The following is a 57,671-nucleotide window of genomic DNA, read 5'->3' as shown; positions in this document are numbered from 1 at the left end:
ATTCTCTCTTTGGTATTATAAGAGAATTATTTACAGTCCCAAAAGCATAGTTTATTAAAGTGTTGACTAAATAGCTTTACATAGATATAAAGCTATTTTAATCAATTTTGTGCAATGATTCCATCTCTTTTGATAGAATTTTTAATTTTCCCACTTAAAAAAGGGTTGCTGTGCTTTTTAATTCTTATGAATTTTTATTAATATTTTTACCATTAACTTTAATAATATATTTTTATCTAAATTCATTAAAACTTATACATCTTGGTAAAATATTTTTAGTAGTTTCTAGTTTATTTTTTTACTCTTGGTGGAATCCTATTTACCTTCCCCTAATTTTAGGAAGTATGATTTTTAACTTCTATGTTGGAAAATCTTTGGGCAAAAAATCATCTAAGAATATACTCTTACTTGGAATTATTGGAAATGTTCTACTTTTAGGGTATTTTAAATATACAGATTTTTTTATTGAAAATTTTAATTGGGCTTTAGACAAAGATATTACTTTACTTCATTTAGCTTTACCATTAGCAATTAGTTATTTTACATTTCAACAAATTGCTTTTTTGGTCGATAATTATAGAGGTGAAGTAAAAGAGTTTAGCTTTTTAAACTATTCACTTTTTATAACTTTTTTTCCACAACTTTTAATGGGTCCAATAGTTCATCATAAAGAGATGATGCCACAATTTGCTCTTAAATGGAGAAGTTATATACGCTTAGAAAACATCTCTTTGGGACTATTTATTTTTGCAATAGGATTAGCCAAAAAAACTCTAATAGGAGACCCACTTACAGATTATGCTCAATATGCTTTTGATAATGCACAAAAACTAACTATGATTGAAGCTTGGTATGCTTCAACTTCTTATGTTTTATCATACTATTTTGATTTATCTGGATATGCTGATATGGCAATAGGTATTGCAAAAATGTTTAATATAGATATTCCAAAAAACTTTAATTCTCCATACAAAGCTAGAAATTTTGCTGATTATTGGAGAAGATGGCACATCACTTTGAGTAGATTTTTAGGAGATTATATTTATAAAAGTTTAGGCGGAAACAAAAATATAGTTTGGATTATTTATTTAAATATTATGATCACATTTTTTGTATCTGGATTTTGGCATGGAGCTGGATGGACATTTGTTGTTTGGGGATTATTAAATGGATTATTTGTAATTTTTGCACATATGATGAAAAAAGCAAATCTTGAAATGAACTTTTATATAGCTTGGTTTTTAATGTTTATTGGACTTATAATCACAAGAACACTATTCGTATCAAAAGATTTTAGTGATGCTTGGTATGTTACAAAAACTCTATTTGATTTTACAAATTTAAAATTTAGTGAGCTATATCATATAGACCCTATTTTCCAAAGCTTTTATATTGTTCTTGGATTGGTTTTAGCTTTAGGCTTTAAAAATAGTGGTGAAATTGCTCTAAATTTCAAACCAAATATTAAATATGCTCTTTATACAGCAATTTTAATATCTGCTTCTTTGTTTACTTTTTCAAGTGCAAAAGAGTTTTTATATTTTCAATTTTAGGAAGAATAGATGAAGAAACATCAAAAATTTATATTTTTAACAATTTTATTTACTTTTATCATCTTTTCTATAGGAATTTTTATAAGATATATTATAGATCCTGTTGGAATAAATAATCGCTTTGATATAGGACTAAAAAAAGATGTAGCTTTAGCATATAGAACTCAAAAATATGTAGAATTAAACAAAATCCAACCAAATACTATAATTCTTGGAGGAAGTAGAGTTCACTATTTAAATACAAAAGATATTGAAAAATACACTCAAGATAAAGTATATAATTTAGGTCTTCAATTTGGAACATTAGAAGAACAATACTATTTTTTAAAACACTCTTTAGAAAATTTTCCTGTAAATAATGTTCTTATAGGACTAAATTTTTATACTTTTGATGAAAATTTAAAAGAAAATAATAGTGATTTTAACAAAGCTATTTTTAAAAAAGGGTTTAATACTTTTTATCAAATAAAACATTATTTAGAAATACCTCTATTTAAATATTTAAAATATGTAATACCAAATAATGATAGAAATTTATTTTATGAAAATGGAGCAATAACATTTTATCATCAAGAGCAAGTTATAAAAAACAATGATAAATCGTCTATGTGGGAATCAACTCTAAATCATTATAAAAAAACTTATGAAAACTATAATATTTTAGGAAATTCAAACCTTGAGTACTATAAAAAGATGGTTGAATTATGTAAAGAGTACAATATTAATCTAAAAGTATTTACAACAGCCGTTCACTCTTCTCAATTAAAGCTTATTGAAGAGACAAATACTCTCGATTTATTCGATACTTGGAAAAATGAAATAGTAAATATATTTCCCTTTTGGGATTTTATGTATGAAAATAGTGTAACTTCAAATGAAGATAATTATATTGACTCTTCACATATAAAGCAAGAGCTTGGATATCTTTATTTTGCAAAGATTTTTGAAGATTTTGATATCGAAATCCCAGAAGATTTTGGAATTTTTATAGAATAAAGGAATAAGTATAACACTATCAAATGGTGTATCTAGTCAAAAAATATCTCAAATATTTACAAAAGAGGAGCTTCTAAAAAGAGTAATAGAAGCTAGAGATTAAATCTCAATATCCTTTACCATAGCTATTTCATTGCAAATTGGGAAAAGTTTACATTTAATACAATCAGCCCAGATTTTTTGTTCAGGAATATCTTCTTTTGGAATCTCTCTAAATCCACATGAAACAAAAAAATCTTTCTCATAAGTAAGAGATAAAACCTGTTTTATTCCATAAAATTTTGCTTCTTTAACACACTCATCTACAAGTTTTTTTCCTAAGCCTAAACCTCTAAACTCTTCATTTACTATCAAACTTCGCACTTCTGCCATTCTAGCAGAATGAATATGAGTAGCTGTAAAACCAGCCATTTTACCATCTACTTCAACAATAATATATGATCTAATAGTTGTAGCCATTTCATCTTCTGTTCTTAAAAGAATTATTCCTTTTTCAACTTCTGGACGTACTAGCTCTTGCATTTTTGGAATATCAAGAACTGTTGGCTTATAAAATCTAATTTCCAAATAGATGCTCCGTAATTTTATTTTGAAGTTCAATTATACCTTTTTTCTTTAAGTTTGAAACAAAAATTCCATCTGGAAAATCTCTTTTTAACTTATTAAGCTCTGCACTATTTAGTTTATCTATTTTTGTAAAAGCATTTATAATTATTTGATCGCCTCTTTTTATGTGTTTTACAAACTTATCAACATTTTTATCAATCTCTAAATCAGTATGCCTAGAATCTATTAAATGAACAAATATTTGAAGATTTGGTCTTTGTTCTAAATATTCTGTAAGATTTCTATTCCAAGCTGCTTTTAATGTTTTAGCAACTTTAGCATATCCAAAACCTGGTAAATCGACAAATCTTGCATAAACATAAGGAGTTTCAATATCTTGAGTTTTAAACTTAATCTCAAAATAGTTTATAAGTTGAGTTTTCCCTGGAGTTGAAGATGATTTGGCTAAACCTTTATGTTTTGTTAAAGAGTTTAAAACTGAAGATTTTCCAACATTTGATCTACCTAAAAAAGCAACTTCTGCTAATGATGGTGGTGGAGAATCTTCAATACTTTGAGCGGATTGTAAAAATTTTGCATCTATTAAATTCATACTATTTTTTTTCACCTCGTTCTATATTTATAATAAACTTTACAGGTTTATTTTCACTTCCTTTAACCTTTGCTTCACCTGTTAACTGATTGATATAAATATTATCTCCATAAATTTTTCTATCATCATTTTTCTCATGAACATATCCATTTCCAATAATTAAATACTCCTCTTTTAAAGGCACATAAATAATTTTATCACCTTTTCCAACATAGTGTTTGTCTTTTGAAATTACTTCAAAATCAGCATCTCCAGTAGCTTCATATTTAGTTGCTACTTTATTATTTGTATTTTTATCTGTTTCAAAAAATACATCAACTTTTTGTGCATTTAACTTATCTTCAGCCATTCTTATTTTTACATTTCCTGTAAAAGTAGAAATTCCTTTGTTATCATCTGCTTTGAAATCTAAAGCATCTATTACTAATGTTTCAGTTTGTGCAAACAAAAGTGAAGAACAAAAAATCAAACCAACTAAAACTTTTATACTATTTTTTATCATCTTTTCCCTTTCTCTTTTCAATATCTATCTCAAAATGTGTATTTTTAGAATTTATAATATTTTTCTCACTTTCTAAATACAAATTTTCTCCATTGTATTTATGTGCATAATACTCTGCTTTAAAAGGAGAACTATTTTTTGCAATTTTATTTAAATCATCATAAACCATCTCTTTTGCATCTATTTTAATAAAATCATCTCTTTTATACTTAACATTATCTTTTAAATTATAAATAGCACCCTTTTTTACTATAAAATCTGCTTTAATATTTTCGCTTTTGAAATTCTTCGCAATATTATTGTTATTTAAAGTAATATCACCATAATACATCTCATCTCTAGTTTCATATCTTACAGCTTGTGTAGCAACAATTTTTTTAGTAACCATATTTTCATCTAAACTATACATTACTGGATTTTCAAATATAAAAAGAGCTATATCCTCTTTTTTAAAATCCTTTTTTGGTTTATCAACTGGCAAGAAATAAAATATTATTGCTAAAACAAGAGATACAAAAACAAATATTTTTAAAGCCATAAGTTTAAAAACTCCTCTTCGAGGTTTTCTTCTTTTAAGATATACTCTATCATCTCTCTTGCAGCTCCACTTCCGCCACTTTTTTTACAAACTACATTTACACTATTTTTTACAATTTCATGTGCATTTTGTGGAGCAAAAGATAATCCTGCTTTTTTAAGCATTTTTAAATCATTTAAATCATCACCAATTGCAGCAACTTGATTGTAATTTAAACCCTCTTTTTTTAATATCTCATCTAAAACTTGTAATTTATCTTTTACATTTTGGTATAGATACTCTATTTTTAACTCATTTGCTCTATATTCAACAATTTTTGATTCACGCCCTGTGATAATTGCTGCTTTTTTTCCTAAATGTTTTGTCCAAAAAACTATTGCAAAACCATCGCTTACATTAAAAGTTTTAAACTCTTCAAGGCTACTTGAATATGTAATATCACCATTTGTTAAAGTTCCATCAACATCAAAAACTAAAAGTTCAATCATAAAACACCTTTTGTGCTAGGAATTCCAAGTTTTTCATTTTTTACTAAAGCACGTCTTAATGCAACTGCAAAAGCTTTAAATGTTGCTTCTATAATATGATGTTTATTTCTTCCTCTTTCAGATATTAAATGTAGAGTAATTCCAGCATTTCCACTTAGAGCATGGAAAAACTCTTCTACTAATTCAACATCAAACTCTCCAACTTTACCACTAACATTTACTTCATAAACCAAAAATGGTCGATTTGATAAATCCAAAGCACATGTTGTTGCTGCTTCATCCATAACAACAGTCGCATTTCCATATCTCTCAATTGCAGCAATTGGAAAAATAGCTTTTTTCAAAGCTTGTCCTAAAACTATTCCACAATCTTCAACTGTATGATGTGAATCAATATGTAAATCACCTTTACACTCCAAATTTATATCAATTCCACTATGTTTACTCAAAGCTTCAAGCATATGGTCAAAAAATCCAACTCCTGTATTTATAGAAAATTTTCCACAACCATCTAAAGTCAAACTACACTTTATTTGAGTCTCTTTCGTATCTCTTTTTATCTCTACCATCTTTTAAATCCTTATTGAACTACAATTGCATTTGTTAAATTGTTTTTTGCCTTAAAGTTTTGTCCATCATCATAAGATGAAAAACCTCTTATATAAACTCTATAAATTCCACCATTCTCAACATATTCTATCTTTTTTGATGGGAATTTTACTTTATACTCATCTACTGTTTTTGAAGCTCCTGCTTGTAAACTAAATGCTCCTACTTGAACACTAAACTTTCCAGAAGAAGATTTTGAGCTCTGATTTGAACTACTTTTTGAAGTTGCAATAGGTGTTGCCATTCCAATATTAGTATTAATATTTGTAGCTACTATATCATCTTCAACTACTTCTATTTTTTCAACTTCTGGTTTTTGCTCAATTGAGTTTACATTTGGAGCATTTTTATCATCAATTAATCCATTATAACCCAAAACAGTAACCTTAACCCTTGCTGTACCTTTTCTAACCATATCTATCTCATGAGCTGCTTTATTTGATAGGTCAATAATTCTTCCAGTAACAAAAGGTCCTCTATCGTTTATTCTAACTATTGTACTTCTTCCATTGTCTAAATTATCAACTTTTACAACTGTATTCATAGGCAAAGTTTTATGAGCAGCTGTCATAGCATACATATTATAAATTTCACCATTTGAAGTCTTTTTTGCATGAAAATCTGGTCCATACCAAGAAGCAATTCCATCAAATTTATCCCCAACATTTGCAACAAAAGGATAATATCTAATACCAAAAACATTGTAAGGTCTCATCGTAGCTCTATGCATGGCTTCACTATTATTTATACTTTTATCACCTGTATCCTTACGATATGAATTATAATCATAAGTTTGCTTAGTAGAACAGCCTGTAAATAAAAAAGACGAACAAAAAATTAAAAAAGCAATACTATAAATTCTATTTGATAATCTCAAGATTCTCTCCTATTTTCAACTTATTACTACTTTTTTTATTATCAATTTTAAGTTTTTTTACACTAACTTTATATTTTTTTGCAATAGCTTCTAGTGTATCACCTTGTTTTACTTTGTAAATAATTTTATTTGAATCTTTTTTTATTTTTTCTAAATTTACTTTATTTTCGATATGAGGCAAATTTTTCATATTTACAACTTTGTTGTTAAATAACTCAACTTTTGTATGAGGGATATAGAAGTTATAACTATTTTTATCTGTTGGTATCATATCTTTTAAAAGATGTTTATTTATAGTTTTTAACTCTTCATAGCTCATAGAGAGTTCATCTGCAATAGTTTTTAATTTCAATCCTCTATTTGCATTAACTTTTTCTAAATCATACTTTGTTTTTTTATCTAAGTTTTTAAATCTATCATTATTTTCAAGAATTGAAAAAGAGACTAACATATTTATATAATTTACACTAGTTTTTGGCAAATAATCTCTTTTTGAATTATGCTTTAAAAGATAAAGATAGTCAAAATGCCCAGATTTTAAACCCAAATCTTTATAAATAGTATATAAATTGTCTATTCCTTTTTTATTTTTTGTATAATCAGAAATATACAAATTATAAATTTTTATAACCTTATCATGATACATAGTTGGATGTTCATCTAAATATTTATCCAAAGTAGCTCTTGCAACTCCATGAATAATTCTTCCTTCTCCTGCATTATAAGCCAAAACAGACAAATACCATTTTCCGAATTTTTTATAATATTTTCTTAAATAATTTGTAGCAGCATCTGTTGATTTTATTAAATCCAGTCTCTCATCAACAAACTCATTTCTTTTTAACTTAAGATTGCTAGCAGTTAAAGGCATAATTTGCCAAAGTCCAGAAGGACCACTTTTATTTACTAAATTCTTAAAACTTGACTCTATTAAAGGTACGAAAAAAAGTACCTTAGGAAGATTTTTTAGCTCTAACTCTTCTTTTACTATTTTTGCATTTAGTGATGATTTTTTTAATAAATTATCATAATATTGAATTTTTTTTGTAGTTGATAACTCTTTGTATTTTGATTTAAAGGATTGTTCATTAAAAAAATCTTTTGGAAGGTTTAACTCTTCCAATATAACGATATTTTGCTCAAGATTATTTGCAAAAATAGAAGAAATTAAAATGCTTATTGCTACTAAAATTTTTTTCAAGGTTTCCTCTTTATTTTAGAATTCTTTGATTATATCTAAGAAATATTAGAAAATTCTTTAAAAAGATTTTTGGCATTATTTGTAGTAATACTTTGAATCTCCTCATCGCTTATATTTAAAATCTCTGCCATTTTTTGAGCTACATATTTTGTATAATATGGCTCATTTCTAACTCCTCTAAAAGGATGTGGTGTTAAATATGGAGCATCTGTTTCTATTAAGAGTTTTTCTTTAGGAATTTGTGGCAAAATCTCTACTAACTTTTTTGCATTTTTAAAAGTAACAACCCCACCTATTCCAAAATAAAAATTCATATTTGCCAAAGGAAGAAGATGAGCACTTGCATTAAAACAGTGCAAAACTCCACCTAACTCTTTTGAGGCATATTTTTCCAAAATCTCTCTTGAATCATTTGAAGCTTCTCTAATATGAATAATTAGTGGTTTTTTGTACTTTTTTGCTAAATTTATTTGAGAAATAAAAACTTCTTTTTGTTTTTTTATATTCTCTTGTTTTTCAATTTCATCATCTGGAAGTCTATAATAATCTAATCCACACTCACCTATAGCTATGCACTTTGGATGATTTACATATTTTTCAATAACTGCTTCATCGTACTCATCTATATCATAAGGATGAATTCCAACAGCAAAAAAAACTTCATCATATTTTTGGCTTAGCTCAATAGCTTTTTTAAGAGTTTTAAAACTTGCACCTGGAATTAAAAAAGCATTAACTCCAGATTCTTTTGCATTTGTTATAACACCATCTATATCACTTAAATAAGCTTCATTATCAAGATGGCAATGAGTATCTATAATAATCTTTAAACCTTTAAGACAAAAATCTTTTGTTTAAAAGATTTATTAAATTGTTTATTCTAGAAATATCTGAATATTTTATCCAAGCATCTATTCCAAAGTTTTTGAAAGCATCATAATCGCTTTCATCTTCTATTATTGCGATAGATACATATTTTTCTTTGCAAACACTATGCTTATTTTCCTCATATTCAAAAATAGATTCTATATCTATTATGACTATATCAGCTTTACCTTCGCCTTTTGAGTGAAAAGACTCAACATCGAATTCTGGATTAAAAAGCGACTCATCAATTTGACAAAAAGTTATGATTTTCATATATCCCCCGTGTTTTTAAATAATTTTGTATTCTATGCTAAATAGTATTAAATTACAATATATATCTTGTAACATCTACATTATCTACAATCTTCTCAAGTTTTTCTGATACTAATTTACTAGTTACAACTACTTTTGAACCTTTTTTCTCATCTGCATCAAAAGATATATCTTCGATAACTTTTTCAATAACAGTATGAAGTCTTCTTGCTCCTATATCTTCTGTTTTTTCATTAGCCATTACACTATATTTTGCAAAAGCTCTAATTGCTTCATCATCAAATTCAAGTTCAACTTCTTCAACTGCTAACAATGCTTTATACTGTTTTAGAAGTGAATTTTTTGTATTTGTTAAAATTTTATAAAGAGCATCTTCATCAAGACTTTCTAACTCAACTCTAAGAGGAAATCTTCCTTGAAGTTCTGGTATTAAATCACTTGGTTTTGATACATGAAATGCACCAGCTGCAATAAACAAAATATGATCAGTTTTTATTTGTCCAAATTTAGTTTGAACTGAACTTCCTTCAACTATTGGAAGCAAATCTCTTTGAACTCCCTCTTTTGATGGATCTTGACCTTGATTTTTCTTCCCACTTGCAATTTTATCTATCTCATCTATAAAAATAATTCCACCGTTTTCAGCTCTTTTTAAAGCCTCTATTTTAATGGCTTCAGTATCTAGTAAACTTTCACTAGCAACACCTCTTAAAAGAATTTTTGCATCTTTTATGCTTACTTCTTTTTTTATTTTTTCTTTATTTAAGCTTCCTAACATTTTATTAAGACTCTCTTGCATAGAACTCATATCAAATGGTAAGCTAGAATCAATTATCTCAACATGGGCTTTTTTAGGTAATTCTATCTCTATTTTTTTATCATCTAAATCACCATTTAATAACTTCTTTTCCATTAGATTATAAGTTTTTATAAATGACTCTTTTGCATTTTCGCTTGCACTTTCAGGAAGAGGAGGTACTAATTTCTCAATTATTTTTTTATTTACCTCATCATCGATTTTATCTTTAATTTTCTCTTCAAACTCTTTTGTAACAAGATTTATACTTTCATAAAGAAGGTCTCTAATCATCGACTCAACGTCTCTTCCTACAAATCCAACTTCTGTATATTTACTTGCTTCTACTTTTACAAAAGGAAGTCCCATCATTTTTGCCATTCTTCTTGCAATTTCAGTTTTACCAACTCCTGTGCTTCCAATCATTAGAATATTTTTTGGCATAATCTCTTCTTGTAAATTTGGCTCAACTCTCATTCTTCTATATCTATTTCTTAAAGCCAATGCTATGGTCTTCTTTGCATCATTTTGACCAATAATATAATCATCTAAATAAGCAACAATCTGCTTGGGTGTCATATCCATATTGTTTTTATTCCTCTATTTTTAATATTTTTATATTTTGATTTGTATAAATACAAAGCTCTCCTGCAATCATCAAAGATTCACGTACTAGTTCTTCTTCATCAAGCTGTGAGTGTTTTGCTAGTGCTCGTGCAGCAGATATTGCAAAATTTCCACCACTTCCAATACTTGCTATTTCTCCATCTTCAGGCTCTACAACATCTCCATTTCCACTTAAAATAAATATTTTTTCTTTGTTTAAAACTATCATCATAGCTTCAAGCCGTCTTAAATACTTATCTTTTCTCCACTCTTTTGAAAAAGCAATAACTGATTTTAGTAAATCACCTTTACAAGTTTCAAGATGAGATTCAAACATATCAAAAAGATTAAAAGCATCAGCAGTGCTTCCTGCAAAACCTGCTAAAATTTGACCTTTATACAAAGTTCTAATCTTTGTGGCATTTCCCTTTAAAACTGTATTTCCAAAAGATACTTGTCCATCTCCACCAATAACAGCTTTATTTTTACCTTTGTAGGCTAAAATCGTAGTTGCATGAAACATAATTAACCAGCGATTATATCGATTTTTAACGTTGCATTTACAGAGTGTCCTAATTTACAAGAAACTTCATAAATACCAATATTTTTTAATTTATTATCAACAACTATACTTTTCTTATCAACCATAATAGAGAATTGCTTTTCAAGCTCTTCACTTATCTCTTTATTTGTAACACTTCCAATAAGTTGATTATTTGCTCCCGCTTTATGTCTAATTGTAAGTTTTGTAGAGTTTATTTTTTCTGCTAATTCTTTTGCAGCTTTTATCTCTTCTTCTTCTTTAAGTGCTAACTTTTTTTGCTCTGCATTATGTTTTGCTATTACTTCATTTGTTGCTTGTAAAGCTAAGCCTTTTCCTATTAAAAAATTTTTACCATATCCATCAGCTACTTCTTTAATTTCACCTGCTTTTCCTAAAGTTTTTACATCTTTTATTAATAATACTTTCATTTACTTTTCCTTTAATTTTTAACTCATCATTCTACTATTAATTTTTTTAAAGCCATATAAAAAGTATTAAAGCTACTTTTTATCAAGTGCAATTGCCCTAATATCTCTCTTTTTTACATAACTATTTAATCCTATATGGTTGTTATATCCTAAAAGTTTTGATATTTTTCGCACACTTAAACCCATAGCTAGTAATTCCTCAATTTTGCCTCTTTGCTCATCAAATTTTGATTTTTGAATAGTTCCTTTTGGTTTTCCAAGAGCAATACCATCCTCTTTTTTTGCATTTAATGCCTCTTTTGTTCTTAAGCTTTGAAGCTCTTTTTCTAAAGATATAGTCATTTTTATAATATTTAAAATCATCAATGAAAGCTTGTCATCGTTACTTAACAAATCTAAATTTTGTTCAACAACAATTATTCTTATCTTATTTGATAATAAAAACTTTACAATTTCTAAAATTCTATCGATAGTTCTTCCAAAAACATTTAAGTTTGCAACAATTATTGTAGAATTTTTTTCACAATTTTCTAAAAGTTGAATAATATTTTTCTCTTGAGAAGATCTGTTTATCTCTATTTCAATATTTTTATAAATAGTTAATGAATTTTTTAAAATATATTTTGCAATAAGATTTTTTTGTTCATCTGTATAATTCATATTATTTCTATTTTTTCTAATATATGTGAAATTTTTTGACATTTTTATACCTCTTTTTTGTAATAGTTTTATATTTAAATTTATACAAAATGTTATCCTTTTAATATTTAATAAAAGCTTATACATATTTTGATATAAAATAAAACTTGAAGCTTTTATTTGCTAATATCAAGCTTTTTATAATTAAATTATTCAAGAGGTAAATATTGAGATTAACAGTTGGAATTTCAGGTGCTAGTGGAGTAAATCTAGCTTTGAAATTTATAAAACAAATACCAAAAGATATTGAAATTTTTGTAGTATTTTCAAAAAGTTCTAAAAAGGCTTTAAAACTTGAAAATGGTATAAAAACTAAAGAGATATTCAAAAATGATGAAAATATAACACTTTTTAATGATAAAAACATAGGAGCTTCTTTAGCATCTGGCTCTTTTAAAGTTGATAAGATGATTATTCTTCCTTGTAGTTCAAATACTTTGGCAAAATGTAGTGTAGGAATTGCTGATAGTTTAATTACTAGAGCTTTTTCTGTAATGCTAAAGGAAAAAAGAGAGATTATAATAGCTCCAAGAGAGTTACCTTTAAATACAATAATGCTAGAAAATATGCTAAAGCTTTCAAATTTAGGAGTTGTAATTGCACCTCCAATTTTGGGATATTATAGCTCTCAGCAAACTTTAGAAGATATGGAAAACTTTATTATTGGAAAATGGATGGATTTATTAAAAATAGATAACAAACTATATAAAAGATGGAAATAGATATGAAAAATAACGATTATAACTATACTGGCTCATATAAAAAAGCTATATATAGTGGGACTTTTGACCCTATTACTATTGGGCACTTAGATATTATTGAAAGAGCCACAAAAATTTTTGATGAAGTAATTATAAGTGTTGCAAAAAGTGAACTAAAAAAACCTATGTTTAGTCATGAAAAAAGAGTAGAGTTTGTAAAAGCTGTTACAAAAAATCTTAAAAATGTAAGAGTTGTTGGTTTTGATACTCTTTTGGTTGATTTAGCAAAAGATTTACAAATCAATACTATTATAAGAGGATTAAGAGCTGTTAGTGATTTTGAATTTGAACTTCAAATGGGATATGCAAACTCTTCAATAAATCATAATCTTGAAACAGTTTACCTAATGCCAACACTAGAACATGCCTTTGTAAGCTCTACTATTGTGCGAGAAATTATAAGATTTAAAGGAAAATTTGAACATCTAGTTCCTAAAGAGGTTTTAGAATGTATGTAGTAATTGAAGGAATAGATACAGCTGGAAAATCAACACAGTTAGAAATCTTAAAAAATAAATTTCCAAATGCAGTTTTTACAAAAGAGCCAGGTGGAACAAAACTTGGAATTAAACTAAGAGAGATGATTTTAAGTGGAGAATCAAATAGTAGTTTAGCCGAAATGTTTATGTTTCTTGCAGATAGAGCTGAACATACGAAAGAGATTATCTTAAAAAATAAAAATAAATTAATTATTAGTGACCGTTCATTTATATCTGGAATTGCTTATGCAAAAGATAGAAAAATAGATGATTTAATAGAATTAAATCGTCTAGCAACTTCAAATAATTTTCCACAAAAAGTAATCTTACTAGAGCTTAAAAAAGATGAATTACAAAAAAGATTGTCTCAAAAACCAAATGATAGTATTGAAAAAAGAGGATTAGATTATCTTTTAGATATTCAAGAAAGACTAAAAGAGACTATTTTAAAACTAGAGATAAAACACACTTTTATAGATGCTAGCTTAAGCATAGATGAGATTGCAAAGAAGATTGAGGATTTTATAAATGAGTAATACAATTCAAAGTTTAAGAGGAATGAAAGATATTGTAGGAAGTGATAGCGAACTTTTTACATATTTTATTGAAAATGCTTCAAAAATTGCACAAAAATACGGTTTTTCTTATATTGAAACTCCACTTTTAGAAGAGACAGCACTTTTTAAAAGAAGTGTTGGAGAAAGTAGTGATATTGTAAATAAAGAGATGTATCAATTTATTGACAAAGGACAAAATGATGTATGCTTGCGACCTGAAGGAACTGCTGGAGTTGTAAGACATTTTGTTGAGAAAAAGCTAGATAAAGCTGGTGGAACTTACAAGTGGTACTACTATGGACCTATGTTTAGATATGAAAGACCACAAAAAGGAAGATTAAGAGAGTTTCACCAATTTGGTTGTGAAGTTTTTGGAATAGCAAATGTTTATGAAGATGCAAATATTATTATGCTTATTCGTGAAATTCTTGAATATTTTGGTATTGGATTTACTTTAAAACTAAACTCTTTGGGTTGTACTGAATGTATGCCTCAATATAAAGATAACTTAATAAATCATCTAAATAGTTTTAAGAATGAGTTGTGTGAAGATTGCAAAAGAAGAGTTGATACAAATCCAATTAGAGTATTAGATTGCAAAAATGAGAAGTGTCAAACTCTTTTAAAAGATGCACCAAAAATAACAAATAGTTTATGTAGCTCTTGCAATAGTGATTTTGAAAAATTAAAAGAGATTTTGGATTTTAATAAAGTAAATTATGAAATTGATTCAAATTTAGTTCGTGGGCTTGATTATTACAACAAAACTGCATTTGAGTTTGTAAGCAATGAAATTGGAGCTCAAAGTGCAATTGCTGGTGGTGGAAGATATGATAGATTGGTTGAGTATCTTGGTGGAAAAAGTACAGCTGGAATTGGATTTGCTATTGGAATTGAAAGACTTCTTGAACTTATAAAAGTAAAAGAGCAAAAAGAGGATTTTTTGTATATTGGAGTTTTAGATGAAAGTAGTCTAAATAAAGCTTTTGAAATAGCTATTAAAAAAAGAAAAACAACAAAAACTTATATTGAATACACTCCAAGAGGATTTGCAAAACATTTTTCAATTGCTGAAAAATTGAATTGTAATATTGTTGCACTTATTGGAGAAAAAGAGCTAGAAAATGGAATGATTTATACAAAAAATTTAAATACAAAAGAAGAAAATAATATAATTTTAGAGGATTTTTAATATGAAAAACAGATATGGAATAGATATTTGGGGTGATGATAACTTTTTTATTGAAGATGGAGTTGTAAAAGTAAACTACAAACCGTATCCATCTTTAATAAAAATTGTAAAAGATGTAAGAAAGCAAGGGTTTAAAGGACCCTTACTTTTAAGATTTCCACATATTACAAAAAAACAAGTTAAAACACTTTTTAACACTTTTAATGCGAGTATTAAAGAGTATGATTATAAAGGAAAATTTAACGCTGTTTTTCCTCTAAAAGTAAATCAGCTACCAAACTTTATTCATCCTTTAGTAAATTCTGGAAAAAAATATAACTATGGTCTTGAAGCTGGAAGTAAAGCTGAACTTGTTATTGCTATGACTTACAACAACATGGGAAGTCCAATAACTGTAAATGGATTTAAAGATAAAGAGATGATTCATCTATGCTTCATTGCAAAATCTATGGGACACGATATTACTGTTATTATAGAGGGTTTAAATGAGCTAGAGATGATTTTGGAAGTTTTAAAAGAGACAAAAATGGAAGCTCCAAATGTAGGTTTAAGAGTAAGACTTCATAGCGGAGGAAGTGGTGTTTGGGCAAAAAGTGGAGGAATTGACTCTAAATTTGGACTTACTTCAACAGAAATTTTAGAAGCTTTTGAGCTTATGCAAGAAAATGAACTTGAGGATTTATTAACAATGATTCATTTTCACATAGGTTCTGCTATGAATACTATTAAACCTTTAAAAAAAGCTCTTAGAGAATCTGGTCATATATATGCTGAACTTAAAAATCTAGGTGCAAAAAAACTTAACTCTATAAATATCGGTGGAGGATTAAGTGTAGAATATAGTGCCTACGAACAATCTAGATTTTACTCACTTGCTGAATTTGCAAGTGATGTTGTATTTACTTTAAAAGATATTGCAAGACAAAAGGGAGTTGAAGAACCAAATATTTTTACTGAATCAGGAAGATTTATAAGTGCTGCTTCAACTGTTTTGATAGCTCCTGTTTTAGAGTTATTTTCAGCTGAATATGAGCTTGATCATCTAAAATTAAAAGAAAAAAATCCTCCTTTAATAGAAGAGTTAAGAGAACTCTTCAAAGATATGACAAAGAAAAAAGCTTATGAGTTTATGCATGATAGTATCGACCATTTAGAATCACTTTTAACTCTTTTTGATTTAGGATATATAGATTTACAAGATAGATCAAATGCTGAAATATTAACTCATCAAATTATCAAAAAAGCTATTTCACTTCTTCAAGTTGATGATTATGAAGAGCTTAAAAGATTTGATAAAAATATTCAAGAAAAATATCTACTTAATTTCTCACTTTTCCAATCTTTACCTGATTATTGGGGAATAGACCAAGAGTTTCCAATTATGCCAATAACTCATTTGGATAAAAAACCAACAAGAAGTGCAAGTCTTTGGGATATAACTTGTGATAGCGATGGAGAAATTCCTTTTGATATGAAAAAACCTCTATATTTGCATGATGTAAACTTAAATAAAGAGGATTATTTCTTAGGATTTTTCAATGTAGGAGCATATCAAGATACCTTAGGAATGAAACACAACCTTTTTTCTCATCCAACTGAGGTTAATGTGGTATTCAAAGATGAAGAAGTAATTTTAGAAAAACTTTTGGAATCTCAAAAAGTTATAGATATTTTAGATGATATTGACTACGATACACAAGAGATAAAAACAATTTTAAGTAGAAATCTTCCAAGTGAAACTTATGAGATATTAAAAAAATATTTAGATGACAATAGTTATTTAAAAACTATCTGGAGTTATTACGATGACGAATGAAATAAAAAATGAAGAAGAAAAAATATCTTTGTGGAATCAAATCAAAGAAGATTTTTCTGTTCCAAAACTAAATGATCCAGCTTTTAATTCAAGCTTTGAAATATTTTTTAATTATCCTGGAGTTTGGGCAATTATAAATCATAGAATTGCTCATATCTTATATAAAAAAGGCTTTGAAAAACTTTCTCGTGCTATTTCTGGGATATCATCTTTTTTTACAAAAACAGATATTCATCCTGCTGCATCAATTGGAAGAAGAGTATTTTTAGACCATGCTATTGGGGTTGTTATTGGTTCAACTTCTATTATAGAAGATGATGTTTTAATCTATCAAGGTGTAACTTTGGGAGGAGTTAGTCTTGATAAAGGTAAACGACACCCTACAATTAAATCAAATGTAGTTATTGGAAGTGGAGCAAAAATTTTAGGAAATATTACAATTGGTACTAACTCAAAAATTGGAGCAAACTCTGTTGTAGTTACTAATGTTCCTGAAAATTCAACTGCTGTTGGAGTACCTGCAAGAATTATCAAAAAAGATAATAAAAGAGATAAAATGGCTCATAATGAGTTACCAGATATAAACAAAGAGATGTTTAAATATCTAATAGAAAGAATAGCAAATCTTGAGTGTTCTATAAAAAAAGAGGAAAACTGTACCCTAGAAGAGAAGAATAAAATTTTAGAAAAAGAGTACGACGACTTTATTGATACTCTAAACTCAAATAAAAAAGAGTAATTTTGGAATTTGAATTATTAGCTTTTGGTCTTATTACAGGTTTTACATCTGGTTTTTTTGGAATTGGTGGTGGAAGTATTTTAATTCCAATGCTTTTGCTTGCTGGATTTGCTATGAAAGAAGCTGTTGCAATCTCTATAATGCAGATGGTTTTTTCATCTATTTATGGCTCTTTTTTAAACTCAAAAAAGATAAAAAGTTTATTCCGTGATGGTATAATTTTAGGAATTGGTGCTAGTATTGGTGGACTTTGTAGTGGTTACTTTTTACCTTCAATTCCAGATATTTATCTTCAATATCTTTTTATTGCTGTACTTATTTATACTATTTATACTATATTTAATGCTCCTGCTTCTCAAGAAGTAATACAAGCGGATAAAAATATATTTTTACTTGCATTTATTGGATTTTGTGTTGGAATTTTTGCAATGAGTATTGGAATTGGTGGTTCTTTAATGCTTCTTCCAATATTGGTTCAGTTTTTAAAATATGATTTAAAAGTAGCTACTTCTTTGGGACTATTTTTTGTTATTTTTTCATCTATTGGTGGATTTATATCAACTTCATTATATGGAAATATGCTTTATTATGAAGGAGCTATTATTGGTATTGGTTCTTTAATTGGAGTATATTTTGGAATAAAAATAAAAGAAAAAACAAAATCAACTTCTTATAAAAAATTTGTACTACTTTTAAATCTTTTTGTCTTAGTAACTATGATTTATAAAACAGTGGAGTTTTAAAAGAGTATTTTAATACCATATTCAGGATCTAAAATAGCAATTTTGTAATAATCTTTTCTATTTTCATTTTTAAACCCAAATCTTTTTTGGGTTTTTAATTTTATCTCTACTTCATTGTTACTTAGAAGTTCTCTTATTTCACTATGTTTTAGCCAATGCCCATATCGACTAAGAGAATTTTGCCAAATTTTAAATCCACATTTTGAAGTAGATGTTAATTCAAAAAACTCTCCATCTTCAGTTGTCCAAGAAGCATTGCTACAAGCATATAATTCAACTTTTTTTCCTCTTACCTCTTTTTTTCTAACTTCAATTTCTCCATCATCACAATATGGACATTTTCCCAATAACATATAACTTACCTTTAATTTTTACAAATTATATTCACTTTTGATATATAAAAACTTAAAAAATTAACGAAAAATTAACTCATTTTTCATATACTTATAAAATTTAAAATAAAGGGAAATTATGAGAAAAAAAATTCTTACTTCAATGTTACTTTTGAGTACAACAATTTTTGCGATGGATCACTCTAACCACAATATGCAACATCACAATACAAATGAAGTTTCTAATCAAAATAGTAGTTTAACTATTCCAAAAGATACAAAATGTCCTGTTTGTGGTATGTTTGTAGCAAAATATGAAAAATGGATAGCTACAATTAAAACAGATAAAGAGAGTTACTATTTTGATGGAGTAAAAGATATGATAAAATTTTATTTTGAACCAACAAAATATATAAAAAATGCTGATTTAAAAAATCCAACTATAAAAGTTACTGATTATTATACTCTTGAGCAAATAGATGCAAAAAATGCTTTTTTTGTAATTGGTTCAAATGTTATGGGACCTATGGGAGATGAATTAATCCCATTTAAAGATGAAAATAGTGCAAATGAGTTTTCAAAAGACCATTTTGGAAAAAAAGTTTTGAAATTTGAAGATATAACTTTAGATACATTACCAAAAAAACATCACTAAACAATGCGAAAATCGCATTGTTTAACAAAAATCAATCTTTAATAAAAGAGCAACAATAATCAACTAAACTATGCACTCTTAATCTAAATTTTGTATTTGCAGGAATAGTAAAAGATGCAGGACCTTCAAACTCTTGCCAATCAGAAGCAGGAACTAATAAATCAATTTTACCTCTTTGAATATCAATAACCTCTTTATTTACAGTATTAAGCTCATACTCACCTTCTAACATAATTCCTAAAGTTTTTTTGCTTCCATCTTCAAATGTAATAGCACGGCTTGTAATATTTCCATCGTATAAAATATTTGCTGCTTTTGCTATAGAAACACCTTTAAAATATGACATTATAGTCTCCTTAAAATTTATCGCAATATTATATCAAATCAATTATACGATATTATTGAAGCAAAAGGCTAGAAATCTTTTGATATAATTCAAAAAATTAAATAAGGTGAGAAAATGAGTATCCAAGAAGAACTTAAAGAGATAATAAATAATGAAGTTTTAGTTGAAATAGAAGATCATATAGATGATATTTTTGAAATAATTGCTGCAAAAAAAGATACTCCTGAGTTAAAAGAAGAGCTTGAAAATATGCAAGAGATGAAAAGAGATTTTGAGGAGCTTTTAAAAGATTTAGAAGCTGGTGAAATAGATGATGAAGAAGCTAAAGAGATTTATGATGAAATAGTTGATATGCTTGAAGATTCAAACGAAGATTAACTATAAGCTTAAGATGTGCAAGGCTATATTATTGATATAAAAGCTGTAAAAGATGATGATTTAATTGTCACTATTATATGCGAAAATGAGTTGATTACGACATATAGATTTTATGGAGCAAGACACTCAAATATCAATATTGGTTACAAAATAGACTTTGAACTTGAAAGTACAAAGTCTTCTATTTCAAGACTTAAAGATGTAATTCAACTAGGTTTCCCTTGGATTTTAAATAACCAAAAAATGTATGCTTGGCAAAGGTATCTTAAACTTTTTTATACTCACTTAAAAGAACTTCATGACTTAGAACCATTCTACTTTTTTCTTTTAGAAAATTTAGTTTCAAAAATAGAGAAACAAAATGTTTATAGAGCTATTATAGAGTCATATCTTTCAATTTTAGAGCATGAAGGAAGACTTCATACTGATTTTGAGTGTCTTATTTGTGAAGTTGAAATAAATAGTGATTTATCAATAGTAAGAGGTTTTTTACCTGTTCATAAAACATGCATAAGAGGAAAAGTTTTTGATTATTTAAAGATAAAAGAGCTTTTTATTACAAAAAAAACCATAAATCTAAATGATGATGAAGTAGAAAACCTTTTTGAAATTCTACTTCTTGGGCTTTGAAATAGTCTTAATATAAATCTATTTTTATTTTAAGATTTTCTATAGTTTGAGCTAATATCTTTGTATCAAATCCATACTCTTTTGCCTTAATAATTCCCTCTTTAATTGATTTTTCGCTTAAAGGTTCTTTTATATTTGCAACAGTTTTGATTACACTTAAAATTTTTGCTTTTCTTTCAAACTCTACTGAAACATTTTTGATATCATCTACAAATTCAATACTATTTATCAAATTTGGACTAAGCTTCCAATGTTTAAAAATTTGTGATGTTACATATGCGCTAGAAAATCCTAAAAACTCTTTTTCTACATCTTCAATAGATAAAATCCCTTCATCTATTTTTGCTTTAAACTCTTTCTCTTTTTGCTCATTTATAATAATATCTGCAATAATATATTTCCCAATATCAAGTAAAAGAGCAGGTAAAATAATCTCATCTCTTATGCTTTCATCTATTTTACCTAACCACAAACTAGCCAAAACAGATGCAATATTTGATGAATTCATAAAATTATCATTTGTAAGTCCATATGGAGCCAAAGTTGTAACTAATAGCTTTTGGCTACTAGCTGAAATAGCAACAGATATTGTAAAGTTTATTCCAAGCAGAGATATTGCTCTAAGAGGAGTTTCAACTTTACTTCTAAAACCAAACATAGCTGAATTTGCTATTTTTAAAAGGTTTGTTACAATCAAAGCATCTTTACTTATAATATCATGAAGTTCGCTTATCTCTTTTTCACTTTTTCTTCTATATTCTTCTATTAAAATAATTGTTCTAGGAAGAGGTGGAAGGGACTCAACTCTTCTTAATAAATCATCAATTTGCAAAATATCCCCTTGAATTTTATCTAAACATTAAATCTAAAATGCATTACATCACCATCTTGAACAACATAATCTTTACCTTCAAGTCTTAATTTTCCAGCATCTTTGCACTTAGATTCTCCACCAAAATTAACAAAATCAAGATAAGATATAACCTCAGCTTTTATAAAACCTTTTTCAAAATCGTTGTGAATAACTGCAGCTGCTTGTGGTGCTTTTGTATTTTTTCTTATAGTCCAAGCACGAACCTCAATTTTTCCAGCTGTAAAATAACTTTGAAGTCCTAATTTATCAAATGCTTTTTGAATAATTTGCTCTAAACCTGATTCAGCAACTCCTAAATCATCCAAAAATGCTCTTGCCTCTTCATCTTCAAGACCTACAAGCTCTTCTTCGATTTTTGCACATAAAACAATAACATCTGCATTTACTGTTTGAGCGTATTCTTTTACAAGTTCTACATATTTATTTGTTCCAGAGCTTAGAGTATCTTCATCTACATTTGCTCCATAAATAACATCTTTATTTGATAAAAATCTAAGCTCTTTATCTAAAGCTATAAATGCTTCATTATCACAATTTTCAAAAGTTTTAACAGGTTGAAGTTCACCAATATGAGCATATAGCTCTTCGGCAATCACAAGTTGAGATGCAGCTTCTTTACTTCCTTTTGACTGTTTTTTAAGTCTTTCTATCTTTTTTTCTAGCTGAGAAATATCAGCATAAATTAACTCTGTTTCAATAATTTCAATATCTCTTAAAGGATTTACATCACCCTCAACATGAACAATATTTCCATCTTCAAAACATCTAACCATGTGTAAAATAACTTCAACTTCTCTAATATTTGATAAAAATTGATTTCCTAAACCCTCACCTTTACTAGCACCTCTTACAAGTCCTGCAATATCAACAAAATCAATAGTTGAGTGTTGAATCTTATCTGGATTAACAATTTTTGCTAACTCATCTAATCTTTTATCAGGAACTGGAACTATTGCTTTATTTGGCTCAATAGTACAAAACGGATAGTTCTCCGCTTGCGCATTTTGTGCTTTTGTTAAAGCATTAAAAGTTGTACTTTTCCCTACATTTGGAAGTCCTACTATTCCTACACCTAGTCCCATAATCATCCTTTTATCTTTATTTATAAATATCATACAATACCCATTAAATCGCTGTTTTAAATGTTTTGTTAGAGCATAATAAATTATCGATATTTAGCAATATTTACAAAATCACACGGACTAAATAAGGACTAAAAATGATAATTTTAAGGACTCTACCAAAAAGAATTCCAACCAACGAAGAAGGTATCTTCTATAAAAGCATTATAAACGAAAACAACAAAGAAATAGATAAAATCTATTTAATTCGATATAGAGAAAATGATAATGATAAACTAAAGACTATTGGTAAATTGATCTGTCAACATAAAATAGGACATAAAAATAAATAAGTTAAGTAACTATTTGCAAAGAAATTTCTATAATTAACTTTATATCCAAATCCTATATATTGAAGTGTTCTTGATTTTTCTTGACTAAAATTTTTACTCATATAAACACGACCGATATCATAAAACAGTGATATTTTATTATCAATTCCTGCGATTATTGGCAATATATATATAAATTCTGTATTATAGATATATCCATTTTCAGCACTCTCTTCACCATCTATTTTTTGGGTAGATATTGCAAAACTTGATTTAAAAAAGGGTGCAAAAGTTAAAAAACTAGATCTTACAGATTATCCTACATACTCTGGAGAAACATCAGAACAATTTAAAGATGCAAATCCTTTTAAATGGTTAAAATAATATTTTATAAAATTTATATACAAGAGGGAAATAAAAAATTCCCTCTTGCTTTAAGTAAACAGTATTAAAAACAACTAAGAAAGTAATCTTGAAACCATCTGTTGATTTATAAAATTTGCTTGAACTTGTCCAAAAGCACCCATTTTTGCCAAAATATTCTCTTTTGAAAAGTTTGAAGATTCTTTTGCGTAATCAGTATCAAACATTGAAGCTGCATTTAAAGTGTTTGTTCTTTGTGTCATTAGATTTCTTCCAGAGCTTTCAAGTTGATTTTGAACAGTACCTATTTCACCTCTAATACTATTTAAACTAGTAATAGAGTTATCAACTGTTTCTAAAAAATCTCTAGCAGTTTGTGCTGTAAATGTTGAGGCATCTTGATTTACTAAACCACTAAGTCCAAATGCAGTTGTATTTGAAGCAATACCAGATGTTTCAATAATATCCTCACCTTTTAAGCCTGATTGATACTGTTGTACATCTGAATTTGATTTATCTGTTGCACTTTTTTGAAGTAGAGTTTGACCATTGTAGTTTGTACTACTTGCAATTTTATCAAACTGTTCTAATTGAGATTTTATATCTTTTAAAATATTATCTCTTCCTTCTTGACTTGTAGTGTCTGTTGAAGCTTGAAGAAGTTTTTCTTTTACATTGTCCAATATTTTTGATTGTTCATTTGTAGAACCAGAAGCTATTTGAGTTGCTGCAATTGCTGAATTTGTATTTTCTAGTGCTTGTGAATACCCGTTTGATTGTGATAATAGACTATTAGCTATTGCTAAATTAGCGGCATTATCACTTGATTTATTCAATTCAAGACCAGTTGCAATCCTATTTAACGATTGACTTGCATTTAAATATGAGCTTTGATTAAAAAGAGGATTAGAATTTATTTGCATTTGAAACTCCTTGCAATAATATCTTCATTGTATTACTTAAAAGTTTAAGATATTATAAAAAATACTTTTTATTTTAATCTAATAATTGTTTGACACAATCCAATATTATCACTTACTTCAACAATCTCAAAACCAACTTTTAGCAATACTTTCTCAAAATCACTATACCTAAACATCTTACTATATCCATTTGCAATAGCTGTAAAATATGGACTTGTATTTATTACACAATATGAAGCTATTTCATTGTTTTGTCTATCCCAAAATGGCTCCATTATACAAACTTGACTATTTTTACCCATAGAGTTTTTTACTTTTAATAAAATCTGTTCTATTTGTTCATCTTCAAAACAATCTAAAAATTGGCTCATCCAAATAATATCTATATCATCTGGTACATTAATATCATTTAGTAATACATTAGATTCAATAAATGAAATATTTGTTAAATTCTTTTCATAAATATTTTTTTTTGCTAATTTTATTTGTTGCGGTAAATCCATTATTGTAATATCAATTTGTGGATATTTACTTGATAACTCCATAGCAAATTTACCAGTATTTCCACCAATATCCAAAATAGATTTTATATTTAAATTATTCAAATACTCTATTGCCTTTGGAAATCCAGAATCAGAGTAAAAATGATCAAATTCAAACCAACTATCTTGAACTTTTTGCGGTAAGCTTGAAAGTGCTGGATATATAGTTTCCCAATCTCCAAAAACTTTTAAACCTTCAGGTTTTTTACTTTTTATTGACTCTTCTAAATTATAAAGTCCAAGATAGTTTACATAGTGGTTATAATTCATATTTACTTTTGTCATCTTATCACTATTTATAAATATACCAATTTTTGAAATAAAAAGTTTATTATCTTTCTCATATAAAATATTTGCACTTATTGCTGTTTCACTTAAAACTTTTATAGCATAAATAGATAAATCAGAAATCTCAGATAACTCTTCAATACTTAAACCATTTTTATTCTTTGATAAAATATTTAAAATATTTGTATCTCTTAAAACTCTAGCAACTTGAAACACTATTGGAGCAAAAGCTATTTTTTGTGCTTCATATAAAGCCTCTAAAGTTGATAAATTTTGCGCATCTTGAAAGAAATTCTTTTCCATATGTTCTCCTAATATTTTTCTTTGTTATTCATTGTTATTTTTTTATGAAATACTTTTTTTGTTACTGGACTTATAATAGTAGTTAAAGAAAAAATTACATCATTTATTCCTTGACTAAAAATAGCTGTGCTATTAGCTTCTATTTTTGAACCTGCAATATCAAGTTTTGAATTAAACAGATTTATTGCAATATCTCCTTTTATAATAGTTGATGTTATATTTATATTAGAGTTTATTGCTTGTATTGAGTTAGAACTTGAACCTATATTTGAATCTATTATATAAACATCAGAATTTTCAATTATAAGTTTTTCTATATTACAGTTGTTTAAATATAAATTATTTGAATTAACAATTTTTAAGTATTTATAACTACAATCTTTCAATTCACCTTTACTATTTTTTAACTCTCTGCTTAAACTACTTTGCTTATATATTTTTTCATCTTTTTTTATATCATTATTCAAAAAATAATCTAAATAATTAAAATAATCTTCTTTTGAATCAAGTATTGGAACATGTCCACTATTTTTTATTATAAATAGCTCTGAATTATCCAATAAAAAATTTAAAACATATCCACTTCGTAAAGGAGTAACTCCATCATTTTCACCCCATAATATCATTGTAGGAGTTTTAATATTATGTAATTCAAACCAATCTTCAGTCATAAGACCTAATGCTGCTATTGAAGTTGGCGAATTTAAAAATTTTGTTCTAATTCTTTCATCTCTTACAACACTACTTAAATCTTTTGGTAAAATACTTGCTAAACTATTTGTTATATTGGTTGCAAATTGTGATATTTGACCATTTAATTCACTTCTACTATTTTCATCAACCATTTTACTAACTTGATTTTTTATCATAAATTCACCATAGGAATCTTTATGTAAAATTCCAGCAGAATCAATAACAAAAAGTTTTTTAATTTTATCTTGATGTAAAGTAGCATATTTAAGGCTAATAGCTCCACCCATAGAATGCCCAACTAAATAAAATTGTCTATTATCTAAAAATTTAGAAACTAAAAAATCTAAAACTTGTGCATATTTTTCTGGTGTATATTCAACATTATCTTTTGATGATTTTCCAAATCCTGGTAAATCAAAAGTTATTACATAGTAGTTATCTTTTAATTTATGTATAGTTTCTTGCCAAATAGTTGAAGCTTCATCACCTAAACCATGTACAAAAACTATTGGTTCATTTTCAATATTTCCATCAACATTTATATACACTTGAGAGTTTAAAACTGGTTCTTGTATATAAAATTCATCTGCAAATATCTTAGAAAATAGAAAAAATATTACAAAAATATATTTAATCTTGTAACTTAACAATAAAAGTTCCTTTTGCATAAATATCATTTTGATTTATAAGTTCAAAGCTAAACTCATTTAGTAAATCAAAGCTTGTATCTTTTTTAATTTTTATTTGAAATTCTAAAATATTGCAATCTTTTAGAAGCTCAACATCTTTAAGAGTAATTAAAAATCCAATTTGTGGTTTTTCATTTTGTGAAAAAGCAATACTACTTTGAGCTGCTGCTTCACATATCATTGGAAGTGTTGGAAAATATGGAAAAGAGCAAGATACAAAAATAAAATCTGCATCTTTTTTTACAATTTCTTCTACAAATCTAATTGGTTTTTGGTGAGGTAAATTTTTCATATATCAACTCTTACAATATTTTTTTTAGTTTTATCAAAGTTTTGAGCAAGAAACATAAGATGTTTTATAGAGTTAGGAAAACCTTTTAAAGGTATATTTTCAAGATTTATAGTACTATTTTCTTCGCTTATTTTTACTTTTAAAGCAACAACAGACTCTAAAAAATCAACACAAGAGTTTATCTCTTTTATATTTGGAATATTTATAGTTTCACTACAAATCAAAACTACCTCATCTTTATCCAAAGCTTTAATTGCACCTGCTTTTAAAACTTTTAAAGAAGTTTCATCTCCGCTTGAAATAGTAAGTATCTCATTTTTATTTTCAAATAAAATAGAAGCATATGAAACTGCTGTATTATAAACAGAATTTTGAAAATCTGTTGGTGAAAGCATACTTTCATCTAAGATAGCTTTTAATATATTTGATGAAGATAGCAACTCTCCAAAAGAGCTTCCATATATAATTCTGCTATTTTTTGCATCTATTTTATGTAAAGCTTCAATTACAAGCTTTGAAGCTTTTGTTAATCTTCTTCTAAAAACCATTTGAGGTACTAACTCTTTTGTATTTAGCTCTTCAACACTCTCTTTATCAAAAAGATAAAAAGCATCTAATATTTCTAAATTAATCTTCATTACATATTCCAAAAATCAAAGATGTATTATTCCCACCAAATGCAAAAGAGTTACTAAGAGTATATTTTATATCTTGCTTAGAAGTAATCATTGAATAGTTTATTCCATCTATTTCTATCTCATTTAAACCTTTATTTGGCAAAATAGTTTGATTTTTTAAAACCATACAACATATAATAGCTTCAATAGCTCCAGCAGCACCTAAAGTATGTCCCGTAATTGATTTTGTAGAACTAACTTTTGGTTTTAATTTACTATCTTTAAAAAGCTCTTTAATTGCTGTTAATTCTGAAAAATCATTTGCATAAGTTCCAGTTCCATGAGTATTTATGTACTCTATATCATCTGGTTTTAGTTTAGCATCTTTTAAAGCATTTTTCATAGCTTCAAATGCTCCTAAACCTTGAGGATGTGGTTGTGTCATATGATGTGCATCTGAACTATATCCAACACCTAAAATTTCTATTGAACTATCTTGTTTTTTATCTTGTAAAAATAAAATACCAAAACCTTCAGCTACATTCATACCCTCTCTATTTTTATCAAAAGGTGTACAAGGTTTTGAAGATAAAACACTTAAAGCTGAAAATCCACAAACAGTTGTATATGATAAATCATCAATTCCAACAACTAAAACATTTTTATATATACCTTTTTGTATTACCTCTTTTGCATAACCTAATGCATTTGCACTTGAAGTACAAGCAGTCGAGAAAGATATATCATCATAAAAAGTAAAGTGTTTTTTTAAAAAATATGCTATTGAATCTATTGGATGTTTTTTATAATCTATATTTTTATAGTTTTTATCTTTAAAATATAGATTTTCAGTTTCACTCATTCCACCAACACTAGAACCTACAACCAAAAGAGTATCTTGAAAATCTTTTAAATTTAAATTTTTCAAAAGTTCTTTTAATCTTTCAAGCAAAATATCATTTAAATATTTTTCTTTTTTTATCTTTCCAATTGCTACAACTCTATCTTTTACATAATTTGTATCTAAAGTTATAGTATCTTTTTTTTCACAAATTGAAGAGAAAAGCTCATTCGCATTTTTTCCTGCACAAGAAATAGTGTCAAAATAGTTTATAAAAACTCTATTTTTAAAATTCATTAATTTTTGCTCTCACTCATTTCAACAAGTGCATCAATTCTTTGTTTTGTATTTTTCACAAAATAGTTATTTTCATCCCAAACATATCCTGAAAGTATTGAAGCAATAGATTGTTTTATCTGTTTAGATTTATTTTTAGCATAAAATATTTTTCTTAGTTTTCCACTATACCAAGCATATACGAACTCTCTAAAAACATTTATACCCATCATCATATAATCTTCATAATCTTTTTGCCAATTTACTTCTTTCCCATTTAACTCATCAATAATCAAAGATGCAACTCTTGAAGATGATTCCAATGCCAATGTAACACCTGAAGAGAAAACAGGATCTAAAAATTCTGTAGCATTTCCACTCATGGCAAAACCTTTTCCATACATCTTTTTAATAGATGCTGAGTAACCATTTATGATTCTTACAGGTGCCACTTGTTTTGCATTTTTATATTTTTCTTTTAAATATTTATGGCTATTTATAGCTTTTAACAAAAACTCCTCTTTTGAAAGTCCTGTATCTAAAAAATAGTTCTCTTCACAAACTATACCAATAGAAGTTACTCCATCGCTAAAAGGAATTCCCCAAAACCAAGCTTTATTATCATCGTGTATAACAATATCTATAAAACCTTCATTCTCTTTATCTCTTCTTGTTTCGCCTGTCATTCTTGTTAAAATTGCATTTCTTAGTTTTAAATCAGATGGCTCATCAAGATTTAAAAGTTGTGGTAAAACTCTTCCATATCCAGAAGCATCTAAAACAAATCTTGCTTTAAAACTACTTTTTACTCCATCTTCATTTTGTGCGTATATAATATTTTTTTCATTATCATAATCTATAACTTCAACTTTATGTCTTACATCAGCACCTAATTTAATAGCTGTTTGAAGTAAAACATTATCAAACTCTTCTCTTTTTACTTGAAAACTTGTATTACACTTTTGACCTAAATTCTCTCTAAAATCAATTATCTCTTCAATTTTATCTTCATCAATAAAAATAGCTCCAGGTTTTAACATAAAACCTTGCTCTTTTATTACATCTAAAATTCCTATACTTTCTAAAACTTCATTACATTTTGGAAGAAGTGACTCACCTATTACAAATCTTGGAAACTCTAATTTTTCCAAAATTGTTACGCTAAACCCAGCTTTTAAAAGTTTACAAGCAGCAATAGAACCACTAGGTCCTCCCCCAATTATAAGTACATCACAATTTTCTTCCATGACAACTTCTTATTTTAAATTTTCATTTATATAGTTTAATAAATTTTGAACTGATGAAAAAATAGTTTTATAATCAGCACTATTACTAATTTTTACTCCATACTCTTTTTCAATAATTAAAACTAACTCTATTGAATCAACAGAGTCTAAACCAATCCCCTCTTCTCCGAACAAAGCTGAATTGTTATCTATATCATCAACTGTTATATCTTCTAGCTTTAAACCATCAATTAACACTTGCTTAAAATTATCTATTGAAATTGCCATATTTTCTATTCCCTTATATAAAAATTAAGGGATTATTATATCTATATTACTCTTAAGCTTTAAAAAAATAATATTAAGAGAATTTATTATATAATCAACATCAAAAATTTATCCTAGGTACATTATATTTTGAAAAATCTATTTAAAATTTTAGAGATAACAAAAAAAGAGAATGAAAAAGAGATAACTGTTTTATTAACAAATAAAACTCATCCTTTTTTTAAAGCTCATTTCCCAAACAATGAAATTTTGGCTGGATTTTTACAAATAGATATTGTTGCAGATATTTTGAAACACAATATTAAAAAAATAAATAAGGCAAAATTTTTATCTATAATAAAACCAGATGATATTGTTAAATATTGTATTAGTTCAAAAGATAATGCATCTTATAAAATTATTATTAAAAACAAAGAAAATAAAAAAATTAGCGAGTTTAGTTATGAAATATAAAGATATTATAGTTATTGTCCCTACTTTAAACAATGATTTAACAATTCAAAATGTTGTTGATGATATTTTGTCGTTTGGATATAAAGTTATTGTAATTGATGATGGTTACACAAATCCTGTATCAAATTTTTTGAAACAAAATGATAGTGTAACTATAATTAGACATGAAATAAATCAAGGTAAAGGTGAAGCTATTTTAAGTGGAGCTAAAAAAGCAAAAGAGTTAGGATATGAATATTTTGCTAGTTTAGATGGTGATGGACAACACATGGCAAGTGAAATAAAAAAGCTTCAAAATACAATAACAAAAGATAATCAAATAATTATTGGTGCTAGAAATTTTGACATAGCAAATGTTCCAAATGGCTCAAAATTTGGAAGATGGTTTAGTAATTTCTGGGCTTGTTGGGATACTGGATATAAAATAACCGACTCTTTGTCTGGATTTAGAATTTATCCTGTTTCTATATTGGATCTTCCATACAAAACTTCAAAATTTGATTGGGAAATGGAAGTTTTAGTAAGACATGCTTGGAATGGAAATGAAATAATTGAAACAGTTATAGAGTGCTACTATCCAAAAGCTGAGGAAAGAGTTAGCCATTTTAGAAAATTTGAAGACACTATGGCTATTGTTTGGGTTCATGTACAAATGCTTCCAATAAAATGGACAAATATGTTTTTAAATCTATTTAAAAGAAAAAATAAATAATGGCTACTATTCAAAGAGGAAGTGGATGGAGTATAAAGTTAGTTTTTACTCTTTATAAATTTTTGGGTTACAAATTTACATATTACTTAATGTATCCTGTAACATTTTTCTATTTTATTTTTGCTTCAAATGTAAAAAAATCTTTAAAAATTTATTATGAAAAATTAAATATTCCATTTACAAAAAAAATTTACTACAATCACCTTTTTATGTTTGCTATGTGCATGGTTGATAGATTTATCTCAAAATATGATTGTGCTTCTTATACTTACACTTATGAAAATAAAGATTTTATAAAAGAAAGAGTTGATAATGGCTCTATTTTACTTCTTTCTCACTTTGGAGGATGGTCTTCTTCTACTTGTAATACATTAAGTAATAATATTATTAATGTTGTGATGAAAGAGGTTATTTTAAATAGTATTAAGCAAATTGAAAATTCTATTAATAATCCTTTAAAAAATGTTAGAGTAATTGATCAATCTTTAAATCCAATAGAGGTTTCTATAAAAATAGCAAATGCAATTTCTAATAAAGAGTGTGTAGCATTTATGGCAGATAGAGCAGTAGATCCAAGATTTACGCAAAAAGTAGAGTTTTTAGGAGAGTTAGCATCTTTTAATACAAATCCATTTAAAGTTGCATATAAAACAAAAGCTCCTTTAACTCTATTTTTTATAGTACATAAAGGTTTACAAAACTACTATGTTCATAGTAAAGAGATAAAAATGGATTTTTCATTAGATGAAAATAGTGCTGTTACAAACTCTTTAAAAGAGTATGTAAAGAATTTTGAAGAGATTGTGAAAAAATATCCAAATCAGTGGTTTAATTTATATAATTTTTGGGAAAGGTAATTAAAATTGGTAATAGATGAAAGATATATAACTCTAAGTGAGATTATAAATAGTGATAAAATAGAGATTTCAAATGATAAAAAATTTGTAAAACATATAAATGAAACACATAATTTTTTAATAAATGAGATAAAAGATGGGAAACCAATTTATGGTATTACAACAGGATATGGAGCAAGTGGTAAAAACTATGTAAGTTATGAAGATAGTAAGATTTTACAAACAAATCTTTTTAGATTTCATGGATGTGGTGTAGGTAAAAAACTATCTTATAAAGTTTGTAAATATGCTGTAATTGCTAGAACTATCTCTTTAAGCAAAGCAAAATCTGGAGTCAGTATAGAACTTCTTAAAAGACTTGAAATGCTAATCCAAAAAGACATTATTCCTGTTATTCCATCTCAAGGTTCAGTAGGAGCTAGTGGAGATTTAACGCCACTTTCATATATTGCTAGCGTTGTTGCAGGTGAACGAGAAGTTTATTATAAGGGTGAGATAAAAGATGTAATGGAAGTTTATAAAGAACTTAATATTACACCATATACTTTTAAACCAAAAGAAGCTCTTGCAATCATGAATGGAACAACAATAATGAGTGCAATTGCTCTAGATGCTATTGAAGAGTTTGAAACAATTTTAGACTCTATGGAATCATTTGTTGCAGGAATGTTTGAAGCTCTATTAGGTGATGACACACCAGTTGCTGATTTTGTACATCTTTCAAAACCTTTTAGTGGACAAATACAAAGTGCAAAAAATATAAAAAGAAAAATAGATGGCTCAAAATTAACTCATGGAAGAGATGATAGATATGATAAGTTTTTTGCTGATAATGACTTAAATATTCAAGATAACTACTCAATGAGATGTGCACCTCAAGTTTTAGGAGTAATTAGAGACAATCTTGAAATTTCTAAAAACTGGGTAGAACAAGAGATAAACTCTGTAAATGATAACCCTTTGATTGATGGAGAAAACAAAAAAATATATACTTCTGGAAACTTCTATGGTGGTTATGTAGCTCATGCTATGGATACTTTAAAAATTTGTGCTGGAAATTTAGCTGATTTACTAGACAAAGAGTTTGCACTTTTAGTTGACCACAAATTCAATCGTGGATTAGGTGAAAATCTAAAACTTTCAAAGGAACCTTTTTATCATGGATTTAAAGCAATGCAAATAACTCTTAGTTCACTTAGTGCTGATGTTATGAAAAATACAACTGCTGCTTCAATATTTTCAAGACCAACAGAATCACTAAATCAAGATAAAGTTTCAATGGGAACAACAGCTGCAAATGATTTTTCTAAAATGATTCCTGATTTGTATAATATGCTTTCTATAGCTTTTATAGGTATGGCTCAAGCTGTTGATATTAGAGGAAATGATCAAGTTTCTCCTCATCTTAAAAATATTTATGATGAAATTAGAAAAATTATCAAACCTCTTTATGAAGATAGAAGAATGGATTTTGATATTGAAAAAATTTATACTCTAATTGAAATAAAAAAGTTTATATAAATGAAAAAAGTATTAGTTACAGGGGCTACTGGAAATATTGGCGAAGAGATTGTAAAAGAGTATGCAAAAAATGGTTTTTTTGTATATATTCATTACAATAGTAAGCACCAAAAAGCCCAAAAACTTTTAGAAGAGATAAATAACAACGGTGAACTTATCTCTTTTGATATTAAAGATAAAAACTCAATTAGAAATGCTTTAGAAAATCTTGATGTTGATGTTTTAATAAATAATGCAGGAATAATAAAAGATAATCTTTTTTTCTTCATGAGTGATGATGAGTGGGAAGATGTAATAAATACAAATCTAAATGGAAATTTTTATATTACAAAAATAATATCAAAAAATATGATGATGAATAAAAGAGGAAGTATAGTAAATATTGCATCTATTTCAGGTGTTAGCGGAAATGCAGGTCAAGCAAACTATAGTGCAAGTAAAGGTGCGATTATAACTCTTACAAAAACACTATGCCTTGAGCTTGGTCGTTATAATATTAGAGTAAATGCTCTTGCTCCTGCAATCATAGAATCAGAAATGACAAAAGATATACCAAATCTAAAAGAGATGAAAAAAGCAATTCCTCTAGGAAGATTTGGAAAAGCTAGTGAAGTTGCAAAGTGTGCTTATTTTATGGGAGTTGATGCAAGTTATATTAGTGGTGAGGTTTTAAATATTAGTGGCGGAATGATAAGATAAAAAAGGAAAAACAAGAAATGAAAATATATACTTTAATAAATTCAATATTAATGTTACTAATCTTCAGTGGATGTTCTGTAAAATCAGATATTAAAAAAGTTAGTGAAAGTAAATCTCACTTTGATAATGCTATTTATACTGGGCAAAAAGATTTTTATAAAAATACAGAAAATATAGAAGGAGAACAATATAGAATATTTCATCAAGCTGCAACAGGTTTTACTCCAACAAGTACTGTGAGAAACTCTGCGATGCAAAGGGCTTCAATATTTTGTAAAAATCTTAATTCAAATTATAATGTTATAAAAATTTCTGAGCATACAGGACAACCACCATATATCTTTGGAAATTACCCAAAAATTGAAATTATCTTTGTATGTAAAGAAAAAAAAGAGAATGATTTTCCAATTAATGAAGAAAGTAAATATAATAATTTAGAAAAAATAAAAAAACTATATGATAATGGAGTCCTAACAGAAGAAGAATACTTAATAGAAAAAGACAAGTTGCTTAACAAATAATATGAATTTAATCATATCTTTAATCTATGCTCCAATAGTACTTTTTTCTTTAAAATATTTTGATATAAAAACAGCGTCTATTTATATTTTTATCTTCTCATTTTTTTGGTTTTTATTAAATGTAAAAAAAGGTTTAAAAGAGTATGGATTTTCGCTTCTTTATATGATTTTTGCTCTTGCAGCATACTTTGTAGAAGATAGCCTATTTCTTAAAATCACACCATCTATACTTGCATTTATAGTTACTTCATTTGTTTTATATTCATATATTACAAAAAGTTCTTTTGTGATTTATTATATTGAGAAGTTCAAAAAAAATCTAAGCATTGAAGATAAACTTTATCTTCAAAATTCAACTCTATTTTGGTTTTTTGTAGCTCTTACAAATTTATTATTACACATTTTTATTTTATACTACAATGATATTTTAATTTGGACAATATACTCAAGTTTTGCTTGGTATTTTGTCTTTATTTTTGGTTTAATTATCCAAATAATTCATAAAAAACTATTCTTTAAAAAGGAACACTATGCTTAAGATTTTTATCTTTTTATCTATTTTTATTTTAAATATTTTTGCACAAACTATAAGTTTTAAAGAAGAAAAATTCTTAAATGCTTTGCAAACAAGTGTTTATAAAGATGGGAAAATAGATTTTAAAAAAGATTTTATAGAGGTTTCATATAAAAATCTAAGCACCTCTTATCTTTTTTTTGATGATTATTTTATATCAAAAGATAATCAAACAGAGCAAAGATTAAACTATGAAGATAGAGTTGAATTAAACCTATTTTATAAATTAATAAATTTTATTTATAAAGATAAAAAAGATGGAATTGAAGAGTTTTTTAAACTACAAGAAATTGAAAATAAAATAGTCCTAATACCAAACGAATATCTATCAAACTCTATTTCTAAAATTGAGTTCAAAAAAGTTTCAAATAAATTAGAGTTTTTAAAAATATATTTTAAAAATGAGGATTATATACAAATTGTTCAAAATTAAAAACTACTTCTCTTTAATAATATTTGCTTTTGTATTAGTTTTAGTTTTAGCCTTTAATTCTTTTAAAACTATATCTAAAAATTTGGAAGCAATAGTTTCAAATAGTGAAAAAAAAGAGCTTTTAAAAAAATTTAATGAATTTAAAATTAGCAAAAAACTATTTTTGTATGTAGATAATTTAGATGATATATCTTTAAAAAAAATAAAAGAGATAGAAAATAAACTTCTAAAAATTTCAACTCTAACTTTAGATAAACAAAATGAAAATCAAGCTTTAAATGAGTATAAAAAAGAGTATTTTTTATATCAAAATAGTTTGAATTTGGAAAAATTAAACAACTTAAATATAGAAAAAGAGTTAGAGATTTTAAAATCAAATCTTATAAATTCACAATTTGGATATTTTATAAATAGTAGCGATCCTTTTTCACTTTTTAAAAAAGAGCAAGAAATTAGTAATTTCTTTATAAAAAACAACCATTTAGCTGTTAAGCATAAAGGTTATTTTTCTATTTTTTCAATTTCAAGTAGTGTAAACTCTATTGATGATTATGAAAAACTATACAATGAAATATCAAATATCACAAAAAATGATAATGATATAAAAATATTTTCATCAATCTTCTATTTAGTAGAGAACTCTAAAATAATCAAAGATGATGTAAATAAGATAATCTATCTTGCAACTTTTATTCTTGCTCTTCTTTATTTAATTATTTTAAGAGATTTAAAACTTCTTTTTAATGCTCTTTTAACACTTGGTTCTTCTATTTTGTTTGCACTATTTGTTTGCTCTTTTATCTTTCCTGAAATAAGTATATTTGTAGTTGTTTTTGGAATATCTATATCAACTGTTGCTATTGATTATATGTTTCATCACTATGTTCATAAAGAGTATGAAGGAGAGTTTAAATTTAACAAAGATGTATTTTTAGGAATGTTTACAACTATTACAGCATTTTTTATACTATCATTTATATCTTTTAATTTAATTAAACAACTAAGTATATTTACATTTTTTACTCTTGTTTTTTCATATATTCAATTTGCTTTTATCTATCAAAAAATAGGATTTATATATAAAGATAACAATATTTTCAATATCAAAACTATAAACAATATCTCTCCTAAATACATATTAGTTTTTGCTATTGTTGCCCTACTTTTAGCTATTTATAACTTTAAATTTGACTCAAATTTAAAAAACTTAGATGTTGAAAACAAAAAATTAAACTCTTTACAAGAGTTTTTTAATAAAGATATTGCAAAAAATGACAAAGTTCCTTTTTTAATAAAAGCAAAAACTATTGATGAATTAATACAAAACTCTAAAACTTTAAAAGAGAAATTTCCATCTAGTGTAGCTTCTTTATCAACTCTTGTAAGCAAAGATGAGTTTTTTAAAAAACAAGAGATTTTAAAAAATCAAAACATAGCTAATATAAACTTACAAATAGAAAATAAAGCACAAGAGTTTGGTTTTAAAGATGGATATTTTAAAGACTCTTACAAAATTTCACAAAAAGAGCCAAACTATACTTTAGAATATCTTCAAAAATTAGATTTTGAAATTCTAGAGTTTGAAAACTCATTTATTTCATATATAAATGTATCAAAAGAAGATATATCACTTCTAAATAACTTTGATTTTGTTATAAACTTAAGTCTTAAATCTATGTTTGAAGATGAGCTAGTTGAAATAGAAAAAGAGTTGATATTTTATGGAGCTTTATCAATATTTTTTATAATCTCAATTATTTCAATAAGTTACAGAAAAAATATTCTAATCTATCTATCATTTCTATTTTTCCCATTTGCTATGATTTTATCATTAACGCTATTTATAGAGTTAAACATTTTACATATTTTTATTCTTTTTATTATATTATCCATCTCAATTGATTATGGAATTTATATAAGTTCATACAAAAAAGATAAAAATACAAATAAAGCAGTATTTTACTCAATTCTTACAACATTTGCAGGATTTGGGGTTTTGATTTTTTCTAGTATTAATGCTCTTTTCTCAATAGGAATTTCGGCAACTATTGGAGTTTTATCAATTTTATTTTTATTAATATTTTTAAAAAAGGAAAAAAGTGCATCTAATAATCTATAATGATGATAAAACAATTAGCAAACATAAAATATCAAAAGAGCTATTTTTTGATAAAAACTTGCAAAATTGTGTTTCATATATAGCAAGTTCAAGTAAAGAACAAAATGCACTAAAAATTTTTAAATCATACTTTAGTGATGCAAAATCAATTTTATTTGATGATTCAAATAAAATTTTACAAAATGAGTTAGAAGATTTAAATATTCCAAAATTTTCAGATATTAAAAATAAAACTAAGAATTTAGAAAATATTTTCAAAGAACACAACTTCTCTTTTTTATATTACACTTCAGGAAGCACAGGATTTCCAACAGCTGCTTTAAAAACAAAAGAGAATATTAGTAGTGAAATAGAGGATTTAACAACTCTTTTAAAAAGCTGTACTATCAAAAAAGTTATTGTTACTGTACCATTTATACATATTTATGGTTCACTGTTTGGACTTTTTTATCCACTACATAACAATATTGATATTATTTTAAAAGAGCATTTTTTGCCAAATGATTTATTAGATTTAATCGACGATTACTCCTTAGTAATTACAACTCCACTATATATAAAAGCTTTAAATAAAATAAGCTCAAAAAAAGATTTAAGCAAATCTATTTTTATAAGCTCAACAGCTCCACTATTAAGTGAAGATGCAAAAGAGTTTAAAGATAAATTTCATTCAAATATTATTCAAATATTTGGTTCAACAGAAACTGGTGGAATTGCTTATAAATACAATGATGAAGAGTTATGGACTCCACTAAAAAGTGTAAAAATTTCTACAAATGAAGAAAAAAAATTAAAAGTAAATTCTCCTTATGTATCAAATATAATTTACGAAAAAGAGTTTAAGAAGACAAATTCACAGATACAAACCTTTGATTATATAGAGGTTTATAGTGATAAATTTAAACTTATTGGAAGAAGTTCTCAAATACTAAAAATTGCAGGGAAAAGATACTCTACAGTTCAAATAGAAAATATCTTAGAAAAAGTAGAAAATATATCAAAAGCATTAGTTTTAGTAAATAGTAATAATAACTCATTAAGAGGTGAGATTTTAGATATTACTTTGGAAACAAAAAAAGAGTTTACAACAAAAGATATTCAAAATATTTTGAAAAAAGAGCTTTCAAATCTAAAATTTTCTATAAATTTAAAACTAGTTGATAAGATAAAAACCTCATCAACTGGTAAAAAACTGGCGATTCAATAAAATGTCAATTATTATAAAAAATCTAAACAAATCATATAAAGATACAAAAATCTTAGAAAATCTAAATTTAGAGATAAAAAGTGGCTCTATTTTTGGACTTTTAGGACCAAATGGAGCTGGAAAAACAACTTTAGTATCTATTTTAAATAGTTTAATAAAAAAGGATAGCGGAGAAGTTTTTATATATGATTATAATTTAGACACTGAATTAAATAAAATAAAAGCTATATCATCTTTTGTTCCACAAACCTACGCTTTTTATCCAAATTTAACAGCTTATGAAAACCTAGAGTTTTTTGGTTCTTTATATGGCTTAAAACAAAAGATATTAAAAGATAAAATAGATATTGCTATAAATGCTTGTGCTTTAGAAAAATATGTAGATAAAAAAGCTTTAAATTTTAGTGGTGGTGTAAAAAGAAGACTAAATATTGCTATTGGGCTTTTAAATTCGCCAAAGATTTTATATCTTGATGAACCAACAGTTGGAATTGACCCACACTCAAGAAGATATATTTTGGAGATAATAAAAGATATAAATAAAAATAGTAATACAACAATTTTTTATACATCTCACTATATGGACGAAATTGAATTTTTATGTGAAGAAGTAGCTATTTTGGAAAACAAAAAAATAGTTTTAAAAGATAGTATAAAAAATTTAAAACAAAACAACAATTTAACTCTTGAAGAGTTATTTTTAAATATTACAAAAAAGAGTTTAAGAGATTAATGTTTTACTATATTTTAAAAAAAGAGTTTAAACTTATTTTTAGAGATATTCATGCTTTATTAGTTCTATTTTTAATGCCATCAATATTTATTTTAATTATGTCTTTAGCTCTTAAAAATACATATTCGCAAAATATTGAATCGAAATTAAAAGTTGCAATTATTAGCCAAAACAGTAAAGATATAGATATTTTAATAGAAGAGTTAAATAAAAATCCTTACTTTGAAGCTAAAATAGAAGATAGTATTTCAAATAAAGATTTAATTTATGAATTGAAATATGATTTTACTGTTAAACTTGACTCAGATTTTAAAAATCAAATAAATAAAAATAGCAAAGATTTTTTTATAGAAATATTTAGCAAACCAAATATCAAATATGAGTTTTATATAATTTTGAAAAATGAAATAGTTAAAAATATTTCAAAATCAGTAACAAAAGATTTTTTTATAAATTCAAAAATTGATGCAAAAAATCTTGATAACCTTGATAATTTAATATCAAATAAATATATCTTTAAAAATGAAAAAGATAGCTCAATCATAAATTCAGTACAACAAAGTGTTCCAGCTTGGCTAATTTTTTCTATGTTTTTTATACTTATTCCAATTTCAAATACATTTATAAATGAAAAAAACTTTGGAACAATTCAAAGAATAAAAAGTATAAATATTCCACTTTATACTATTCTTTTAGGGAAAATTTTACCCTATTTTATAATTAATCAAATACAACTAATCTTTATGATTTTAATTGGAATTTATATTGTTCCTTTATTTGGTGGTGACTCTTTAAAAATAGAAGGAAGCTATTTTTTAATTATTTTAATATCTTTTGCCATATCTTTTGCAGCTATTAGTTTTGCACTTTTAATTGCAAATATTAGCAAAACAACTGAAGAAGCTACATCAATTGGTGGAGTTATAAATATTATTTTTGCGGCAATTGCTGGAATAATGGTTCCAAAATTTGTTATGCCACAATTTATGCAAGATTTGAGTCTATTTTCTCCAATGTCTTGGGGACTTGAAAGTTTCATAGAAATTTTAGTTAATAATGGTAACTTTGATGATATAAAATCATATTTGTTATACCTAATAATTTTTGGTACAATATGCCTCATTTTTGCAAATTTTATACTAAATAAAGGAAAAAATTAATGTCAGATTTAAAATATGAACTAAAAAAACTAATCATAGAAGAGTGTGAAAAAGATTGTAAAATAGAAGATTTAAAAGATGATGAGCCACTTTTTGGACCTGATTCTGTTTTAGAATTAGATTCTATGGATGCTTTGCAAATATCTATGGCAATTCATAAAAAATATGGTTTAAAAACAACAGATAGTAAGGAACTACGAAAAATAATGGAATCAATAAACACTATGGAAGAGTATTTAAAAAATAATGCATAAAGTTTTCATTACGGGCTCTTCAATAATTTGTGCTTTAGGAAATAATAAAAAAGAATCTATAAATAAACTTAAAAATATTAATAATAAAAACTATAAAGAATACCTAAAAAACAACTTTGAAGATATAAATTATTATAGAATAAAACAAAATTTTAAAACTCAAAAAGAGAAATTTTTCACTATTTTAGAAAAAACTATTTTAGATGCTATTAATGATGCAAAATTATCACAAGAAGATAGAGAAAAATTAAATATTTATTTAAGTTCAACATCTATGAATATCTCTTTAATTGAAGAGAGCTTTAAACAAAAAAATAGTATTCACGCTATTAATTTTGAAGAGATTTCAAATTTTGTAGAAAATATCATATCTTCAAAATATCCTTGTGTATTTATTCAAACAGCTTGTACTTCTAGTGCAAATGCAATTATAAAAGCTAGCAATGAGATAAAAAATGAAGATATTCAAAAAGCTATGATAATTGGTTTTGAATTTTTTAATCAATCAACTTATAAGGGATTTGAATCTTTAATGCTACTTAGTTCCAGTGGTGAATATAAACCATTTGATAAAAATAGTGATGGTTTGATTCTAGGGGAAGCTTGTAGCTGTGTAATCTTAGAGAATATTAAAAAAGAAGATGATGATTTTGAAATAGTTTCATATTCAACTAGCTTTGACAATTACTCAATAACTAGTTCAAATCCAGATGCAATAGCTACTTTTAATTGTTTAAATCAGGCTTTAAAAAATGCTAATTTAGAAATTAGTGATTTAACTTGCCTAAAAGCTCATGCAACAGGAAGTGAAAATTCAAATCTTTCAGAAGTAAATGCAATAAACAATCTATTTAAACATCATAAAAATAGTTGTGATGTTGTAGTTTTAAAACCATATATTGGTCATACATTGGGTTCTTGTGGTACAAATGAAATAATTCTTTTATGCGAAAGTATAAAAAATGGAACTTTGCCAAAAACAATAAATTTTAAAGATGGATATGAAAATATAGATTTCAAACCTCTTTTAGAAGATAAAATTGTAAATAGTGCAAATATTTTATTTCATTTTGTTGGATTTGGTGGAAGTAATGCTTCACTTATTTTATCAAATAAAAGGTCTTAAATGTACATAAAACATTGTTTTAAACACGAAAGTCCATCAAAAAATGAAAAAGATTACAAGGCACTTTTAAAAGAGATTACAACTCTTGAGGTAAGAAAAATATCAAAACTTAACCTACTTGCAATTTATGGTGCAATTAAAACTTTGAAAGATAAAGAGTATAAAAAAGATTTAAGCCTATATGCTGCATCAAATTTTGCTTGTATTCAAGAAACTTACAAAATATTAAAAGAGTTAAAATCTCAAAATCCAGTTATGCCTTTTGATTTTTTGAATATAAATACAAATAATATGGGTTTTTATATAAGTAAAGCTTTAAATACTATAGGAAATAACTACACTATATCATCAGATTATTTATCTTTTGAAAAAACTCTATATACAATATTTTTAGAGTATAAAAATAAAATTAATAGTAGTTTTTTAGTAGGAGAAGTTGATAGTTCTTTAGAAAATCTTCCATATTTAGGAAATTTATCTGCTTTTGAAAAAAATATTTCAAATGATATTTCATCATGGATATATTTTGATGATATTTCAAATAACTCAATAGCAAAACTAGAGTTTATAAAATATTTTTCTTCAATAGATGATTTAAATAATTTTTTAAAAACTCAAAAATACGATGCAATATCTTTGAATAGTTTTGCAATAAAATTTAAAGATGAGTTAAATATAGACAACTCTTTAATTAAAACTTATCAAAACTTTTTTAGTTCTTCAAATATTATAAATCTTTTAAACGATGAATTTAAAAACTCAATATTTATAAATTTAGATAATAAAAAAAGAGCGTATTTGTTTTATTTTACTAAATAGTTTTTAAAATCCTAAAAGCCTCTTCTTCATATTTAGAGGCTTTTATTAAAATATCTGATATTTCTTTTGGATTAAATCTATCTATCTTTTTTGCACTTTCTACACATTTTAGAGCAAATTCTCTTAGAGTATCCCCTGAAAGTAAAATCAACTCACTAGCTTTTTCAAGTTTATTAATATCAAGATTATAAGTTTTTGCCTCTTTTAAAAATGCTGAATACAAATACCTAAATCCTCCGCCACCTGTTCCTATTTCTTCTTGCATTCTTACAATATGTGTTAAATAGTTTTTTATATATCTCTCATCTTTATTTTTAAGTTTTTCTATAGATTTTGCTAATTTTCTCATACCTTTTACTCCAGCATAAGGAAAAGGTGTAAGCATAGCTTTTGCATTTTTTCTTATAGATTTTTTTAAAATATTCTCAAAATCAATCTGTTTGGGAATATCTAAAATATAATACATAAAACCTTTTGGAGCAAAAACTCCTTTTGCAAATCTAGCTTTTGTCAAATCTTTTTGTGGGCACTCTACAAAATCTTCAAAAACTGGATCTGAAATTTGATAATTTTTACCATTTTTGCCATAAACTAAAAGGTTGTGTGCATTAAAATGAAATCTCATATTTTCTGGCATATATGGAAGATAAAAAACAGAAGTTTGAAGTCCTATTATTTTTCCATCTTCTATTGCAGTATCTAGTTCTATATTAGCTTCAAGCATATTTTGAAATTTTTTTTTAAAAATTTTAATACCTAAAACTTTCTCTATGTTATTTATAATATTTTTTGGAATTGCTCTATATGCAATTAGTGGCATATTATTTATTTTTATTATTGGGAAAAAAGCAAAAGTAAGAGTGCTAGTAAGTCCAAAAACCATTGGTTCACTAAGTTTTAATCCAGAATTTGTAAGCATTGAGGAGATAACTCCACTTTCACAATGTGCAAATTGTGAGTGTTTAAAATCTTTATTCATAGTTAAACTCTTTTAGCTCTTTTAAACTAATATCAAAAAAATCTGAATATTTTTTTAATATTTTATCGTTTAACTTTAAAAAATATTTCAATTTTAGATGTCTTTTTACTCTAAAACTAAACATTCCAACACCACTACAAAGTGTTGGTAAATCCATTCTATTTTTATACATAAAATATTTTATAGGAGAAGATATACCTTTTTTAATCTCTTCTAAGCACTCAAGTTCTAAAACTTTATACTCATTTACAGCTGTTAGTGTTGCAAACTCTTCAGCACTACTACCATAATTTACTCTACTAAAATCTCCGCTACTATTTTTTGCATACATAACTTTTTGCTGTCCATTTAGTGTAGAGTTTTCTTCTTTGGGAATATAATTCTTCACTACACAACTTCAAGTGAAAAAAATGCAGTAGAAAATCTTCCACTTTCAGGAACATAACATAGAATTTTTTCACCTTTTTTTAATTTTCCACTATTAAATAACTCTTCTAAAATTATATAAATAGATGCACTTCCTGTATTTCCATGTGTAGTTAAATTTGTAAACCATTTTTCATAAGGAATCTCAAAATTAACTTTTTTTAATCCTTCATATAATTTATCTCTAAAATATAAAGATGAATAGTGAGGTAAAAAATAGTCATAATCACTAACTTTAATATCTCTTTTTTCTATAATTTGTCTAAGAGGTTTTACAACTGTGTACTCAACAATATTTTCATTTAAAAGTTTTACATCTTGTCTTACACTTAAAAGTGATTTTTCCATAACTTCATTTTGATCAAATGCTCTCCAAGATTTTATTTTACTATCTTCTAAAATCTCTAATCCACTATACATACAAACTGGCATTTCTCCAGCATAAGATAAAATATCTATAAACTCTATTTTTAATGAAATTTTATCTTTGTTTGGTCTATCTTGTAAAAGCATAGCACCAGCACCATCTGATAACATCCATCTTAAAAAATCTTTCTCAAAAGCAATATTTGGATTTATTTCTAACTCCTCAAGGCATTTTGACTCTTCTTCAAAATTTCTTGCACTTAAAATTGGAGATGATGCCTCAGAACCTGTCGTTACTCCACATGAAAACTCTTTTGATTTAATAGCTAAATATATATATTTCAAAGCATTTACACCACTAAGACATATTCCTGAAGCCGAAATTGTCTCTATTGGTTTTAATTTTAACTCACCTTGAACCATCAAGCTATGTCCTGGCATAAGTTGGTCAGGAGAAGTTGTACCACAAGCAAGAACTTCAATATCATCAAGAGAAAAACTACTATTTTGAAGCTTTTTTATAGCATTACTACAAAGTTCTGCATTTGTAAATAACTGTTTTTGTGTGCCTTTTTCTAATACATAAAATCTTCTTTTAATTCCATTACTTCTTAAGACAATATTTTTTACTTTTGATTTCTTACCACCAATGTATCCCAAATAATCCTCAATTTCATCATTAAAAACAGGTTCATTTGGCATAAATTTTTCAATTGCATTTATATAAACATCAACCACTATAAAAACTCCTTCATTTTAAAATCTTTGCTTCCACTTGGTAATTCATAAAACTCTTTTTGTTTTAAAATAGAATTTTTATTTAATTTTCTTAATATAGTTTGAACTATCATATTTATAGGAACTACTATTAAAATCATTAAAATTAAAAAAACTAAATATAGCATTACCACTATTCTTCTTTTTTTATCTCCAAAGTTGCCAATTTTTCGTATTAATTTTCCCCAAATTAGAAAACTCTTATTTCCTATTTTTTCACTTTTGATTAATTTAATATCAACTTCAACAGCTTTTAAACCTTGTAAAAGACTCTTCTTTTCTTTTTCTTTATTTTGTTCTAAAGCTTGAACTAATGCTTTTCCAAATCTTTGCGATTTTATTATTTCATTTTCATCAATTCCTGCACTACTTAAACCAAAACAAGAATCTTTTTTTCCTGTTAGCATCCATCTTGGAGTTGTTATAAATGTCTCTAAAGAGTTTCCTTTATCAACTAAAACAACATTATCTATCAAAGTTGCACTTAAATCATCTAAAAGTTTTTTTATCTTTTCTTGAGCCATTATCCACATGTTTCTGCAAGCAATTAAAGTAACTACTGGTTTATCTTTGAATTTTTTCTTAGCATACGAGCTTTGTAAAAAACTACTTATAGGGATTGATGGCGATAAAAACCAAACTGTATAAGCTAAAATTATTAAATCATAATCATTTTCATCATCTTCTATATTTTCTAATTCACAAGGTACCATATAAACAGACTCTGGAAAAGTATCCATAAAAGTCATAAAATCCCAAGGAAAAGGATAATCCTTTTTAGGTTTTATATTTTTAAATATTAGCTCAAAATTTTCATTTCCTAAAAAGGGTTTTGTAAAATTCTCAACTAAATTATTTAATTGTCCAGTTTGTGAGTACGATAGCACTAAGATTTTTTTTTGATTCAAGTTATTACTTTTTATAAATTATTTAAAAAAAGAGCTAATAGCTCTTTTTTAATTTTTGTTAGTCTTCTAAATTATTTAGTTGAACTCTAATAGCATTATTTAAATTTTGAACCCAACCATTATAATTAGGATGGATAGTCTGTTTAGCTGAATCATATTTTAAACCACTACTACTATTTTTGTAATTAATAGCATAAGAAGTTCTGTTATATGGAATTTCAACAGTAGCTGAATGCCCTCTTAAATTCAACTGTCCCTCAGCAAGACCTGGTTTAACTTTTGTAATTATCCAACCTAATTGAGTACCAGCTGTTCGAATAGCTTTAAAAACCTGATCGTCAGTTGTACCTTTTTTAGCACTTATGTCACTTGTAGGAACATTATATACAGTTGCTCCTGTTCTACAACCTGTAAGAATAAAAACTCCAACAAGACCAATTAACAATATTTTAAAAATATTACTCATTTTTTCCCCTTTTTTATAAAATTAGATTTTAATAATATCAAATTTTCTTTAAATCTATTATTATTTTTGTGTAAATAATATATAGATTATTATTCTTGATAAAAATAGTTGTTTAAATAATTATTTTATCAATAAATTAAGACTGATTTTTAAAAAATATCAAGCTATAACTTTTATTTAGTTTTAACCTTGCATTCCAAAAGTAGAGTTTTGTTTTGTTTTACAAAAACTTTTTTTAGCAACTACTATCTCTTTTTGTCTCTCTTTTTTTAATGTATCTTTTTCAACAAATATTTTTTTCTTTGTAAAAGGGTCAAGCTCTGTATAGTACATAACAGCCGAATAAGTTCCTGGAGTTGGAGTAAAAACTTGTGCTTGTTCAGGATTTATTTTAAGCTCATGAGTAGTAAATTGTTTAAGTTCGTGCATATGGCTCTCTTTACAACCTGGATGTGCGGCTATTAAATAGTAAGTTAAAAACTGTTTTTTTCCAGTTTCTCTATTTAGCTCATCAAACATTCTTTTAAAATCAATAAGAGTTTGCTTTCCTGGTTTTCCCATATGGTGTAGCACTTCATCACTTGTATGCTCAGGAGCTATTTTCATTTGACCTGAAATATGATGGTCTATTATCTCTTTTAAATACTCTTTTCCATGATTTTTATCAGCAGCTATAAAGTCATATCTAATTCCTGAAGCTATAAATGCTTTTTTAACTTTTGGAATAGCTCTTATATCTCTTAGAAGTTTTATGTTTCTGCTATGATCTATTTTCATAGTACGACAAAGTCTATGGGCATCTACACATCTTTTATTATCAATACAAGTTCCAAGATTTATCTTCTTTTTACACTCATATCCGTACATATTTGCAGTTGGTCCTCCAACATCGGAGATGATTCCTTTAAAATCTTTCATAGTAGTAAAGTGTTTTGCTTCACTTAAAATATTTTGCTCACTTCGTGTTCTTATAGTTCTTCCTTGATGAGCAGCAATTGCACAAAAATTGCATTCACCCCAACATCCATGATGAGTCATAATAGAAAATTTTATAGTTTCAAGACATTTTACTTTTCCATCTTTTGAGTGGTATGGATGAACATCTCTTTGATATGGAAAGGATGCGATTTTATCCATCTCATTCTCTTCTAAATTACGGCTTGGTGGATTTTGAATTAGAAATCTGCCATCTACTTCTTGGCAAAGACCTTTTGAGTACATTGGGTCATTGTTGTCATAAAAAACTCTAAATAGATCAATATATTTCTCTTTATCACTTAAGCACTCTTTGTGCGATGGTATTTGAATATATTCATTTACAGGCTCTTTTGAGATATAACAAAGTCCTGCAATATTTTTTATATCTTTACCATCTTTTAGAAAAAGTCCTAAATCTATGATTGCTTGCTCACCCATTCCATAAATCATATAGTCAGCTTTTGAATCAAATAAAATTGGTTTTCTAAGAGTGTTTGACCAATAATCATAGTGAGTAAGTCGTCGCAGACTTGCTTCTATTCCTCCCAAAACTATAGGAACTGTATTTTTAAAATATCTTCTTATTAAATTTGTATAAACTAAAGTTGCCCTATCGGGTCTTTTATTGTTTTTTCCACCAGGAGTGTAGTCATCATCATTTCTAAATTTTTTTGTTGCAGTATAGTTTGAAACCATTGAATCAATACTTCCACCACTAACTCCCCAAAATAATTTTGGTTCACCAAGTCTTTTAACATCAACATCACTAAAAATATCTGGTTGCCCAATAATTCCAACTCTTAATCCAACACTTTCTAAAATTCTTCCAACAACAGCAATTCCCATAAAAGGAGAGTCTATATATGCATCTCCTGTTATTAAAACAACATCAAGCTCATCCCAACCTCTGGCTTTCATCTCATCTTTTGTTGTTGGTAAAAATTTATTTTGTGAAAAGTTTTCTGAAAAGTTTTTTATATTTTGATTTTGCATAAAGTATCTGTTTTATTTAAAAGGTAAGAGCTATTTCTAGCTCTCAACACTTTTTCGCACTCTTATATGCAACTCTTTTAATTGAGCTTCATCAACGCTTGATGGAGCTTGAGTTAGTAAACATTGAGCTTTTTGAGTTTTAGGAAATGCTATAACATCTCTTATTGAATCTGTTCCAGCAAGTAACATTATCATTCTATCAAGACCTAATGCAAATCCTCCATGAGATGGTGCTCCATATTGTAGTGCATCAAGTAAGAATCCAAACTTCTCTTTTGCTTCTTCTTGACCTATTCCCATAAGTTCAAATACTTTTGATTGAATCTCTTCTTTGTGAATTCTAATACTTCCACCACCCATTTCTGTTCCATTTAAAACAATATCATAAGCAATTGATTCAATCTCTTCTAAATCAGTTTTATTCAAATCTTTTGGCATTGTAAATGGATGATGAAGTGCTTTTGTTCTTCCATCTTCAACTTCAAACATAGGAAAATCTACAACCCATAAAAACTCATAAGCATCTTTTGGAACAATATTCATTTCATTTGCTAAAAATAGTCTAAATCTTCCCATATAATCCCAAACAGTTTTTTTATCACCTGCTCCAAAGAATACTACATCTCCAACTTCAAGATTTGTAACTTTTACAATCTCTTCTAAATCAGCATCTGTAAAGAATTTTGTAAGTGGACCTTTAAGACCATCCTCTTTCATTTGGAAGTATCCAAGACCTTTTGCTCCAAATTTTCTTACATAATCTTCAAAACCTTTCATCTGTCTTTTTGAGAATATATTATCTCCATTTGGACATCTTAAAGCTTTGATTCTATTTGCTTTTTTATCTTTTGCAATATCTGTGAAGATTTCATTTGAAGATTTTTCAAATATATCAATAACATCAATTAAAGGCATATCAAATCTTAAATCTGGTTTATCGCTTCCATAACTCTCCATTGCTTCAGAGTATTTCATTCTTCTAAATGTTGTTGGAATTTTTTTACCACATTTTGTAAATATATCATAGATTAATTTCTCAGCAACACCAATAACATCTTCTTGATTACAAAAACTCATCTCAACATCTATTTGAGTAAATTCAGGTTGTCTATCAGCTCTTAAATCTTCATCTCTAAAACATTTTGCAATTTGAAAATATCTATCAAATCCAGCAACCATTAAAAGTTGTTTGAATAGTTGAGGAGATTGTGGAAGTGCATAAAACTCACCAGCATGAACTCTTGAAGGAACTAGATAATCTCTTGCACCTTCAGGAGTTGATTTTGTAAGAATTGGAGTTTCAACATCTAAAAATCCTAACTCATCAAGTGTATTTCTAGCTTGAATAGTTGCTTTACTTCTTAGTTGAAAAATATCAAAAGATTTTTTACTTCTAAGCTCTAAGAATCTATTTCTTAGTCTTATCTCATCATTTACTTTTTCATCATTTATATCAAAAGGCATAGCTTTACTTTTGTTTTCAATAACAAGATTTTCTAAAATAATCTCAATTTTTCCAGTCTCTAAGTTTGGATTTTCTAATCCTTCACCTCTAGCTCGTACTGTTCCAGTTGCTATTAAAACATACTCATCTCTAACAGTTTCAGCAATAGCTAAAGCATCTTTACAATCTTGCGGATCAGCAACAAGTTGAACTAAACCACTTTTATCTCTTAAATCTATAAAAATAATTCCACCATGATCTCGTCTACTATTAACCCAACCAGCAACAGTAACTTTTTGACCTATTAAATTCTCTTTTACACTTGTATTATAATGTGTTCTCAAAATTAAACTCCATTTTCTAAATAAGCGGTGATTTTATCCAAAATCTACTTAATTTCTACAAATCCATACTCTGTGCTTTTAAATAGCCTTGGAGTATAAACAGCTTGATTTTCTACTATTTTAGTTGGTATTAAATTATTATTTCCATTTACTAAATAGTTTGCACCAACCAAAGTTGAGTAATCAACCCATTCAAAATTTATATTTCCACCAAAATTTAAAATCTCATCTCTTAATTTGTTATCAATTTTTTCAATAGAGTTTGCAAGTACCATTTTTTCTCTATCTTTATCTTGAGTTAAAGTCATTAAAACAGGATCAAAATTTATTTGAGTAGAGAATATAAACTTTGGATAAATATCATTTGCTCTTAATTGAGACATTATAAGTGAACTTTTTACTATATCTACATTTAAAAATATTGAGCTATTTCTCAATCTTGAATCTACAACAATATTTTTAAAATTTGTTTCGTTACTTTTTATCTCTTTTCTTGCAGTTGTATAACTAACAACATTTTCATAACTATTTCTTAACTTATTTCCTAAATATGTATTTTGATAAAACAGTACATTTGGACCATCAGAGTAATAACTTAATTTTTTAAGTTGATCTTCATAAGAGATAGAACCAAAAATTAAATTATCGTTTTGTGCTAAACTATCTTTTTTTTCAATTAGTGGAAGATAAACCATAATATCATTTAGTGACATTGTATTTAAATTATTTATTGCATTTGGTGTATATAGTGCAATTACTTTTGTAATACCCTCTTCTTTAACTTTATTAAATGCATTATTTATACTATCAGCACTCTCATTTTGGCTATCTATTACAACTAAATCATAATTTGCATTTAAAAATGTCAAATATCCAGCAACTGTATTTATAGAATTTTTTGCATATTTAGATACTAAAGATGATGGATAAACAAAGGCAATCTTAAGATTTGCCTTTGTACTATCAAATTTTATTTCAGGTTCACCAAATGCTAAAACTTCATTATTGTCTTCTTGCATTATCTCATTGCTTGAACCATTGTTGTTTATAATCTCTTCTTGGATTACACTATCGTTTGAAATAAACTCTTCTACAACTGTTTTTTTATCTTCCTCAACTTTTTTTACTGGCATATTCTGGTTTGGCATTTTTAGTTTTACAACTTTTTGCGTACATCCTGCAAGTAAAAAAGCCATAAAAATTAAAGTAAGTATTTGCTTCAATTTAACTCTCCTCATATAGATTTTTTATTTTTAACATATCAAGATAAGTATCTTTTTTTAAAGATGGATTTTTTAGTAGATAAAGAGGAGCAAAGATTGGTACTAAAATAGTAGAATTAAAGCTTAAAACTTTTCCTCTATTTTTTAAAAAGTCACCACTATTTTTTAATAAATAATCATAAACTTTCTCTCCAACAGCAACAATAATTTTTGGTTTTATAATATCAATTTGCTTTAACAAATAACAATTACAACTCTCAAAATTTTGAAAACTCGCCTCTTTTGTTCCTCTACATTTTACTAAGTTAGTAGTATATACTTCCTCTTTTTTTATTTTTAAGCTACCTTCAATCATTTTTGCTAACATTTCACCAGCATTTCCAACAAAAAAAGATCCTAAATCATCTTCACTTTTTGATGGTTCATCGCAAATAAACATAATCTTTGAATTTTGATTTCCATATCCAAAAAGTGTATGTTTTCTAGTTTTTGATAAATCACACAAATAGCAGTTTGCAACTGATTTTTTAAGCTCTTCTAAACCATTTGGTAATGCAAAATCACAACTACTATAAAAGTTTATATTTAAGTCACTATGATATTTGATTCCAAAAAGTTTTTGATTATATAGGTATTTTAAAACTTGATTCTTAACTTTATTTGTCATATTTGATTTTACAAAAAATATGCTTTAGTATCAATTTTTAAGAAGATTTATTAAATAGAGAAATTCTCTATTTAATAATTATTTTTTTCTATGAACAATTCTTCCCTTATCAAGTGAATAAGGTGTTATCTCAACTGTTACAGTATCATTTGGTAGTATTTTTATATAGTGCATTCTCATTTTTCCAGAAATATGACACAATACAACATGACCATTTTCTAACTGAACTCTAAACATTGCATTTGGTAAAGCTTCTATTACTTTTCCATCAACAACTATTACATCATCTTTTGCCACATTAGCCCCTTAATTTTCTCTATTACTTAAAATAACTGCTCGTCCATCAACTACAGCAACCGTATGCTCATAATGACTCCCTCTTAAACCATCGGCTGAAACAACATCCCAACCATTTTTAAGAATAACAGGGTTTCTATCTTTTTGACATATCATGGGTTCTATACAAAACACCATTCCATTTTTTATTTTTGGCCCAGATTTTGTACCACCATGCTCTAAGTAGTTTGGAATTTCAGGTTCTTCATGTGGTTTTCTTCCAATTCCATGTCCACAAAATCTTACTAGTGGCTGATAGCCTCTTGAAGTAATAAAATCTTCAATAGCCTTTGATAACTCTTTAAATCTCATACCATCTTCTATTATATCAATAGCATAATACAAAGCATCTCTTGAACAAGCTATCAGCTCTTCATCTTTTTTAGAAATCTCTCCAATTGGCATAGTAATAGCACTATCACCATACCAACCATCAACTTCAGTTCCAATATCAAGTCCTAAAATATCACCATCTTTTAAAATTGTATCGCTTGGAATTCCATGAATTATAACTTCATTTAGTGAAGTACAAACAGCACTTGGAAATCCATATAATCCTTTAAAAGCAGGTCTAGCTCCTAGGCTTAAAATAAATTTTTCACCCATAGCATCAACTTCTTTTAAAGTCATTCCAGCTTTTACATTCTCTTCTAAATATTTTAGTGTTTTTGCAACAGCTTGATTTGCAACATAAAGTTTTTCAATCTCTTCAGGTTTTCTAAGCGCAATAGACATTTTTATAGTCCAACTGCACTTAAAGTTTGATATTTATTTGAATATTGTTGTGCTTCTATTTTTCTCATAGTATCAATAGCAACTTGAACTACAATTAAAACTGAAACTCCTCCAAAATAAAAAGGAACACCCATTGCTTTTACAATTAACCAAGGAATAGTAGAAATTAATCCCATATAAATAGCACCCCAAAAAGTTAATCTACCAGCAACTGTATTTAAAAATTCAGCTGTACTAGCTCCTGGTCTAACTCCAGGGATAAATCCACCTTGTCTTTTTAAATTTTCGCTTATATCTTTTGCATTAAATGTAATTGAAGCATAAAAAAATGCAAAGAAAACTACAAATAAAAACATAAATAAGTTAAATGTATATGAACTAGGATTCATATAATCAGCTATCATTACTAAGTATTTATTTTCACTTCCTTGCAAAACTGTTGCTGGAAACATTAAAATAGCACTTGCAAAAATAGCAGGAATAACTCCACTTAAATTTACTTTAATTGGAATATAGTTCATAACTCTTTTATTTTGGTTTTGCATAATTACTTTTCTTGAGTAAGAAACAGGAACTCTTCGCTCACCTAATTCAACATAAATAATAGCTCCAACCGTTGCAAAAATTACAAGTAAAATACCAATTACTGTTAAAAAGTGCATTTGACCATTATTTACTAAATCGATAGTTCCACCAATAGCACTAGGAATTGCTGAAACGATACCTGCAAAGATAATCAGTGAAATACCATTTCCTATACCTCTTTGAGTTATTTGCTCACCTATCCACATTAAAAGCATTGTTCCTGTAAGCATTGAAATAGCTGAAACTGCAATGAATGTATTCATATCAATAGAAATTGCTGCTTGCCCATTTTGTCCAGTTAATGAATTAAGTCCGATTGATACTCCAATTGATTGTATTAATGTAATAACAATAGTTGTATATCTGATGATTTGCATATATTTTTGCATCCCATCTCTCTCTTTTTTCATTTTACCAAGTGCTGGGAAAGTTGCTGCTAGAAGCTCCATAATAATAGAAGCTGTAATGTAAGGCATAATTCCTAGTGATATAATACTTAGTCTTTCAACTGCATTTCCACTAAACATATTTACAAGACCTAATGCATTATTTGCATTTGAATCAAAAAACTCTTTAACTACGTCAATATTAACTCCAGGTACTGGCACATATGCCAGTAGTCTGTAAAGAAAAATAAAGCCTAATGTAATAAGAATCTTATTTACTAGATCTTTACTCATAATTATTTTCCAGTAGTTGTAACGTTTTCGTCTTTAATCTTAGCACTTAAATTTTTAGCTGTTGCACCAATAAGTTTTACTTTTACAACAGTTTTTGATAATTTATATACAGATCTAATCGATTCAACTGTAATTTCTGGTAATTCAGCAATTGCAGTTACTTTTTCAACATTAATTGTATATGGTTTAACTACTCTTGATACAAATCCAACTTTAGGAAGTCTTCTTGTTAATGGTTGTTGACCACCTTCAAAACCTCTTTTTGCACTGTATCCAGATCTAGCTTTTTGACCTTTATTACCTTTTCCAGCAGTTTTACCGTTACCGCTTCCTTGACCTCTACCTTTTCTTTTTGGAGCTTTTGTGCTTCCGCAAGCTGGTTTTAAATTTTCTAATATCATACTCTTATCCTTTTATTCTTGCTAAAGCTTCAACTGTAGCTTGTACAAGGTTATTTGGATTATTTGAACCTAAAGATTTTGCAATAATATCTTTTACTCCAGAAAGCTCAAGAACAGGTCTTGCAGCTCCTCCAGCTATAAGTCCAGTTCCTTCTGAAGCTGGTCTTAATAAAATTTTACTTGCATTATATTTGTGTTCAATATCATGTGCAATTGTTGTTCCTTTTATAGAAACTGTCACTAAGCTTTTGAATGCATCATCTAAAGCTTTTTTAATAGCATCTGGAACTTCTTTTGCTTTACCTGTTCCGAATCCTACTGTACCGTTTTTATCACCAACAACAACTAAAGCTGTAAATCTGAATCTTCTACCACCCTTTACAACTTTTGTTACTCTTCCGATTTTAACGATTGCTTCTTGAAAGTCTTCTCTATTTACTGCCATCATTAATCCTTATAATTTAATACCATTTTCTCTTAATGCGTCAGCAAATGCTGCAACAACACCATGATAAAGATACCCGTTTCTATCATAAACAACTGTTTCAATACCAGCTGCTTTTAACTTAGAAGCAAACTCAGCTGCAACTTTAGCAGCACCATCTTTATTTCCACCTAAACCCATAGTTTGTGAGCTAATTGCTACTAAAGTTCTACCTTCAGCATCGTTGATAGCTTGTGCACTAATGTATTTGTTAGATTTAAAAATCGATACTCTTGGTTTAATAGCTGTACCAAAAATATTAGCTCTAACTCTCTTTTTTCTTTTTATTCTTAAAGCAACTTTTTTTGCTAAATCTTTTTCTCTACTCATAGTTACACCTTATTTCTTAGCAGTTTTTCCGGCTTTTCTAATGATTTTCTCATCAGAATACTTAATACCTTTACCTTTGTACGGTTCTGGTTTTCTAAAGCCTCGAATAATAGCAGCAGCTTGTCCAACTTGTTGTTTATCTGCACCTTTAACTGTAATAATGTTTTTCTCAACAGAAATATCTAATCCTTTTTGGATTTCGAAATTAATTGGATGAGAATAACCTAAGATTAACTCTAAAACATCACCTTTTACAGCTGCTTTATATCCAACTCCATTGATTTCTAAAGTTTTTGAGAAACCTTCATTTAAACCATTAACTGCATTTGCTGTTAATGCTCTATAAGTTCCCCAAAACGCTGCAGATTCTTTTGTTTCACCATTTTTTGTTAAAACAACTTGACCATCTGCAACTTCAATTCCAACTCTTCCATGAGTCTCAACTGTAGAAACATTGTTTCCTTTTTTAACACTAATTAGCGTACCATTTACTGTTACTTCAATTCCAGCAGGAATTGTAATAGGTTTTTTTCCAATTCTAGACATTACACCCTCCTACCAAACAGTACAAAGTACTTCTCCACCAACATTAGAAGCATATGCTTCATCGTTAGCGATAATACCTTTGTTAGTTGAAAGAATAATAGTACCATATCCGTTTTTGAAATTTTTAATTTCAGAAGCTGGCTTATAAACTCTTCTTCCTGGTTTTGAAACTCTCACAATTTCGTTAATTGCTGATTTCTCTTTATCATCATACTTCAATTCAACTTGAATTGTTTTTTTATTATTTTGTCCGTCAATAACTTTGAATCCAACAATATACTCTTTTTGTAAAAGTACATTCACTACTCCAACAACTGTGTTTGAGTGTAATAGTGTTGTAACTTCTAATCTTCTCATAGAAGCATTTCTAATTCTAGTTAAAGCATCTGCGATTAAATCATTCATCATAGCTTTTTTCTCCTACCAACTAGCTTTTCTAACAC

At 26.9% G+C, this 57,671-nt stretch carries 72 protein-coding genes (1 of these 72 only partly in view); 27 read left to right on the top strand and 45 right to left on the bottom strand.

What is annotated here, in order from left to right; all coding sequences use genetic code 11:
* Positions 1-170 precede the first annotated feature (170 nt).
* Entirely contained in the window at positions 171-1,553 is a 1,383-nt protein-coding gene (locus CJ670_RS09130) for an MBOAT family O-acyltransferase (protein ID WP_105939728.1), read from the top strand.
* Positions 1,554-1,562: 9 nt separating this feature from the next.
* Positions 1,563-2,549 (top strand): hypothetical protein, encoded by a 987-nt coding sequence (locus tag CJ670_RS09125; RefSeq protein ID WP_105939727.1) that lies wholly within the window; start codon positions 1,563-1,565, stop codon positions 2,547-2,549.
* 99 nt (positions 2,550-2,648) lie between these two features.
* Here CJ670_RS09125 and CJ670_RS09120 read toward each other — a convergent pair whose 3' ends face one another.
* The 14 genes from CJ670_RS09120 to CJ670_RS09055 form a co-directional block, all read right to left on the bottom strand.
* On the bottom strand, positions 2,649-3,116 hold the full coding sequence (locus tag CJ670_RS09120; RefSeq protein ID WP_105912114.1) for an N-acetyltransferase: 468 nt from the start codon (positions 3,114-3,116) through the stop codon (positions 2,649-2,651).
* Entirely contained in the window at positions 3,106-3,708 is a 603-nt protein-coding gene (gene yihA / locus CJ670_RS09115) for a ribosome biogenesis GTP-binding protein YihA/YsxC (protein ID WP_105912142.1), read from the bottom strand. Before yihA ends, CJ670_RS09120 begins: the two co-directional genes overlap by 11 nt.
* Before the next feature lies 1 nt (position 3,709).
* A complete protein-coding gene (locus CJ670_RS09110; RefSeq protein WP_105912115.1) occupies positions 3,710-4,210 on the bottom strand; it encodes an LptA/OstA family protein in 501 nt (166 codons plus the stop codon).
* Positions 4,197-4,748, bottom strand: coding sequence for a hypothetical protein (locus CJ670_RS09105; protein ID WP_105939726.1), 552 nt, complete (start codon positions 4,746-4,748; stop codon positions 4,197-4,199). Before CJ670_RS09105 ends, CJ670_RS09110 begins: the two co-directional genes overlap by 14 nt.
* Positions 4,739-5,236, bottom strand: a complete 498-nt coding sequence (locus CJ670_RS09100) for a KdsC family phosphatase (RefSeq protein WP_105939725.1) — start codon at positions 5,234-5,236, stop codon at positions 4,739-4,741. Before CJ670_RS09100 ends, CJ670_RS09105 begins: the two co-directional genes overlap by 10 nt.
* Complete coding sequence (gene hisB, locus CJ670_RS09095; RefSeq protein ID WP_105917745.1) at positions 5,233-5,805, bottom strand: imidazoleglycerol-phosphate dehydratase HisB; 573 nt, start codon at positions 5,803-5,805, stop codon at positions 5,233-5,235. The genes CJ670_RS09100 and hisB overlap by 4 nt, the downstream gene beginning before the upstream one ends.
* An 11-nt stretch (positions 5,806-5,816) precedes the next feature.
* On the bottom strand, positions 5,817-6,722 hold the full coding sequence (locus tag CJ670_RS09090; protein ID WP_105939724.1) for a septal ring lytic transglycosylase RlpA family protein: 906 nt from the start codon (positions 6,720-6,722) through the stop codon (positions 5,817-5,819).
* Entirely contained in the window at positions 6,706-7,923 is a 1,218-nt protein-coding gene (locus tag CJ670_RS09085) for a lytic transglycosylase domain-containing protein (protein WP_105939723.1), read from the bottom strand. Before CJ670_RS09085 ends, CJ670_RS09090 begins: the two co-directional genes overlap by 17 nt.
* 35 nt (positions 7,924-7,958) lie before the next feature.
* Positions 7,959-8,741, bottom strand: a complete 783-nt coding sequence (locus CJ670_RS09080) for a TatD family hydrolase (RefSeq protein ID WP_342587576.1) — start codon at positions 8,739-8,741, stop codon at positions 7,959-7,961.
* A gap of 16 nt (positions 8,742-8,757) precedes the next feature.
* The gene (locus CJ670_RS09075) at positions 8,758-9,063 is read right to left on the bottom strand and encodes a hypothetical protein (RefSeq protein WP_105912122.1); all 306 of its coding nucleotides are present in this window, start codon (positions 9,061-9,063) and stop codon (positions 8,758-8,760) included.
* Positions 9,064-9,115: 52 nt separating this feature from the next.
* The gene (hslU, locus tag CJ670_RS09070; RefSeq protein WP_105912123.1) at positions 9,116-10,444 is read right to left on the bottom strand and encodes an ATP-dependent protease ATPase subunit HslU; all 1,329 of its coding nucleotides are present in this window, start codon (positions 10,442-10,444) and stop codon (positions 9,116-9,118) included.
* Positions 10,445-10,451: 7 nt separating this feature from the next.
* Positions 10,452-10,988: an ATP-dependent protease subunit HslV gene (hslV, locus tag CJ670_RS09065; RefSeq protein WP_105912124.1), complete on the bottom strand. Its 537-nt coding sequence runs from the start codon at positions 10,986-10,988 to the stop codon at positions 10,452-10,454.
* Between the two features lie 2 nt (positions 10,989-10,990).
* Complete coding sequence (gene rplI / locus CJ670_RS09060; protein WP_105939721.1) at positions 10,991-11,437, bottom strand: 50S ribosomal protein L9; 447 nt, start codon at positions 11,435-11,437, stop codon at positions 10,991-10,993.
* Positions 11,438-11,509: 72 nt separating this feature from the next.
* The gene (locus CJ670_RS09055) at positions 11,510-12,139 is read right to left on the bottom strand and encodes a recombinase family protein (protein ID WP_105912126.1); all 630 of its coding nucleotides are present in this window, start codon (positions 12,137-12,139) and stop codon (positions 11,510-11,512) included.
* Positions 12,140-12,303: 164 nt separating this feature from the next.
* On the opposite strand from CJ670_RS09055, the gene CJ670_RS09050 reads away from it, so the two are divergent.
* Genes CJ670_RS09050 through CJ670_RS09020 form a run of 7 tightly spaced genes read left to right on the top strand, consistent with a single transcriptional unit; the run spans position 12,304 to position 18,423 of the window.
* Positions 12,304-12,858 carry a UbiX family flavin prenyltransferase gene (locus CJ670_RS09050; RefSeq protein ID WP_105912127.1) on the top strand — a complete coding sequence of 185 codons (555 nt, stop codon included), beginning with the start codon at positions 12,304-12,306 and terminating at the stop codon, positions 12,856-12,858.
* A gap of 2 nt (positions 12,859-12,860) precedes the next feature.
* Positions 12,861-13,355 (top strand): pantetheine-phosphate adenylyltransferase, encoded by a 495-nt coding sequence (gene coaD / locus CJ670_RS09045; RefSeq protein ID WP_105939720.1) that lies wholly within the window; start codon positions 12,861-12,863, stop codon positions 13,353-13,355.
* Complete coding sequence (tmk, locus tag CJ670_RS09040; protein ID WP_105939719.1) at positions 13,346-13,912, top strand: dTMP kinase; 567 nt, start codon at positions 13,346-13,348, stop codon at positions 13,910-13,912. The genes coaD and tmk overlap by 10 nt, the downstream gene beginning before the upstream one ends.
* The gene (gene hisS, locus CJ670_RS09035; protein WP_105939718.1) at positions 13,905-15,125 is read left to right on the top strand and encodes a histidine--tRNA ligase; all 1,221 of its coding nucleotides are present in this window, start codon (positions 13,905-13,907) and stop codon (positions 15,123-15,125) included. The genes tmk and hisS overlap by 8 nt, the downstream gene beginning before the upstream one ends.
* A gap of 1 nt (position 15,126) precedes the next feature.
* Positions 15,127-16,941, top strand: coding sequence for a biosynthetic arginine decarboxylase (gene speA, locus CJ670_RS09030; RefSeq protein ID WP_105912131.1), 1,815 nt, complete (start codon positions 15,127-15,129; stop codon positions 16,939-16,941).
* The gene (gene cysE / locus CJ670_RS09025) at positions 16,931-17,680 is read left to right on the top strand and encodes a serine O-acetyltransferase (RefSeq protein ID WP_105939717.1); all 750 of its coding nucleotides are present in this window, start codon (positions 16,931-16,933) and stop codon (positions 17,678-17,680) included. Before speA ends, cysE begins: the two co-directional genes overlap by 11 nt.
* A gap of 2 nt (positions 17,681-17,682) precedes the next feature.
* Positions 17,683-18,423: a sulfite exporter TauE/SafE family protein gene (locus CJ670_RS09020; protein ID WP_105939716.1), complete on the top strand. Its 741-nt coding sequence runs from the start codon at positions 17,683-17,685 to the stop codon at positions 18,421-18,423.
* On the opposite strand, the gene CJ670_RS09015 is transcribed toward CJ670_RS09020, so the two are convergent.
* Entirely contained in the window at positions 18,420-18,776 is a 357-nt protein-coding gene (locus CJ670_RS09015; RefSeq protein WP_105939715.1) for a hypothetical protein, read from the bottom strand. The two genes, CJ670_RS09020 and CJ670_RS09015, sit on opposite strands and share 4 nt — an antisense overlap.
* A 118-nt stretch (positions 18,777-18,894) precedes the next feature.
* Here CJ670_RS09015 and CJ670_RS09010 point away from each other — a divergent pair, with 118 nt between their 5' ends.
* Complete coding sequence (locus CJ670_RS09010) at positions 18,895-19,410, top strand: nitrous oxide reductase accessory protein NosL (protein WP_105939714.1); 516 nt, start codon at positions 18,895-18,897, stop codon at positions 19,408-19,410.
* A 31-nt stretch (positions 19,411-19,441) separates the two neighbouring features.
* Here CJ670_RS09010 and ppnP read toward each other — a convergent pair whose 3' ends face one another.
* Entirely contained in the window at positions 19,442-19,756 is a 315-nt protein-coding gene (ppnP, locus tag CJ670_RS09005; RefSeq protein WP_105912136.1) for a pyrimidine/purine nucleoside phosphorylase, read from the bottom strand.
* A 114-nt stretch (positions 19,757-19,870) separates the two neighbouring features.
* Between ppnP and CJ670_RS09000 the strand changes: the two genes are divergently transcribed.
* Together CJ670_RS09000 and recO are read left to right on the top strand one after the other, a co-directional pair.
* Positions 19,871-20,134: a hypothetical protein gene (locus CJ670_RS09000; protein ID WP_105912137.1), complete on the top strand. Its 264-nt coding sequence runs from the start codon at positions 19,871-19,873 to the stop codon at positions 20,132-20,134.
* 15 nt (positions 20,135-20,149) lie between these two features.
* Positions 20,150-20,764, top strand: a complete 615-nt coding sequence (gene recO / locus CJ670_RS08995) for a recombination protein RecO (protein ID WP_105939713.1) — start codon at positions 20,150-20,152, stop codon at positions 20,762-20,764.
* A 7-nt stretch (positions 20,765-20,771) separates the two neighbouring features.
* On the opposite strand, the gene CJ670_RS08990 is transcribed toward recO, so the two are convergent.
* The 11 genes from CJ670_RS08990 to CJ670_RS08940 form a co-directional block, all read right to left on the bottom strand.
* Entirely contained in the window at positions 20,772-21,596 is an 825-nt protein-coding gene (locus tag CJ670_RS08990) for an HDOD domain-containing protein (protein ID WP_228154235.1), read from the bottom strand.
* 20 nt (positions 21,597-21,616) lie between these two features.
* The gene (ychF, locus tag CJ670_RS08985; RefSeq protein ID WP_105939712.1) at positions 21,617-22,720 is read right to left on the bottom strand and encodes a redox-regulated ATPase YchF; all 1,104 of its coding nucleotides are present in this window, start codon (positions 22,718-22,720) and stop codon (positions 21,617-21,619) included.
* Positions 22,721-23,021: 301 nt separating this feature from the next.
* A complete protein-coding gene (locus CJ670_RS10750) occupies positions 23,022-23,216 on the bottom strand; it encodes a hypothetical protein (protein WP_133161065.1) in 195 nt (64 codons plus the stop codon).
* A gap of 273 nt (positions 23,217-23,489) precedes the next feature.
* Complete coding sequence (locus CJ670_RS08975; RefSeq protein WP_105939710.1) at positions 23,490-24,317, bottom strand: flagellin N-terminal helical domain-containing protein; 828 nt, start codon at positions 24,315-24,317, stop codon at positions 23,490-23,492.
* Positions 24,318-24,385: 68 nt separating this feature from the next.
* Positions 24,386-25,450: a class I SAM-dependent methyltransferase gene (locus CJ670_RS08970; RefSeq protein WP_105939709.1), complete on the bottom strand. Its 1,065-nt coding sequence runs from the start codon at positions 25,448-25,450 to the stop codon at positions 24,386-24,388.
* Between the two features lie 8 nt (positions 25,451-25,458).
* Positions 25,459-26,793: an alpha/beta fold hydrolase gene (locus CJ670_RS08965; protein WP_165785205.1), complete on the bottom strand. Its 1,335-nt coding sequence runs from the start codon at positions 26,791-26,793 to the stop codon at positions 25,459-25,461.
* Complete coding sequence (locus CJ670_RS08960) at positions 26,774-27,124, bottom strand: hypothetical protein (protein ID WP_105939707.1); 351 nt, start codon at positions 27,122-27,124, stop codon at positions 26,774-26,776. Before CJ670_RS08960 ends, CJ670_RS08965 begins: the two co-directional genes overlap by 20 nt.
* A complete protein-coding gene (locus tag CJ670_RS08955; protein WP_105912429.1) occupies positions 27,121-27,762 on the bottom strand; it encodes a beta-ketoacyl synthase chain length factor in 642 nt (213 codons plus the stop codon). The genes CJ670_RS08960 and CJ670_RS08955 overlap by 4 nt, the downstream gene beginning before the upstream one ends.
* Positions 27,752-28,879, bottom strand: a complete 1,128-nt coding sequence (locus CJ670_RS08950) for a beta-ketoacyl-[acyl-carrier-protein] synthase family protein (RefSeq protein WP_105939706.1) — start codon at positions 28,877-28,879, stop codon at positions 27,752-27,754. Before CJ670_RS08950 ends, CJ670_RS08955 begins: the two co-directional genes overlap by 11 nt.
* Positions 28,879-30,105, bottom strand: coding sequence for an NAD(P)/FAD-dependent oxidoreductase (locus CJ670_RS08945; protein ID WP_105912431.1), 1,227 nt, complete (start codon positions 30,103-30,105; stop codon positions 28,879-28,881). Before CJ670_RS08945 ends, CJ670_RS08950 begins: the two co-directional genes overlap by 1 nt.
* A 9-nt stretch (positions 30,106-30,114) precedes the next feature.
* On the bottom strand, positions 30,115-30,372 hold the full coding sequence (locus CJ670_RS08940; protein ID WP_066154717.1) for an ApeE family acyl carrier protein: 258 nt from the start codon (positions 30,370-30,372) through the stop codon (positions 30,115-30,117).
* A gap of 129 nt (positions 30,373-30,501) precedes the next feature.
* Between CJ670_RS08940 and CJ670_RS08935 the strand changes: the two genes are divergently transcribed.
* Genes CJ670_RS08935 through CJ670_RS08865 form a run of 15 tightly spaced genes read left to right on the top strand, consistent with a single transcriptional unit; the run spans position 30,502 to position 43,560 of the window.
* Positions 30,502-30,825, top strand: coding sequence for an ApeI family dehydratase (locus CJ670_RS08935; RefSeq protein WP_105939705.1), 324 nt, complete (start codon positions 30,502-30,504; stop codon positions 30,823-30,825).
* Positions 30,815-31,537, top strand: coding sequence for a glycosyltransferase family 2 protein (locus tag CJ670_RS08930; RefSeq protein ID WP_105939732.1), 723 nt, complete (start codon positions 30,815-30,817; stop codon positions 31,535-31,537). The genes CJ670_RS08935 and CJ670_RS08930 overlap by 11 nt, the downstream gene beginning before the upstream one ends.
* Positions 31,537-32,394, top strand: coding sequence for a lysophospholipid acyltransferase family protein (locus tag CJ670_RS08925; RefSeq protein ID WP_105939704.1), 858 nt, complete (start codon positions 31,537-31,539; stop codon positions 32,392-32,394). Before CJ670_RS08930 ends, CJ670_RS08925 begins: the two co-directional genes overlap by 1 nt.
* Before the next feature lie 6 nt (positions 32,395-32,400).
* A complete protein-coding gene (locus CJ670_RS08920; RefSeq protein WP_105939703.1) occupies positions 32,401-33,915 on the top strand; it encodes an HAL/PAL/TAL family ammonia-lyase in 1,515 nt (504 codons plus the stop codon).
* Positions 33,916-34,614, top strand: coding sequence for an SDR family NAD(P)-dependent oxidoreductase (locus tag CJ670_RS08915; RefSeq protein WP_105939702.1), 699 nt, complete (start codon positions 33,916-33,918; stop codon positions 34,612-34,614).
* A 17-nt stretch (positions 34,615-34,631) separates the two neighbouring features.
* A complete protein-coding gene (locus CJ670_RS08910; RefSeq protein WP_105939701.1) occupies positions 34,632-35,135 on the top strand; it encodes an SHOCT domain-containing protein in 504 nt (167 codons plus the stop codon).
* Position 35,136: 1 nt separating this feature from the next.
* On the top strand, positions 35,137-35,673 hold the full coding sequence (locus tag CJ670_RS08905) for a hypothetical protein (protein WP_105939700.1): 537 nt from the start codon (positions 35,137-35,139) through the stop codon (positions 35,671-35,673).
* The gene (locus CJ670_RS08900) at positions 35,666-36,142 is read left to right on the top strand and encodes a hypothetical protein (RefSeq protein WP_105912439.1); all 477 of its coding nucleotides are present in this window, start codon (positions 35,666-35,668) and stop codon (positions 36,140-36,142) included. The genes CJ670_RS08905 and CJ670_RS08900 overlap by 8 nt, the downstream gene beginning before the upstream one ends.
* A complete protein-coding gene (locus CJ670_RS08895; RefSeq protein WP_105939699.1) occupies positions 36,129-38,261 on the top strand; it encodes an MMPL family transporter in 2,133 nt (710 codons plus the stop codon). The genes CJ670_RS08900 and CJ670_RS08895 overlap by 14 nt, the downstream gene beginning before the upstream one ends.
* Positions 38,242-39,468, top strand: a complete 1,227-nt coding sequence (locus CJ670_RS08890; protein WP_105939698.1) for an AMP-binding protein — start codon at positions 38,242-38,244, stop codon at positions 39,466-39,468. Before CJ670_RS08895 ends, CJ670_RS08890 begins: the two co-directional genes overlap by 20 nt.
* A gap of 1 nt (position 39,469) precedes the next feature.
* Complete coding sequence (locus CJ670_RS08885) at positions 39,470-40,201, top strand: ABC transporter ATP-binding protein (protein ID WP_105939697.1); 732 nt, start codon at positions 39,470-39,472, stop codon at positions 40,199-40,201.
* Positions 40,201-41,361 carry an ABC transporter permease gene (locus CJ670_RS08880; protein WP_105939696.1) on the top strand — a complete coding sequence of 387 codons (1,161 nt, stop codon included), beginning with the start codon at positions 40,201-40,203 and terminating at the stop codon, positions 41,359-41,361. Before CJ670_RS08885 ends, CJ670_RS08880 begins: the two co-directional genes overlap by 1 nt.
* A complete protein-coding gene (locus tag CJ670_RS08875; protein ID WP_105939695.1) occupies positions 41,361-41,615 on the top strand; it encodes an ApeE family acyl carrier protein in 255 nt (84 codons plus the stop codon). Before CJ670_RS08880 ends, CJ670_RS08875 begins: the two co-directional genes overlap by 1 nt.
* A complete protein-coding gene (locus CJ670_RS08870) occupies positions 41,608-42,741 on the top strand; it encodes a beta-ketoacyl synthase N-terminal-like domain-containing protein (protein WP_105939694.1) in 1,134 nt (377 codons plus the stop codon). Before CJ670_RS08875 ends, CJ670_RS08870 begins: the two co-directional genes overlap by 8 nt.
* Complete coding sequence (locus tag CJ670_RS08865; RefSeq protein ID WP_105939693.1) at positions 42,742-43,560, top strand: hypothetical protein; 819 nt, start codon at positions 42,742-42,744, stop codon at positions 43,558-43,560. It begins immediately after the preceding gene.
* On the opposite strand, the gene darH is transcribed toward CJ670_RS08865, so the two are convergent.
* From darH to CJ670_RS08775, 18 genes are all read right to left on the bottom strand, one after another.
* Entirely contained in the window at positions 43,553-44,539 is a 987-nt protein-coding gene (gene darH, locus CJ670_RS08860) for a BtrH-related acyltransferase DarH (RefSeq protein WP_105939692.1), read from the bottom strand. The two genes, CJ670_RS08865 and darH, sit on opposite strands and share 8 nt — an antisense overlap.
* Positions 44,532-44,927: a DarG family dialkylresorcinol biosynthesis protein gene (locus CJ670_RS08855; RefSeq protein ID WP_228154234.1), complete on the bottom strand. Its 396-nt coding sequence runs from the start codon at positions 44,925-44,927 to the stop codon at positions 44,532-44,534. Before CJ670_RS08855 ends, darH begins: the two co-directional genes overlap by 8 nt.
* Positions 44,927-46,069, bottom strand: a complete 1,143-nt coding sequence (locus tag CJ670_RS08850) for a beta-ketoacyl-ACP synthase III (protein WP_280951932.1) — start codon at positions 46,067-46,069, stop codon at positions 44,927-44,929. Before CJ670_RS08850 ends, CJ670_RS08855 begins: the two co-directional genes overlap by 1 nt.
* Positions 46,069-46,995: a dialkylrecorsinol condensing enzyme gene (locus CJ670_RS08845; RefSeq protein WP_228154233.1), complete on the bottom strand. Its 927-nt coding sequence runs from the start codon at positions 46,993-46,995 to the stop codon at positions 46,069-46,071. Before CJ670_RS08845 ends, CJ670_RS08850 begins: the two co-directional genes overlap by 1 nt.
* Before the next feature lie 79 nt (positions 46,996-47,074).
* Entirely contained in the window at positions 47,075-47,482 is a 408-nt protein-coding gene (locus CJ670_RS08840; protein ID WP_105939689.1) for an ApeA family protein, read from the bottom strand.
* Between the two features lie 183 nt (positions 47,483-47,665).
* The gene (locus tag CJ670_RS08835) at positions 47,666-49,453 is read right to left on the bottom strand and encodes a YgiQ family radical SAM protein (protein ID WP_105939688.1); all 1,788 of its coding nucleotides are present in this window, start codon (positions 49,451-49,453) and stop codon (positions 47,666-47,668) included.
* 36 nt (positions 49,454-49,489) lie between these two features.
* Positions 49,490-51,241 carry an aspartate--tRNA ligase gene (gene aspS, locus CJ670_RS08830; protein WP_105939687.1) on the bottom strand — a complete coding sequence of 584 codons (1,752 nt, stop codon included), beginning with the start codon at positions 51,239-51,241 and terminating at the stop codon, positions 49,490-49,492.
* A gap of 44 nt (positions 51,242-51,285) precedes the next feature.
* Positions 51,286-52,464, bottom strand: a complete 1,179-nt coding sequence (locus tag CJ670_RS08825; RefSeq protein ID WP_105939686.1) for a hypothetical protein — start codon at positions 52,462-52,464, stop codon at positions 51,286-51,288.
* A gap of 1 nt (position 52,465) precedes the next feature.
* Positions 52,466-53,131, bottom strand: coding sequence for a uracil-DNA glycosylase (locus CJ670_RS08820; protein ID WP_105939685.1), 666 nt, complete (start codon positions 53,129-53,131; stop codon positions 52,466-52,468).
* Between the two features lie 78 nt (positions 53,132-53,209).
* Positions 53,210-53,428, bottom strand: a complete 219-nt coding sequence (infA, locus tag CJ670_RS08815) for a translation initiation factor IF-1 (RefSeq protein ID WP_105912153.1) — start codon at positions 53,426-53,428, stop codon at positions 53,210-53,212.
* A gap of 9 nt (positions 53,429-53,437) precedes the next feature.
* On the bottom strand, positions 53,438-54,202 hold the full coding sequence (map, locus tag CJ670_RS08810; RefSeq protein WP_105912154.1) for a type I methionyl aminopeptidase: 765 nt from the start codon (positions 54,200-54,202) through the stop codon (positions 53,438-53,440).
* A 2-nt stretch (positions 54,203-54,204) separates the two neighbouring features.
* Positions 54,205-55,467, bottom strand: a complete 1,263-nt coding sequence (gene secY, locus CJ670_RS08805; RefSeq protein WP_105912155.1) for a preprotein translocase subunit SecY — start codon at positions 55,465-55,467, stop codon at positions 54,205-54,207.
* A gap of 2 nt (positions 55,468-55,469) precedes the next feature.
* A complete protein-coding gene (rplO, locus tag CJ670_RS08800) occupies positions 55,470-55,868 on the bottom strand; it encodes a 50S ribosomal protein L15 (RefSeq protein WP_105912156.1) in 399 nt (132 codons plus the stop codon).
* 4 nt (positions 55,869-55,872) lie between these two features.
* Complete coding sequence (gene rpsE, locus CJ670_RS08795; RefSeq protein WP_066154638.1) at positions 55,873-56,313, bottom strand: 30S ribosomal protein S5; 441 nt, start codon at positions 56,311-56,313, stop codon at positions 55,873-55,875.
* Positions 56,314-56,322: 9 nt separating this feature from the next.
* Positions 56,323-56,682, bottom strand: a complete 360-nt coding sequence (rplR, locus tag CJ670_RS08790; RefSeq protein ID WP_105912157.1) for a 50S ribosomal protein L18 — start codon at positions 56,680-56,682, stop codon at positions 56,323-56,325.
* 9 nt (positions 56,683-56,691) lie between these two features.
* Complete coding sequence (rplF, locus tag CJ670_RS08785; RefSeq protein ID WP_105912158.1) at positions 56,692-57,228, bottom strand: 50S ribosomal protein L6; 537 nt, start codon at positions 57,226-57,228, stop codon at positions 56,692-56,694.
* Positions 57,229-57,237: 9 nt separating this feature from the next.
* Positions 57,238-57,636, bottom strand: a complete 399-nt coding sequence (gene rpsH / locus CJ670_RS08780) for a 30S ribosomal protein S8 (RefSeq protein WP_105912159.1) — start codon at positions 57,634-57,636, stop codon at positions 57,238-57,240.
* 12 nt (positions 57,637-57,648) lie between these two features.
* Positions 57,649-57,671 carry the 3' portion of a type Z 30S ribosomal protein S14 gene (locus CJ670_RS08775; protein ID WP_105912160.1) on the bottom strand. It continues 163 nt past the right edge of the window, so 23 of the gene's 186 nt are visible here — the last part of the coding sequence; its start codon lies beyond the right edge, outside the window; its stop codon occupies positions 57,649-57,651.

It is taken from the genome of Arcobacter cryaerophilus gv. crypticus (assembly GCF_002993025.1).
GTDB lineage: Bacteria > Campylobacterota > Campylobacteria > Campylobacterales > Arcobacteraceae > Aliarcobacter > Aliarcobacter cryaerophilus_B.
The sequence above is the reverse complement of the archived record's forward strand: the minus strand, read 5'-3'. Positions and strand labels throughout refer to the sequence as shown.

What these genes read in the sequence shown, in the direction of transcription:
- CJ670_RS09125 (WP_105939727.1), top strand. Translation starts at nt 1,563, where the DNA reads ATGAAGAAACATCAAAAATTTATATTTTTAACAATTTTATTTACTTTT.
- yihA (WP_105912142.1), bottom strand. Translation starts at nt 3,708, where the DNA reads ATGAATTTAATAGATGCAAAATTTTTACAATCCGCTCAAAGTATTGAA.
- CJ670_RS09110 (WP_105912115.1), bottom strand. Translation starts at nt 4,210, where the DNA reads ATGATAAAAAATAGTATAAAAGTTTTAGTTGGTTTGATTTTTTGTTCT.
- CJ670_RS09105 (WP_105939726.1), bottom strand. Translation starts at nt 4,748, where the DNA reads ATGGCTTTAAAAATATTTGTTTTTGTATCTCTTGTTTTAGCAATAATA.
- CJ670_RS09100 (WP_105939725.1), bottom strand. Translation starts at nt 5,236, where the DNA reads ATGATTGAACTTTTAGTTTTTGATGTTGATGGAACTTTAACAAATGGT.
- hisB (WP_105917745.1), bottom strand. Translation starts at nt 5,805, where the DNA reads ATGGTAGAGATAAAAAGAGATACGAAAGAGACTCAAATAAAGTGTAGT.
- CJ670_RS09075 (WP_105912122.1), bottom strand. Translation starts at nt 9,063, where the DNA reads ATGAAAATCATAACTTTTTGTCAAATTGATGAGTCGCTTTTTAATCCA.
- hslU (WP_105912123.1), bottom strand. Translation starts at nt 10,444, where the DNA reads ATGGATATGACACCCAAGCAGATTGTTGCTTATTTAGATGATTATATT.
- hslV (WP_105912124.1), bottom strand. Translation starts at nt 10,988, where the DNA reads ATGTTTCATGCAACTACGATTTTAGCCTACAAAGGTAAAAATAAAGCT.
- rplI (WP_105939721.1), bottom strand. Translation starts at nt 11,437, where the DNA reads ATGAAAGTATTATTAATAAAAGATGTAAAAACTTTAGGAAAAGCAGGT.
- CJ670_RS09055 (WP_105912126.1), bottom strand. Translation starts at nt 12,139, where the DNA reads ATGTCAAAAAATTTCACATATATTAGAAAAAATAGAAATAATATGAAT.
- coaD (WP_105939720.1), top strand. Translation starts at nt 12,861, where the DNA reads ATGAAAAATAACGATTATAACTATACTGGCTCATATAAAAAAGCTATA.
- tmk (WP_105939719.1), top strand. Translation starts at nt 13,346, where the DNA reads ATGTATGTAGTAATTGAAGGAATAGATACAGCTGGAAAATCAACACAG.
- hisS (WP_105939718.1), top strand. Translation starts at nt 13,905, where the DNA reads ATGAGTAATACAATTCAAAGTTTAAGAGGAATGAAAGATATTGTAGGA.
- speA (WP_105912131.1), top strand. Translation starts at nt 15,127, where the DNA reads ATGAAAAACAGATATGGAATAGATATTTGGGGTGATGATAACTTTTTT.
- cysE (WP_105939717.1), top strand. Translation starts at nt 16,931, where the DNA reads ATGACGAATGAAATAAAAAATGAAGAAGAAAAAATATCTTTGTGGAAT.
- CJ670_RS09015 (WP_105939715.1), bottom strand. Translation starts at nt 18,776, where the DNA reads ATGTTATTGGGAAAATGTCCATATTGTGATGATGGAGAAATTGAAGTT.
- CJ670_RS09010 (WP_105939714.1), top strand. Translation starts at nt 18,895, where the DNA reads ATGAGAAAAAAAATTCTTACTTCAATGTTACTTTTGAGTACAACAATT.
- ppnP (WP_105912136.1), bottom strand. Translation starts at nt 19,756, where the DNA reads ATGTCATATTTTAAAGGTGTTTCTATAGCAAAAGCAGCAAATATTTTA.
- CJ670_RS09000 (WP_105912137.1), top strand. Translation starts at nt 19,871, where the DNA reads ATGAGTATCCAAGAAGAACTTAAAGAGATAATAAATAATGAAGTTTTA.
- ychF (WP_105939712.1), bottom strand. Translation starts at nt 22,720, where the DNA reads ATGGGACTAGGTGTAGGAATAGTAGGACTTCCAAATGTAGGGAAAAGT.
- CJ670_RS08975 (WP_105939710.1), bottom strand. Translation starts at nt 24,317, where the DNA reads ATGCAAATAAATTCTAATCCTCTTTTTAATCAAAGCTCATATTTAAAT.
- CJ670_RS08970 (WP_105939709.1), bottom strand. Translation starts at nt 25,450, where the DNA reads ATGGAAAAGAATTTCTTTCAAGATGCGCAAAATTTATCAACTTTAGAG.
- CJ670_RS08960 (WP_105939707.1), bottom strand. Translation starts at nt 27,124, where the DNA reads ATGAAAAATTTACCTCACCAAAAACCAATTAGATTTGTAGAAGAAATT.
- CJ670_RS08955 (WP_105912429.1), bottom strand. Translation starts at nt 27,762, where the DNA reads ATGAAGATTAATTTAGAAATATTAGATGCTTTTTATCTTTTTGATAAA.
- CJ670_RS08950 (WP_105939706.1), bottom strand. Translation starts at nt 28,879, where the DNA reads ATGAATTTTAAAAATAGAGTTTTTATAAACTATTTTGACACTATTTCT.
- CJ670_RS08945 (WP_105912431.1), bottom strand. Translation starts at nt 30,105, where the DNA reads ATGGAAGAAAATTGTGATGTACTTATAATTGGGGGAGGACCTAGTGGT.
- CJ670_RS08940 (WP_066154717.1), bottom strand. Translation starts at nt 30,372, where the DNA reads ATGGCAATTTCAATAGATAATTTTAAGCAAGTGTTAATTGATGGTTTA.
- CJ670_RS08930 (WP_105939732.1), top strand. Translation starts at nt 30,815, where the DNA reads ATGAAATATAAAGATATTATAGTTATTGTCCCTACTTTAAACAATGAT.
- CJ670_RS08925 (WP_105939704.1), top strand. Translation starts at nt 31,537, where the DNA reads ATGGCTACTATTCAAAGAGGAAGTGGATGGAGTATAAAGTTAGTTTTT.
- CJ670_RS08915 (WP_105939702.1), top strand. Translation starts at nt 33,916, where the DNA reads ATGAAAAAAGTATTAGTTACAGGGGCTACTGGAAATATTGGCGAAGAG.
- CJ670_RS08910 (WP_105939701.1), top strand. Translation starts at nt 34,632, where the DNA reads ATGAAAATATATACTTTAATAAATTCAATATTAATGTTACTAATCTTC.
- CJ670_RS08905 (WP_105939700.1), top strand. Translation starts at nt 35,137, where the DNA reads ATGAATTTAATCATATCTTTAATCTATGCTCCAATAGTACTTTTTTCT.
- CJ670_RS08900 (WP_105912439.1), top strand. Translation starts at nt 35,666, where the DNA reads ATGCTTAAGATTTTTATCTTTTTATCTATTTTTATTTTAAATATTTTT.
- CJ670_RS08885 (WP_105939697.1), top strand. Translation starts at nt 39,470, where the DNA reads ATGTCAATTATTATAAAAAATCTAAACAAATCATATAAAGATACAAAA.
- CJ670_RS08880 (WP_105939696.1), top strand. Translation starts at nt 40,201, where the DNA reads ATGTTTTACTATATTTTAAAAAAAGAGTTTAAACTTATTTTTAGAGAT.
- CJ670_RS08875 (WP_105939695.1), top strand. Translation starts at nt 41,361, where the DNA reads ATGTCAGATTTAAAATATGAACTAAAAAAACTAATCATAGAAGAGTGT.
- CJ670_RS08870 (WP_105939694.1), top strand. Translation starts at nt 41,608, where the DNA reads ATGCATAAAGTTTTCATTACGGGCTCTTCAATAATTTGTGCTTTAGGA.
- CJ670_RS08865 (WP_105939693.1), top strand. Translation starts at nt 42,742, where the DNA reads ATGTACATAAAACATTGTTTTAAACACGAAAGTCCATCAAAAAATGAA.
- darH (WP_105939692.1), bottom strand. Translation starts at nt 44,539, where the DNA reads ATGAATAAAGATTTTAAACACTCACAATTTGCACATTGTGAAAGTGGA.
- CJ670_RS08840 (WP_105939689.1), bottom strand. Translation starts at nt 47,482, where the DNA reads ATGAGTAATATTTTTAAAATATTGTTAATTGGTCTTGTTGGAGTTTTT.
- CJ670_RS08835 (WP_105939688.1), bottom strand. Translation starts at nt 49,453, where the DNA reads ATGCAAAATCAAAATATAAAAAACTTTTCAGAAAACTTTTCACAAAAT.
- CJ670_RS08820 (WP_105939685.1), bottom strand. Translation starts at nt 53,131, where the DNA reads ATGACAAATAAAGTTAAGAATCAAGTTTTAAAATACCTATATAATCAA.
- map (WP_105912154.1), bottom strand. Translation starts at nt 54,202, where the DNA reads ATGTCTATTGCGCTTAGAAAACCTGAAGAGATTGAAAAACTTTATGTT.
- secY (WP_105912155.1), bottom strand. Translation starts at nt 55,467, where the DNA reads ATGAGTAAAGATCTAGTAAATAAGATTCTTATTACATTAGGCTTTATT.
- rplO (WP_105912156.1), bottom strand. Translation starts at nt 55,868, where the DNA reads ATGATATTAGAAAATTTAAAACCAGCTTGCGGAAGCACAAAAGCTCCA.
- rpsE (WP_066154638.1), bottom strand. Translation starts at nt 56,313, where the DNA reads ATGGCAGTAAATAGAGAAGACTTTCAAGAAGCAATCGTTAAAATCGGA.
- rplR (WP_105912157.1), bottom strand. Translation starts at nt 56,682, where the DNA reads ATGAGTAGAGAAAAAGATTTAGCAAAAAAAGTTGCTTTAAGAATAAAA.
- rplF (WP_105912158.1), bottom strand. Translation starts at nt 57,228, where the DNA reads ATGTCTAGAATTGGAAAAAAACCTATTACAATTCCTGCTGGAATTGAA.
- rpsH (WP_105912159.1), bottom strand. Translation starts at nt 57,636, where the DNA reads ATGATGAATGATTTAATCGCAGATGCTTTAACTAGAATTAGAAATGCT.